Raw genomic sequence first — 54,352 nt, 5'->3', positions numbered from 1 at the left:
CGACAGCCCCGTCACGTCCACCGCGTAGTTCACCGTGTCGATGCGTCCCAGCGCGCCTTCGGGCAGGTCGTCCACCGTGAGACGAGGCATGTCGGTCGCTCGGATCACCAGAGGGCTGTCGCGTGGCGTCCAACGTTCGTCGTCCGGCTGTTCGGCGTCCCAGCCCAAGGCGTCCAGCAGTTTGTCCAGGCGTCGTCCGAAGGCGATGTTCTCGGCTGCGGCCGCATCACGCGCGGCTTTCACCGAGTCGGCGAGAGTGCGCCCGCCGGCGCCGCCCCGGGTCAGACGCAACGAGGCGAACCAGAGCGGCCGTCCGGCCGTCTCCGTGAGCTGTCCGAGACCGTGGATGGTGTGTCTACGTCGTTCGGAGGCGGTCGCCTTGACCTCGAGGTCGGCCGAATCGAGGGCGAAGTCGTGCTCTTCACCGATCGGCCCCACCCAGGTGTCGAGTGCCGCCTGCCATCCGTTGGTCTCGGCAATCCTCGTCAGTACGGCAAGTTCGCCGTGGAGTCCGAGGCGCCTCTCTCGTGGCAGACCCCGTGGCCTTCCCAGCAGCGCGCTCCATCCGTGCACCGTCTCGTCGAAGGCCCGTGCCAGACCCTGCCCATCGACGACGATGCGGTCCGCCACGGACAGCAGGAGGTCGTGGAAGTCGCGGAGCAGTTCGGGATCCGATGTCGTGACGCGTGCCAGGCGCCTGCCGCCGTGGAGGACCCGGTCGATGCGAACGGCCGCCAGCGGTGAGCGTGGGACATGGTGGCGTCCCGCGAGTTCGACGTGCAGGGCGATACCGCGTCCTGCGTCCTGAATTTCGTAGGTGACCATCGGTTCATCGATGGCCGAGAGTCGGTAGCTGGCTCCCAACCCCCGCCCGAGATAATGCTCCACCGTCGTCCAGGGCAGTTCGACCGTGGTAGCTCGCGCGACGGAGTCGGCCTTGCCCGGGGGATTCGCGACTCCGTCTCTTCGGCTGTCCATCAGTCGGCCACCCGATCGAGTTCCGTACGGGCGGCGGCCACCAGAACGGACTGCCACAGTTCGATGTTGTCCTTGAGTCGGCTCCCCAGCCGTTCACGCTGAAAGGCGTCCTGCATCAGTAAATACATCAGGGTCTTGACCATCGGGGCGTCGTTGAGCGTACCGCCGCGGCCACCCAGGAGCGCGGCGCGGTAATGCTGGTTGAGCAGGAGGACCTGGGCCTCCTGGTCGATCTCGAAGAACTTGTCGTTGGGCAGCTTCTGCCATCGGAACTGCAAGGGATCCTCGTGGAGCAACGGCAGTTCCTCTTCGATGACCTGGCGTACTTGCGGGTCCAGACCGCGCCCCGGTGGAACAGCGGCCTTGCGCGTCACACCGGCCCGTTTCCGCGCATCGCGATAGACCCGCTCGGCATCCGCCAGGTATGCGCCGAACGTGCGTCCCTGAGCGTCCTTGGCGTTGTCGAGAGCGGCCGTGAACTCGGGCGACGCCTGCACTCCCTCCTTTTTCACGGTGAGGCGGAAGACTTCCCCGTCGGGATCGTCCGGCAGATCCACCGCCACCCGGGCAAGAGCCAGATGTTGCTCCGGCTGACGGTAATTGTTCCAGCCACCGGCCTGCACGAGGCGGTCGTTGCGGTAGAAGTAGAACCCCTCCCGCTCGACGACCGCACCGAAGGCCTTGTACTCGTCGAGAGAGGATCGCGGCGGCCAGATGTGGGCACGAAGGGCGACGGGTCCCAGGGAATCGGTTTCGGCGACGAATGTGCTCGGGTAGTCCACGCCTCCCGAAACCGGATAGCCGAACGGGTCGAGCGACTCGACTCCGTAGTTGGCGTATTCGATGCCGGTACGGACGTCTTGGACGGAGATGGTGATGTGGAAGTCGTCCCGGGCGAGGAATCGGTGCAGATGGAGCCCCAGGTGCAGGCCCAATTTGTTGACCGTGCGATGCAGGTACCGGTCGGTCTGGCCACCACCGCCGTGCTTGGGGAAGTCCTTGACACCGTCCCACCGGACGATCGTGCCCTGGAAGCCGATCGGTCGCCCCTGGTAGAAGTCGACGAAGTCCTGGGCGAAATCGGAATCGATGATGTCGCACTCGAAGCTCTTCTTGGCGTGCTCCATCAGCCAGCGCCTGCCGACGGGGCGGGTGCGCTTGGTTCGACTCACCACTGTCACGGAGTCGGCGTGGCTCAGCGACGCGGATTTCAAGCCGGTGCCGAACATACCGAGCGACTTCTCGGTGTAGCCACGACGGCCTCCCACCGTCATGGCCACGTCCAACTCGTCTTCGCTCATCCCCTTGCCGTCGTCGACGATCACCAGGCTCACCAACCGGTCACCGTCGCGCAGGAAGTGGATGACGACGTTCGCCGCCCCGGCGTCGATGGAGTTGTCCACCAAGTCGGCGATGGCCGCTTCGAAGCCGTAGCCCTGACTGCTGAGCGCTTCCATGTAGCGCCCGTCGGGCGGCAGCCGCTTGCTGCCGGCCGTGGGTACTTCGAACTGCCACTCGCTGACCATGACCCGCCTTCTCGCCGGAGTGCCCGCCTGCCCGGAAGTCGGACATCGTCATGATGCGACGAGGAGGCGACCGTAGTCGACCGTGGGTGGGAACTCCGCGCTCCGGGACGGCACCGTGACACGTCAGGCTCGGCGGCGCCCCGGGGCGGGAGAGGGTCAGGCCGTCGTGGCCAGTTCTGCGCGGCCGAAGAGGAGGGGGAAGCCCGGGGGGAGTTGGGTGAGGAGTTGGGTCGTCAGGTCTTCGCCGATGTGGGTCGACAGAACGCTGAGGACCGAGCTGACGTCCCAGCGGGCCGTCGCCGGCGTCGAGCCCTCGATGCGGGTGGCCACCGACTCGACGAACTCGCGGGCCGTCAGCGGGTGGGCCGCGGGGATCTGGGAGGCGATCACCCGGCCCGCCGTGCGGGGGAGCGCCCGGGCCAGGGCCACGCGTTCGTCGCCGGTGACGTGGCCACCCAGCGCCGACAGGACGATGCGGGTCACCCGTTCCGCCTCCGCCCTCGTCGGGTACTGGCCCGCCTCGCGCACCGCCTCCGTCAGCGCCACCCAGCCGGCGTCCTCGGCCGCCTCTCGGGTGGGCCGGCTCGGGGCGGGGATGGTCGTTCTGGGCTGCGGGGTCGTCACGGTCATCGTGTTGGCTCCTCCTCCGGGACACTTCGGGGCACCGGAAGCCCGGATACCCCGTAATGCAGCGGGCATGAGCGGGAGTTCGGCCACAGTGCGGCAGACGGGTCTGGTGGTGTCCCGCCACAGCACCGTGACCCGTGCGGCGAGCGGGGGCGCGGTGCTGCGGGACGAACGGATGTCTTCGGACACGCTCGGGCCGGCGGTGGAGGCACGGCAGGACCGGCGCGTCCCAGGGCCCCGCTCGGGCCGTGGGACGCGTGATGCTCTGGCCGTCGGGTCGGCCGTCGGGTTCTGCATTGCCTCGTCGGTTCAGGCGTTGATCTGCTTCCGGTCGCCCGACCCGCCGCTGATCTGGATGCGGCGCGGCTTGGCCTGTTCGGCCACCGGGATGCGCAGGGTCAGGACGCCGGCCTCGTAGGAGGCGTCGATGCGGTCCGTGTCGAGCGTTTCGCCCAGGAACAGCTGGCGCGTGAAGGAGCCCGTGGGCCGTTCGGCGACCAGCATCTCCGCGTCCTGCGGAGCGGGACTGCGCCGCTCGGCGCGGATGTTGAGGACGTTGCGCTCGACGTCGAGTTCGATCGTCTCCGGGTCGACGCCGGGGAGGTCGAAGTGGACCAGGAAGTCGTCCCCGGAGCGGTAGGCGTCCATCGCCATCGCGGAGGGGCGGGCGTTGGTCCCGAAGAGCTGCTGCGTGAGCCGGTCCATGTCGCGGAACGGGTCCGTACGCATGAGCATCACAGGTCACTCCTCTCGTCAGGGGCTGGGGTGCGATGCCCTACGGCTTCTTATATAACTCCCCGCCGAAAAGTTGACAAGCATCGACTCAGGTTCGTCTTCGCCGCCTGCCCCCGCGTTAGCCTCGGACCGCGGACTTTCGCACTACGAGGAGGCTCCATGGCCCAGGTTCCCAGCGCTGTCGTCGCCGCCACCGGGCTCGTCGGCGGCTACGGCGTCGCCCGTTGGACGAAGAAGCGGCAGCTGGGCGGTGCCGTGCTCGCCGTGGCCGGGGCCGCCGCCGCGCAGCAGTGGCGCAGGCAGGCGGGCGGGAAGGCCGCCGGCGCCCTCACCGCCGCCTACGTCGCCGCGTTCGCCGGCTCCCACCCGCTCGCGAAGAAGATCGGCGCCTGGCCGTCCGTCCTCGGCGTCGCCGGCGCCGTCGCCCTCGCCTCCTGGGCCGTCGCCGACCGCAAGGCCTAGGGAGCGTCCCGGCCCGCTCCGGGTCCGGGGAGCGTCCCCGGCCCCTCCGGACCTAGGGAGCGTCCCCGGCCCCTCCGGACCTAGGGAGCGTTCCCGGCCCCTCCGCCGGGGACGGTCCCCCGTCCGGCGGGCGCCTGTGCCCGGGCCGCACCCCGCGGCGGCCTCTCCACCCCCTCCCCCGTCCGGAACGCCCTCCGGTACGCCTGCGGGCTCGTTCCCGCCACCCTCCGGAAACGCTCACGGAAGGCCGTCGGGGAGCCGAAGCCCGTCAGCGCGGCGATGCGTTCCACCGGGTGGTCCGTCGTCTCCAGCAGGTGCTGGGCCCGCCGTACCCGCGCCCGGTGCAGCCACTGGAGCGGTGTCGTACCGGTCTGCTCCCGGAAGCGGCGGTTGAGGGTACGCGTGCTCATGCCGGCCTTCGCCGCGATCTCGTCCAGCGTCAGCTCCCGGTCGCAGTGGTCCGCCAGCCAGCCCAGCAGCGGCTCCAGGGTGGCGCCCGCGGGAGCCGGCGGCAGGTCGTGGACGATGAACTGGGCCTGCCCGCCCTCCCGTTCCAGCGGCATCACCGACATCCGGGCCGCGTGCGCGGCCACCGCCGAGCCGAAGTCCTTGCGGATCATGTGCAGGCACATGTCCAGGGCCGCCGCCGCGCCCGCCGAGGTGAGGAACTGGCCGTTGTCGACGTAGAGGACGTTCGGGTCGACCGTCACCTCCGGGTGCCGCTCGGCCAGTCGCGGGGCCGCGAACCAGTGGGTCGTCGCGCGCAGACCGTCCAGCAGACCCGTCGCCGCGAACAGGAACGCGCCCACGCAGACGGACGCGATCCGGGTGCCGTTCGCCGCCGCCGCGCGCAGCGCCTCGGCGACCCCGGGAGGCAGTTCCTCCGGCGGCTCCGCGACCCCGGGCAGGATGATCGTGTCGGCCTCCGCGAGCGCCTCCAGGCCGTACGGCGCGCGCACCGTGAAGGCACCCGCGCTCACCTCCCGCCGCACCGAGCACACCCGCACCCGGTACGGCTGCCGGCCGTCGGGCAGCCGCGCCCAGCCGAAGGTGTCGATGGGAGCGGAGAGGTCGAACGGCACGACGCCGTCCAGCGCCAGTACGGCCACGGTGTGCATGGCAGGAATGTAGCCGTACGACGGGTTCCCGACCCTCAGGGCTCAGGCGGTCGGGCGAGGCCCCATCCACGCGGCAACCGCTGGCGGGAATCCGTCGGCAGCTGGCAATCCCGCCACTTCTGCCCGGCCCCGCCGTTCCCTAGCGTCCCTGCGTGACCAAGTTCCTCCTCGCCGTGCACGTCATCTTCGCGATCCTCGCCGTCGGCCCCGTCGCCGTCGCCGCCAGCATGTTCCCGCCCGCCGCCCGCCGGGCCCTCGCCGAGGCGACCGCCGGGCCGGTGCGGGCCGGCATGACCGGCGAGCCGGTGCGGGCCGACGCCACCAGTGAGCCGGTCCGGGCCGACGCGACCAGTGAGCCGGTGCGGGCCGACGCCACCAGTGAGCCGGTGCGGGCCGACGCGACCAGTGAGCCGGTGCGGGCCGACGCGCCCGGTGAGCGGGGTGACGCCGGGACGCTCCGGCTGCTGCACCGGATCTGCCGTGTGTACGCGGTCGTCGGCGTCGTCGTACCGGTCTTCGGGTTCGCCACCGCGAGCGAGATGGGTGTCCTCGGGAGCGCCTGGCTGGTCGTGTCGATCGCGTTGACCGCCCTCGCCGCCCTCGTCCTCGTCGCCCTCGTCCTCCCGGTGCAGAACGCCTTCGTCGAGGGCGGCGGCAGCACCGCGCTGACCACGCGGCTCGCCATGTCCACCGGACTGTTCAACCTGCTGTGGGCCGCGGTGACCGTCCTGATGATCGTCCGGCCGGGCTCCACCACCGGCGCGTGAGGCACCGGCCGGGCTCCACCACGGCGCGTGAGGCACCGGCCGGGCTCCACCACGGCGCGTGAGGCACCGGCCGGGCCCCACGACCGGCGCGTGAGGCACCGGCCGGGCCCCACGACCGGCGCGTGAGGCACCGGCCGGACGTCACGTCGGGCCAGGTCCCGTGCGGCGCCGGCCGGACTCGACGACGTACGCCGAACGGCCCCTCACGGCCTGCTCGCCGCCGGGGGTGCCGTGGGGCCGCGGCCCTGGGACGACGGCCGGGCGCCCTGCGCCGCCGTCCTCGCCCGGCCCGCCACCGCCGTCAGCGGGCGCGCGATGTCCTCCAGGGAGCGGCGCTCGGCCCGCACCGCCAGGAACGCGGCGACCAGACCGGCCGCGCACATCAGGGCCGCGCCGATCGAGAAGGCGAGGACCGTGTCGCCGACCTTGCCGGTACCGGTGAGGTCGGCGAACAGCAGCGGGCCGCTGATACCGCCGGCCGCGGTGCCGAGCGCGTAGAAGAACGCGATGGACATCGCCCGGGTCTCCATCGGGAAGATCTCCGACACCGTCAGATAGGCGCTGGAGGCGCCCGCCGAGGCGAAGAACAGCACCGCGCACCAGCAGGCCGTGAGCGTGCCCGCGGTGAGCGACCCGCGGTCGAACAGCCAGGCGGTGCCGAACAGGAGCAGACCCGAGAGCAGGTACGTCGAAGAGATCATCACCCTGCGGCCGACCGTGTCGAAGAGCTTGCCGAGCAGCAGCGGACCACAGAAGTTGCCCACCGCGATCACCGCGAAGTAGTAGCCGGTGTGGTCGGACGGCACGTCGAAGAACTTCGTCAGGATCGCGCCGAAGCCGAAGGTGATCGCGTTGTACAGGAACGCCTGGCCGATGAAGAGGGAGAAGCCGAGCACGGCCCGCCTGCGGTAGCGGCCGAAGACCGTACGGGCGATCTCCACGAAGGTCACGTCCTTGCGCTGCTGGATCTCCAGCTCACCGTGCGGCTCCGGCAGCGGCTCACCCCGCTCCGCCTCCACCCTCCGCTCGATGCCGGAGACGATCTCCTCCGCCTCCCCGTCCCGGCCGTGGATCAGCAGCCAGCGCGGACTCTCCGGGACGTGCCGCCGTACGAGCAGGATGACCAGGGCGAGCACGGCGCCCAGGGCGAAGGTCAGGCGCCAGCCGACGTTCGCGGCCAGCAGGTCGGTGTCGAGCGCGACGATCGACAGCAGGGAGCCGCCGACCGCACCGAGCCAGAAGCTGCCGTTGATGATCAGATCGACCCGGCCGCGGTAGTCCGCCGGGATCAGCTCGTCGATCGCGGAGTTGATCGCCGCGTACTCACCGCCGATCCCGAAACCGGTCAGAAAGCGGAAGAGGAAGAACCACCAGGCTTCCCAGGAGACGGCCGTCAGCGCCGTCGCCGCCAGGTACACGGCAAGGGTGATCATGAAGAGGTTCTTGCGGCCGAACCGGTCGGTCAGACGGCCCCAGAACAGCGCGCCCAAGCAGGCGCCCGCCACGTACAGCGCGGCGGCGACACCGGTGATCTGGCCCGAGGTGATCGACAGACCGCTGCCGGGCTCCGACAGCCGGCCGGCGATGTTGCCGACGACCGTGACCTCCAGGCCGTCCAGGATCCACACGGTGCCGAGGCCGATCACGATGGTCCAGTGCCACCGCGACCAGGGCAACCGGTCCAGCCGTGCGGGAATGTCGGTGGTGATCGTCCGGCCGGTCCGCGCGGACGGCGTCTGCGCTGTGCTCATGGGCTCCCTCCCCGTCGAAGGACGGGTACCGGGTGCCCGGCGCCTTGCGAAGTAGGCCGGTCAGGCCCCCAGCCAGCGCGTGACGGCGTAGATCAGCAGGCCCGCCAGGGACCCCACCACTGTGCCGTTGATCCGGATGAACTGCAGGTCACGGCCGATGTGCGCCTCGATCTTCCGGGTGGTGTGCTCGGCGTCCCAGCCCGCCACCGTGTCCGTGATCAGCGAGGTGATCTCCGTGCGGTACGTCGTCACGACGTGCACCGCCGCACCCTCCACCCAGCTGTCGACCTTCTGCTGCACCTTCGGCTCGGTCGCCATCCGCGAGCCGAGCGACAGCAGCGCGGCCCGCACCCGCAGCCGCAGCTCGCTGCGCTCGTCCTCCGCCGCCGCCACGATCATCGACCGAACGGCCGTCCACGCGGAGGCGATCAGGTCCTGCACCTCGTCACGGCCCAGCACCTCGCCCTTGAGCCGCTCCACCCGCGCCCGGGTCTCCGTGTCGGACTGCAGATCGGCGGCGAAGTCGGAGAGGAAGCGGTCCAGCGCGCCCCGCGCGGGGTGCGAGGGCATGTCCCGCGTCTCGGTGACGAACCGCAGCAGCTCCTTGTAGACCCGCTCCCCCACCTTCCGGTCCACGAACCGCGGGGTCCAGCCCGGCGCCCCGCCCTCCACGGCCACCATCACATCGTCCCGGTGCAGCACCAGCCAGTCGTGCGCACGGGCCACCACCAGATCCACCACCCGCCGGTGCCCGCCGTCCGCGACCACCTTCTCCAGCATCTTGCCGAGGCCCGGCCCGATCTCCTGCGCGTTGGCCCGCCGGGTGATCGCCTCCCCCACGACCGCCTGCACGTCCGAGTCGCGCAGCACGGTCAGCGCCCCGCGCAAGGCCGTGGCCAGCTCCGCCGTCACCCGGTCCGCGTGCTCCGGCTCGGCGAGCCAGACACCGAGCCGGCTGCCGATGCCGACCGCGCGCAGCCGCTGCCGTACGACGGCCTCGGACAGGAAGTTCTCCCCGACGAACTCGCCGAGCGAGATCCCCAGCTGGTCCTTCTTGGTGGGAATGATCGCCGTGTGCGGGATGGGCAGCCCCAGCGGGTGCCGGAACAGCGCCGTGACCGCGAACCAGTCGGCGAGCGCGCCCACCATGCCCGCCTCGGCCGCCGCCGCCACATAGTCCGCCCACGGCCCGGCCCCCGCGTGCCCGGCCGCCTTCGCCAGCACGTAGACCACCGCCACCAGCAGCAGCAGACCCGTCGCCGTCAGCTTCATCCGCCGCACCCCGCGCCGGCGCTCCTCGTCGGCCGGGGTGAACGCCGTCATGGTCCGGTACGAGGCGCCCCGTCCCGGTGTTCCCGTCTCGGTAGGTTCCATCAGCTCCACCCGTTCGGTGATCCCGCACACAATTGTCCCTTCCTGACCGACTCCCGGAACGGAACGAGAGTTCCCGGCGTCTGACTGGACGGGAGTAGTGGCAGGGGCCTGTCAGGTCTCCCCGGCCCATGACGCATCATGGGCTCAGCAAGATCGGAGCCTCAGGCTCCCATCTCCCGAGGAGAACAACACAAGAGTGACCAAGCGTCATGGTTTTGCGGTGCTCAGTGCCCTCGTCGCCCTGGTCATCGCGGTGTCCGCCGGCATATACCTCACCGTGGCCGCCGACGACGGCACCTCCCGCGGCACCCTCGCCGCGGGCCGCCCGCACCACGGCTCCAACGCCGCCCCCGCCTCCACCGGCACCTGGGTGGGCGCCTGGGCCACCGCCCCCGTCGGCGGCGAACCCGGCACCGAGGCGACCGGCCTCGCGGGCCACTCCGTCCGCAACGTGGTGCACGCGAGCGCCGGCGGCACGAGCGCCCGGATCACACTGTCCAACCTCTACGGCCAGTCCCCGCTCACCATCACGCACGCCACCCTCGCCCTCGCGGCCGGCGACGGCACCGCCGCGGCCGACGCCGAAACGATGCGGCGCCTCAGCTTCAACGGCAGCACCAGCGTCGTCATACCCGCCGGCGGACAGGCCGTCAGCGACGCCGTACGCGTCACCGTCCCGCACGGCGGCGACGTCCTGGTCACCACCTACTCCCCCACCCCCTCCGGCCCCGTCACCTACCACCCGCACGCCCGGCAGATCTCGTACGTCGCCGCCGGCGACCGCACCGAGGACCCCACCGGCACCCCCTACACCGAACAGACCACCTACTGGCGGTACCTGACGGCCCTCGACGTCCTCAGCAACGAGGCCGCCGGCACCGTCGTCGTCTTCGGCGACTCCATCACCGACGGCATCACCTCGACCATCGGCACCAACCGCCGCTGGCCGGACGTCCTCGCCGGCCGGCTGCGCTCCGCGCTGGAGAACGGGCAGCAACTGCCGCGCTACAGCGTCGTCAACGAAGGCATCAGCGGCAACCAGGTCCTCGCCGACGGCCTCGGCCGGCCGGCCGAGAACCAGAGCGGCCTCGGCCGGTTCGGCCGCGACGCGCTCTCCCGCACCAACGTCAAGGTCGTCGTCATCGACCTCGGCGTCAACGACATCCTGCGCAACCGCAGGCTCGCCGACCCCGACCGGATCCTCACCGGCCTGCGCACCCTCGTCCGCCAGGCCCACGCCCGCGGCCTGAAGGTCGTCGGCGCCACCCTGATGCCCTTCCAGGGCCACCGCGGCTACACCCCGGCCCGCGAGGCCGTACGACAGCAGGTGAACGCGCAGATCCGGGCCGGCGGCGTTTACGACGCGGTCGTCGACTTCGACAAGGCCCTCCGGGACCCCTACGACCCGCGCCGGCTGCGCGCCGAGTACGACTCCGGCGACCACCTGCACCCCAGCGACCTCGGCTTCGCCAGGATGGCCGAAGTCTTCGACCTGCGCGCGCTCGAGGGCGCGGGACAGGCGGAACTGTAGCCGCGCGACGCCACGCGCCCGGTGGCACGGCCGGGCGACGCGCCCCTTGAGCGGCGAGGAATACTGGCGGACATGACCCGCTTGATCCTCGCCACCCGCAACGCCGGAAAGATCACCGAGCTCAGGGCGATCCTCGCCGAAGCCGGGCTGCCCCACGAACTGGTCGGCGCCGACGCCTTCCCCGACGTCCCCGACGTCAAGGAAACGGGCGTCACCTTCGCCGAGAACGCCCTGCTGAAGGCCCACGCCCTGGCCCGGGCCACCGGCCTGCCCGCCGTCGCCGACGACTCCGGCCTCTGCGTCGACGTCCTGAACGGCGCCCCCGGCATCTTCTCCGCCCGCTGGGCCGGCCGCCACGGCGACGACAAGGCCAACCTCGACCTGCTCCTCGCCCAGCTCTCCGACATCGCCGAGGAGCACCGGGGCGCGTACTTCGCCTGCGCGGCGGCGCTCGCCCTGCCGGACGGCACGGAGCGGGTGGTCGAGGGGCGGCTGCCCGGCACGCTGCGGCACGCGCCGGCCGGGACCAACGGCTTCGGCTACGACCCGATCCTCCAGCCGGAGGGCGAGAGCCGGACCTGCGCCGAGCTGAGCCCGGCGGAGAAGAACGCCATCAGCCACCGGGGGAAGGCGTTCCGGGCGCTGGTGCCGGTGGTACGGGAACTGCTGGACTGAGACCGACGAAGGGGCCGCCCGGATGGACGGCCCCTTGTCGGCTGTGGGCCCGGTGGGACTCGAACCCACGACACACCGGACCTAAACCGGCGCCCTCTTGCCAGCTGGGGTACGGGCCCTCAGTGGCGCCTACTCTACTGGGCGCGACGGGCGGGCCGTCTCCCTCCTCGGCACCAGTTGCTGGTGATCGCGTGGCAGTTGGGACGGAGCAGCCTGAGATTGTCCCGCCTGTTGTCGCGCCAGTCCCCGTTGACGTGGTCGATCTCCAGCGTCATGGGCTTGCCGAGCCACTCGGGGCCGACTCCGCATCCGGCGTGAGCCGAGGTGTCCTCCACGAGGATCTCCGCGGCGGTCCTGCGGCGTTGGTCGTGTCTCATCCGCTCGGTTCGGATGACGGGCGTGAAGTGCGAGGTGTCGATCCCGAACTTCCTCGTCCGATCGAGCACATAGCGCCGCGTCGGGCTTCCCGGGTCCACCCCCAGTCTCGTCAACGCCTCCGACAACGTCCGCGCCCCGTGAGCCGCCTCTTCCAGCCGCTGTCGGGTGTACGCGCTGGCCCCCATCGATCCCCTCCGCTGCCGGGTACGCGTTCGTCGCCCGTGCGGAGTGACGAACCGGTTATCGGACAGTCACGCCCGGGAGTGCGGAAAGCGGCCCGCCCCGGGGGTCCGGGGCGGGCCGCTTCGCGAGGGGCGGATCAGATGCCCAGATCCTTGATGATCTTGGCCACGTGGCCGGTGGCCTTGACGTTGTACAGGGCTCGTTCGACCTTGCCGTCCTCGTCCACGACGACCGTGGAGCGGATGACGCCGACGACCGTCTTGCCGTACAGCTTCTTCTCGCCGAACGCGCCGTACGCCTCCAGGACCCGCTTGTCGGGGTCGGCCAGCAGGGTGACCTTCAGGGACTCCTGCTCGCGGAACTTGGCGAGCTTCTCCGGCTTGTCGGGCGAGATGCCGATGACGTCGTAGCCGGCGGAGGCCAGGACCTCCAGGTTGTCGGTGAAGTCGCAGGCCTGCTTGGTGCAGCCGGGGGTCAGGGCCGCCGGGTAGAAGTAGACGATGACCTTGCGGCCCTTGCGGTCCGACAGGGACACCTCGTTGCCGTCGGCGTCGGGGAGGGTGAAGCCGGGGGCAACGTCCCCGGGCTGGAGTCGCTCGCTCATCGGTCTAGCGTAACCGGGGGCCCTTGCGGTGCGTCGCGCGCATGAGCTGACAGACTGTTCGGAAAGCATCAGCAGATTTCGGCAGACTTCGGAGGCCGTACGGTGGCGGACACGTCGGACACCAGAACCCCGGCGCAGATCGAGGCGGACATCAAGCGTCGCCGTGCAGTGCTGGCCGAGACGCTCGACGAGATCGGGGTGCGGGTGCATCCGAAAACGATCGTCGGGGATGCGAAGGCCAAGGTCATCGCTCATGCCGACCACACGGTCGGGCGGGCGTACGTGCAGGTCAACCGGGTCGTCAGTGACGTCCGGGCGCAGTTCGTCGATGAGGAGGGGGCGCCTCGGCTGGAGCGGGTCGTGCCCGTCGCGCTGCTCGTCGTCGGGGTCGTGGGGCTGCTGTCCCTCGGGGCCCGGCGGCGCAGGGACTGAGCGGGGCAGGTAGGTTCGAGGCGTGAGCGCCAACAGAAACGAGCACAGCACTCCCCATCACGACAAGCTGCCCATCCGGATGCTGCACGACCGGGTTCTCGTGCGGCAGGAGACCGGTGAGGGCGAGCGGCGGTCGGGGGGCGGCATTCTGATTCCCGCCACGGCGGCGGTCGGGCGGCGGCTGGCCTGGGCCGAGGTCGTCGCGGTCGGCCAGAACGTCCGGACGGTGGAGCCCGGCGACCGGGTCCTGTTCGACCCGGAGGACCGGGCCGAGGTCGAGGTGCGGGGTGTGGCGTACGTGCTGATGCGCGAGCGCGATCTGCACGCCGTGGCCGCGGACCGGTTCGAGGGGTCGGAGGACTCCACGGGGCTGTACCTCTAGACCGCCTGGGAAACATCTGGAACACATCACGAAGAGGGCCGGTGACGATGGTCACCGGCCCTCTTCGTGGTGCTTTTGCTATGTTCGGGAGGAACCCGACGAGACGCGCCGTACCGGGTCGAAGGCAAAGACGACGCACCCCGGAAAGAGAGTCGTCACGTCTTGGAGGTGCCTGTCATGGCCTGGGTCCTGCTCGTCGTCGCCGGTCTGCTGGAAGTGGGCTGGTCGATCGGGATGAAGTACAGCGAGGGTTTCACCCGCCTCGTCCCCAGCCTGTTCACCGGCGCCGGCATCGTCGCCAGCATGGTCCTGCTGTCGTACGCCGCGAAGTCCCTGCCCATCGGTACCGCCTACGGCGTCTGGGTGGGCATCGGCGCGGCCGGGGCGGCGGTGCTCGGCATGGTGGTGCTGGGTGAGCCGGTCACCGCCGCCCGGGTCTTCTTCGTGGGCCTGCTGCTGGTCGCCGTGGTCGGGCTGAAGGCGACCAGCGGTCACTGAGCCGGCGCGTCAGGTGCCGGGGCCTCCCCCGGTGCCCCCGCCGGTGCCGTTGACACCGCCGATGCCCGTGGCATCACCGCCCGTGGTCCCGCCGCCGGTCGTGTCGCCGCCGGTCGTGGTGCCTGTCGTGTCTCCGCCGGTGGTCGTCCCGCCGCCGGTCGTGTCGCCGCCGCTGGTGGTGGCGCCGCCGTCGGTGGTCGTCCCGCCGTCGGTCGGGGTGCCGGTGCCGCCGCCGTCGGTCGGGGTCGCGGTCGCGCCGCCGTCGGTGGGGGTGGCCGTCGCGCCGTCGGTCGGGGTGGCGGAGGCGCCGTCGTCGTCCTCGCCGCCCGTGCCCGGCTCGGTGGTGCCGGTGGCGGGCGGCTCCTGGATCCGGTCGGCGCCCTCCGCCAGCTCGAGGTCGAACTGCCGGACCGGCTTGCCCTGGAGCGCGTCGCGCGTGTACTGCGCCCAGATCTGGGTGGGCGGGCCGCCACCGTTCATACGGGCCTGGCCGAGCGCGCCGTACAGCGGCATGTGCTTGGCGGTCACCGGGTCCTGGCCCATCACGGAGACCACCGTGGCCAGGTCGGGGGTGTAGCCGGCGAACCAGGCGGCGGTGTCGCTCTCGGCGGTACCGGTCTTGCCGGCCGCCGGGCGGCCGGCGGCCTGCGCGGCGGTGGCGGTGCCGGACTCGACCACGCTCCGCAGGACCGCGGTGGTGGTGTCGGCGGCCTCGCGGCTCACGGCCTGCTTGGCCCGCTGGTCGGGCAGCTGGATGTGGTCGCTGCCGTTCTTGGTGATCTTCTCGACCAGGGTGTACGAGCCGTGCTTGCCGTGGTTGGCGAGCGTGGCGTACGCCTCCGCCATCTCCAGGACGCTGGCGGTGGCGGTGCCGAGGGCGACGGACGGGTACGGCTGGAGGTCCGGGGTGTCGGAGGGGACGCCGAGGTCGATCGCGGTCTGCTTGACCTTGGCGGGGCCGACGTCGACGGCCATCTGCGCGTACACCGAGTTCACCGACAGGTCGGTGGCCTTGCGCACGGTGATCGGTCCGTACGACCGCTGGTCCTCGTTCTCGGGGGCGTAGGCGCCGCCGCTCCAGCCCTGGACCGGGCGCTGGTTGGTGCCGTCGTAGACCGTGTTCGGGGTGATGGTGCGGCCGTCCTGGGTGGTGGACCCGTTCTCCACGGCGGAGGTGAACACGAACGGCTTGAACGTCGAGCCGACCTGGAAGTCACCGCGGGTGGCGCCGTTGGTGTACTGCTTCACGTAGTCGACGCCGCCGTACATGGCGACGACCTTGCCGGTCTTGGGGTCGACGGAGGCGCCGCCGGCCCGGACGTAGGTGTCGGCCTTGCGGTTCTTCTTGTCCAGCTTGGACATCAGCTGGTCGTCGACGGCCTTGACGAAGGCGTCCTGCCGGTCCTTCTGGATGGTGGTGGTGATGCGGTAGCCGCCGGCCGCGAGGTGGTCGGCGTCGATGATGTTGTTCGTGGTCAGGTAGTGCTTGACCGCTTCCACGAGGTAGCCGCGCTGGCCGGACATGCCGGTGGAGATCGTCTGCTCCTTCGGCATCGGGAACTTCATGCCGGCGCGCTCCGAGGCGCTGAGCCAGCCCTTGGTGACCATGCCGTTGAGGACGTAGTTCCAGCGGGCGAGGGCCGCCTTCTTGTTCTCCGGGTGGGCTACGACGTCGTACTCGCTCGGCGCGTTGACGAGCGCGGCGAGGTAGGCGGCGCGGGCCGGGTCGAGGTCGGCGGCGTCCCTGCCGTAGTAGGCCTGGGCGGCGGCCTGGATGCCGTAGGCGTTGCGGCCGAAGTAGCTGGTGTTGAGGTAGCCCTCCAGGATCTCGTCCTTGGACTTGTTCTGGTCGAGCTTGATGGCGATGAAGAATTCCTTGGCCTTGCGGGTGACCGTCTGTTCCTGGGCCAGGTAGTAGTTCTTCACGTACTGCTGGGTGATCGTCGAGCCGGACTGCTTGCCCTTGCCGGTCGCGGTGTTCCAGCCGGCCCGGATCATGGCCTTGGGGTCGACGGCGGACTCGGTGTAGAAGTCGCGGTCCTCGGCGGCCAGGATGGCGTGCTGGGCGTGCTTGGAGACCTGGGCGAGGCTGACGTTCTCGCGGTTGACCTCGCCGTCGCGGGCCAGCTGCGAGCCGTCGGCGTACAGGTAGACATTGCTCTGCTTGGTCGCGAACGCGTTGGCCGGCGGGATCTTCACGAGGGAGTAGCCGAGGAAGAACAGGCCGACGAGGAGCAGTACGCCGACGACGAAGGTGCCGAGCACCATGCGCCAGGTCGGGAAAATCCGCCGCCATCCGGTCCGCTTGGGCCGCTTGCCCTTCTTGCCGTTCTTGCCGTTCTTGCCGTTCTTGCCCTTGCCTCCGGCGGTCCCACCGTCCGCGGCGGCGAGAGCGGTGGTCTCGGCCTCGGCGGAATCCCCGGGGCGGGTCCCGGCAGGACCGGATCCTGCGGGGCGGGTTCCGGCGGGGCCGGCGGGGGCGTTGCCGGGGCGGGTGGAGCCGGCGGCGCCGTGCGCGGCCGCGGCACCGGCCTTGGCACCGGCGCCGGCGGCGGTACCGGCAGCGGCGTGGGCACCGGCGCCTGCGGCCTGGGCGGAGGCGGCGCCGGCGGCACCCGCGGCGCCGGCCTTCCCGGCCGCGCGTGCGGCGCGGGCGGCACGCGCGGCGGCCGCGGAGGGCTGAGCGGGGGCGCCGGCCGGTCCGGACGCGCGGTTCTGACCGGTGCCGGCCGATCCGGGCGTGCGGTTCTGACCGGTGCCGGCCGATCCGGGCGTGCGGTTCTGGCCGCCGGGGCGGGGAGCGTCGGGGCGGGGTGTACCGCCGGTGGCGTTCGGCTCCGCCGGGGAGGCCGGCGCCGTACCGGCTGCGCCGGGCTCGCCCGGGCGGGGAGCGGCGACCCGCCGCAGCACCTGCGTGGTCTCGGCCGGCTGTCCCGCACCGGCGGCCTTGCCGGCTCCCGCGGCCCCACCGGCACCGGCGGCCGCGGCGGAGCCCTGCGGGGCACCGCCGGCCTTGCCGGTGCCTCCGGGCGTACCGGCGGCCTTGCCAAGGCCTCCAGGCACACCGGCGGCCTTCCGGGGGACTCCGGGGGCGCCGGTGGGGTTGGCGGAGCCGCCGGGAGCGCCGGCCGCCTTGCCGGAAGCTCCGAGAGCACCAGTGGCCTTGCCGGAAGCTCCAGGAGCACCGGTGGCCTTGCCGGCCCCGCCGGGAGCGCCGATCGTCCTGCCGGAACCGGTGTCGGCACCGGCCGTCTTGCCGGGCTGGTCCTGCCGGCCGGGCGTGCCGGGCCGGTCCGCGGGCGTGGAACCGCCCTGCGGCGTCTGGGGTCCCCTGGGCGGGGTGATACGCCGGAGCACCTGCGTGCTCTCGGCCGACGGAACCTGCTCGGAGCCGTGCGGGGCCCCGGGCGCGGCCGGCTTCCTGGTGCCGGGCACCCTCCCGGAGGCCGAGGCACCGGAACCCTGACCACCGTCGGAGGCCGGACCCCGGCCGGAAGCCTGACCACCGTCGGACACCGGACCCCGGCCGGAACCCTGAGCACCGCCGGTGCCCGCCGTGCCGGCAGCGCCCGCCGTACCGGCAGCGCCCGTCCGCTCGGTCCGGGCCCCGCGGGCCGCCTGGCGGGCGCGGGCGATCGATGCCGTCCGGTCCTGGGCCCCGGAGCCCGCCGGCCGGTCACCCCCGGGCGCGGCCGTTCCGGCGCCACGGGTGCCGTCGGCGGCCCGTCCGGTGCCGTCGGCAGCCCGTCCGGTGCCGTCGGCCGGGCGGGGGCTCGGGCCCCTGGGGGTCTCCGGGTCCCCGGCGGCGCCGCCCGCGCCGCTCTTCTCGCCGTCTGCGGCAGAGGTGGCGGGGCGCTCAGTCCCCTTCTTGCGGCCCCCCGGGTTCCCGGGCCCTTCAGCCGGCAGCGGCCGTTTCGGTGCCACGCCTTCGTTCGGCTGCTGCGGCTGCGGCTCGTCGCTCATCTCGTGCACGGACTCCTGTTTCGCGTCGTACGTTCCCGTACGCCTCGTACGCTTCTGCGCTCCCCCTGTTGGAAGACTCTCGCACCTGGCGTTCCGTTCCCGGATTCCGGCACGCTTCCGGCCGGAAACGCGTGGCCGGCCACCGGGCCTCCGGACTAGGCTCCTGCGCTTCGGTGTCGAGCAGTCCAAGGAGGTCGACTGGCGTGGGCGCGGGACGGTTGTACGCGGCCGTCGCGGCAGGGGGGTTCCGACGGTACGCGACCTATCGGGCCGCCACTGCGGCAGGGGTCTTCACGAACACGGTCTTCGGACTGATCCTCGTCTACACATACCGCGCGCTATGGGACGAGAGGCCTCACCTCGGCGGGTACGACCAGGCACAGGCCATCACCTACGTCTGGCTCGGGCAGGCCTTTTTGTCGACGCTCGCGCTCGGGGGCGGCGGTGTCGAGGACGAGTTGATGGAACGCATCCGTACGGGGGACGTGGCGATCGACCTGTACCGGCCGGCCGATCTCCAGCTGTGGTGGCTGGCGGCGGATCTCGGCCGGGCCTTCTTCCAGCTGCTGGGGCGCGGGCTGGTGCCGTTCGCGCTGGGCGCGCTGGGCTTCCCGGCGTACCTGCCGTCCGACGCCGGCACCTGGGCGGCGTTCCTCGGCGCCGTCCTCCTCGCGATGCTGGTCGGGTTCGGCATCCGGTACCTGGTGGCGCTGAGCACCTTCTGGCTGCTGGACGGCACCGGTGTGGCGCAGATGACGTGGCTGACGGGCTTCTTCTGCTCGGGGATGCTGCTGCCGCTGAACGTGTTCCCGGGCACGCTCGGCGAGGTCGTACGGGCGCTGCCGTGGTCCGCGCTGCTGCAGGCCCCGGCGGACGTCCTGCTCGGGCCGGGGGACCCGGTGCGCACGTACGTCTTCCAGGCGGCGTGGGCGGTGGTGCTGCTGGGTGCCGGGCGGCTGGTGCAGTCCGCGGCGACGCGCCGGGTGGTGGTGCAGGGTGGCTGAGGAGGGCCTGGCGGCGCCGCGGGCGCGGCGGCTGGCGGAGGGCGTGCGGGCGTACCGGCTGATCGCGGCGATGTGGGTGCGGTCCACGATGGCCTATCGCGCCTCCTTCGCCATGACCACGTTCGGGAACTTCGCGGCGACGTTCCTCGATTTCGTCGCGATCATGCTGATGTTCTCCCGGGTGGACGCGCTCGGCGGCTACCCGCTGCCCGAAGTGGCCTTCCTGTACGGGTTGTCGGCGGTCCCGTTCGGGCTGGCGGACCTGGTGGCCGGGTCGATGGAGCGGCTGGGCCGGCGGGTGCGGGACGGCACGCTGGACACGCTGCTGGTGCGGCCCGCGCCGGTGCTGGCGCAGGTGGCGGCGGACCGGTTCGCGCTCCGGCGGCTGGGCCGGGTGACCCAGGGGGCGCTGGTGCTGGGCTGGTCGCTGACCCGGGTGGACATCGACTGGACGGTGGACCGGCTGCTGCTGATGCCGGTGGTGGTGGTGAGCGGCTGCGCGATCTTCTGCGCGGTGTTCGTGGCGGGGGCGGCGTTCCAGTTCGTGGCGCAGGACGCCGCGGAGGTGCAGAACGCCTTCACCTACGGCGGTACGACGCTGCTGCAGTATCCGCCGACGGTGTTCGCGAAGGAGCTGGTGCGCGGGGTGACGTTCGTGCTGCCGCTGGCCTTCGTCAACTGGCTGCCCGCGACGTACGTGCTGGGGCGGCCGTATCCGCTGGGCCTGCCGGAGTGGGTCGCGTTCACCTCCCCGCTGGTGGCGGTGGCGTGCTGGGGGCCGGCGTGGCTGGCCTGGCGGGCGGGACTTCGTTCGTACCGGGGCACAGGGAGCTAGCGTGGGTGACTTCATCGCACTGGAGCGGGTGGAGAAGGTCTTCGAGGTACGGCGGAGGACCGGGTTCCTCAGGCGGGAGCGGCGCGAGGTGCGGGCGGTGGACGGGATCTCGTTCACCGTGGCGCGCGGGGAGATGGTCGGGTACATCGGGCCGAACGGTGCCGGGAAGTCGACGACGGTCAAGATGCTGACGGGGATCCTGACGCCGAGTGCGGGGCGGTTGCGGGTGGCGGGCATCGATCCGGCGCGGGAGCGGACGCGTCTGGCGCACCGGATCGGGGTGGTGTTCGGGCAGCGGACCACGCTGTGGTGGGACCTGCCGCTGGTCGACTCCTACCGGCTGGCGCACCGCATGTACCGCATTCCGGACGCCCGGTACCGGGAGAACCTGGAGCGTCTCGTGGAACTGCTGGAGCTGGGCGACCTGTTGGACGTGCCGGTGCGGCAGCTGTCGCTGGGGCAGCGGATGCGCGGGGACATCGCGGCGGCCCTGCTGCACGATCCGGACGTGCTGTACCTGGACGAGCCGACGATCGGCCTGGACGTCGTGTCGAAGGCGCGGGTGCGGGGGTTCCTGCGGGAGTTGAACGCCGAGCGCGGCACGACGGTGCTGCTGACGACGCACGACCTGCAGGACATCGAGCAGTTGTGCTCGCGGGTGATGGTGATCGACCGCGGGCGGCTGGTGTACGACGGCGCGCTCGCGGGGCTGCACGGGGTCGCGGAGAGCGAACGGACGCTGGTGGTGGACCTGGAGCGGGAGCTGCCGCCGGTGGAGGTGCCGGCGGCGCGGGTGGTGCGGGTGGACGGGCCGCGGCAGTGGCTGGCGTTCCCGGCCGGACAGTCGGCGGCGCCGCTGGTCGCGCACCTGGCGGCCCGTTATCCGCTGGTGGACCTGTCGGTGCGGGAGCCGGACATCGAGGCGGTCATCGCCCGGATGTACGTCGGGAAGGCGGTTTCCTAGGCCGGGCCGGGCCGGGAGCGGAGTGGAGTGGAGTGGAGTGGAGGGCCGGGGGGCGCTGTCCGCGTCCCCCGCCGGCGCTCGTCGCGCTGGCTACGACGTGCACACCTTCGTCAGTTCCCCGGCCGCGTCCGTCACCGGGCCGACGTCGGGCGTCTCGTCGCCGTTCTTGATGGCCGTGCGCACGTTGCCCACGGCCTCGCGCAGGTCGTCCACGGCCTTGTTCACATCGGCGTCGTCCGTCTTGTCGCCGATCTTCCGCAGGCTCTTCTCGATGGCGTCGAGCGACGCGTCGGCCTGGGAGGGGTCGTTCGCGGCGTCCTCCACGGCCTGCTGGAGGTCGGTGACGCTGTCGGCGATGGCATCGGCGGTCTGCACGCAGTCCAGCGCCTTGTCCACGGCGTCGCAGCCGGTGGTGAGGCCGGCGGTGAGCGCGGCGGTCGCTACGGCGGCGGCGACGGCGGTGAGCCGGCCTCGGCGTCGGCTGGCGGGCATGGCGGGTTCCCTCCCCTGGTACGGCTGGCCGGGCGCACGCCGTTGAGCTGCGCGCCCGTACCCACGAGGACGTCTCGGAGGCCCGGCGGGTTGCCCCGGGCCTTGAAGGTTTCTTTACGCGAGGGTGGCGGCCAGTGCCGTCCGCTGGATCGCGGTCAGTTCGGTGCAGCCGGCGACGGCGAGGTCGAGCAGGGCGTTCAGTTCGTCGCGGGCGAAGGGCTGGGCCTCGGCGGTGCCCTGGACCTCGACGAAGCGGCCGTCGCCGGTGCAGACGACGTTCATGTCGGTCTCGGCGCGCACGTCCTCCTCGTAGCGGAGGTCGAGCATCGGGACGCCGCCGACGATGCCGACGGAGACGGCGCTCACGGTGCCGGTGAGCGGCTGCCGGCCCGCCTTGACCAGCTTCTTGCGCTGGGCCCAGGCGACGGCGTCGGCGAGGGCGACGTAGGCGCCGGTGATCGCCGCGGTGCGGGTGCCGCCGTCGGCCTGGAGGACGTCGCAGTCGAGGACGACGGTGTTCTCGCCGAGCGCCTTGTAGTCGATGACGGCGCGCAGGGAGCGGCCGATGAGCCGGGAGATCTCGTGCGTCCGGCCGCCGATCTTGCCCTTGACGGACTCGCGGTCGCCGCGGGTGTTGGTGGCGCGGGGCAGCATGGCGTACTCCGCGGTGACCCAGCCCTCGCCACTGCCCTTGCGCCAGCGCGGGACCCCCTCGGTGACCGAGGCGGTGCAGAAGACCTTGGTGTCGCCGAAGGAGACGAGGACGGAGCCCTCGGCGTGCTTGCTCCAGCCGCGTTCGATGGTGACCGGGCGGAGCTGTTCGGGGGTACGGCCGTCGATGCGAGACATGCCGCCGAGCCTATCCGTAGCCGCGCGAGGGGCTCCTCCCGCATCGGGAAGAGCCCCTGTCACGGTGAGCGCGCCGGCTCACATCATGTCTTCGATCTCCGCGGCGATCGGGTCGGCGTCGGTGCCGATGACGACCTGGATGGCGGTGCCCATCTTGACGACGCCGTGGGCGCCGGCGGCCTTCAGTGCGGCCTCGTCGACCAGGGCGGGGTCGGACACCTCGGTGCGCAGCCGGGTGATGCAGCCCTCGATCTCCTCGATGTTGCCGATGCCGCCGAGGCCGGCGACGATCTTCTCAGCCTTGCTGGCCATGTTCCTTCTCCCTGATCCGAACCGCTTTGTCGCAGTAACCCACAGTTGGCCCATCTTCGCGAGCGGTCATGCCGTCCGTGCCGAATGATGGCGATCACGACAGCGGAACCGTCCGCCGACTGGTCTACACCACCGTGGGGAAGGTCGCCAAACCGCGTCCCGGTCGAGCGGCCGGAAAGGGACGCGCATGAGCGCCGAGAACACGGTCAGCCCCGCCCGCGCCCGCTGGAACACCCTGTTCCAAGGCTTGCAGAAGATGGGCCGCAGCCTCCAGTTGCCCATCGCGGTGCTGCCGGCGGCGGGCATCCTGAACCGGCTGGGGCAGCCGGACGTGTTCGGTGCCGACGGCCTGGGCTGGACCGACGTCTCGAAGGTGATGAAGGGCGCGGGCGGCGCCCTGCTCGACGGCTCCCTCGGCCTGCCCCTGCTGTTCTGCGTCGGCGTCGCGATCGGCATGGCCCGCAAGTCGGACGGCTCGACCGCGCTCGCGGCGGTGGTCGGGTTCCTCGTCTACTGGAGCGTGCTGCACCAGTTCCCCGAGCGGTGCCCGGGCGGCTCCACGGCGGTCCCGGACGTCGGCTGCCAGGTCGGCGTCGGGGCGGGCGTCGGCACGGTGACCCCGTTCACCTTCCAGAACCCGGGGGTGTTCGGCGGCATCGTGATGGGGCTGCTGGCCGCCTTCTTCTGGGCCCGGTATCACCGGACGAAACTGGTGGACTGGCTGGGCTTCTTCAACGGCCGCCGGCTCGTGCCGATCATCATGGCGTTCGTCGCCATCGCCTTCGCCGCCCTGTGCCTGTGGGTGTGGCCGCCCGTCGGCGGCGCCCTGGAGAGCTTCGGCGGCTGGCTGCGGGACGCGGGGTCCTGGGGAGCGGGTGTCTTCGGTGTCGCCAACCGGGCGCTGCTCGTCATCGGCCTGCACCAGTTCCTGAACGTGCCCATCTGGTTCCAGTTCGGCACCTACACCCCGCCGGGCGGCAAGCCCGTCCACGGCGACATCAACATGTTCCTCGCGGGCGACCCGGACGCCGGCCAGTTCACCTCGGGCTTCTTCCCGATCATGATGTTCGCCCTGCCGGCCGCCGCCCTGGCCATCACGCACTGCGCCCGGCCCGAGCGCCGCAAGGAGATCGGCGGACTGATGCTGTCGGTCGCGCTGACCTCGTTCGTGACCGGCATCACCGAGCCGATCGAGTACTCGTTCCTCTTCGTCGCGCCCGCCCTGTACGCCGTCCACGCCGTGCTCACCGGGGTCTCGATGGCGGTGACCTGGGCGCTCGGGGTGCACGACGGGTTCAGCTTCTCCGCGGGCCTGATCGACTACGTCATCAACTGGAACCTGGCCACGAAACCATGGGCGATCATTCCCATCGGACTGTGCTTCGCGGCGGTGTACTACGTCGTCTTCCGCCTCGCGATCACGCGGTTCGACCTGAAGACGCCGGGGCGGGAGCCGGTGGACGAGGTCGACGACGTCACCAGGGTCTGAGGGCACACAGCGTGTAGCGCCGCGGTAGCGGATTCGCGGGTTCCTTATGCCGCCTTCATCGTGCTACAACAGGTCTACACCACAGGTGGTGTAGACCAGAGAGACGCTGCCGTCCCCTTCCATGGTTCCCGGGCGGCGCCCTGCCCTCCCCCCAGCCCCGGCTGGGCGGTACCCCCAGGAGGAACTTGTGACCACGGCCACCGCCGCTCCCGCGGCCGAGAAGAAGAAGGGCGCCGGAGTGATGGCTGTGCTCCAGCGCATCGGCCGCAGCCTGATGCTGCCGGTGGCCGTCCTGCCGGCCGCCGCCCTCCTGGTGCGCCTCGGCAACGCCGACATGCTGGGCCGCCCGTCCTTCCCGACCTTCCTGACGAAGATAGCGTCGTTCATGGCGGCCGGCGGCAACGCGATCCTCGACAACATGGCGCTGCTGTTCGCCGTGGGCATCGCGATCGGCTTCGCGAAGAAGGCGGACGGCTCGACGGCCCTGGCGGCGGTCGTCGGCTACCTGGTCTTCAAGAACGTCCTCGCCACCTTCACCGACAAGAACCTGCCGAAGGTCGCGACGGTCGTCGACGGCAAGATCGTCATGCAGAACGCCCCGGTGGACGCCAAGGTCCTCGGCGGTGTGGTGATGGGCATCGTCGTGGCCCTGCTGTACCAGCGCTTCTACCGCACCAAGCTGCCCGACTGGGCCGGCTTCTTCGGCGGCCGCCGGCTCGTCCCGATCCTGTCGGCCTTCGCCGGCCTGGTCATCGGCATCGTCTTCGGTTACATCTGGCCGGTCCTCGGCACGGGTCTGCACAACTTCGGCGAGTGGCTGGTCAAGTCCGGCGCGGTGGGCGCGGGCATCTTCGGTGTCGCCAACCGTGCGCTGATCCCGATCGGCATGCACCACCTGCTCAACTCGTTCCCGTGGTTCCAGGCGGGCGAGTACCACGGCAAGAGCGGTGACATCGCGCGCTTCCTGGCCGGCGACCCGCACGCGGGCCAGTTCATGACCGGCTTCTTCCCGATCATGATGTTCGCCCTGCCGGCCGCCTGCCTCGCCATCGTGCACTGCGCCCGGCCCGAGCGCCGCAAGGTCGTCGGCGGCATGATGTTCTCGCTGGCGCTGACGTCCTTCGTCACCGGCGTCACCGAGCCCATCGAGTTCACCTTCATGTTCATCGCCCCGGTCCTGTACGCGATCCACGCGGTCCTCACCGGCGTCTCGATGGCGCTGACCTGGTCGCTGGGGATGAAGGACGGCTTCGGCTTCTCGGCGGGCGCGGTCGACTTCGGACTGAACCTGGGCATCGCGAGCAACCCCTGGGGCCTGGTCCTGGTCGGCCTGTGCTTCGCGGCCGTCTACTACGTGATCTTCCGGTTCGCGATCGTGCGGTTCAACCTGCCGACGCCGGGCCGCGAGTCCGACGAGGAACTGGCGGAGCTCCAGAAGGCCGAGGCGAAGTAACCCGGCCCGCACCACCGTCGAAGGCCCCCGGAACCCGCCTGGTTCCGGGGGCCTTCGGCGTACCTGCCGGGGGAAGGGCTCAGATCTCGTACACCAGCCGCGGAGCGGCCAGTTCCACCGGCCCGGCGAACACCTCGCGGGCGTCCCTGAGGTTGACGTCCGGATCGGTCCACGGCGGGATGTGGGTGAGCACCAGGCGGCGCGCTCCCGCGCGAGCCGCCGACTCGCCCGCCTCACGGCCGTTGAGGTGCAGGTCGGGGATGCTCTCCTTGCCGTGCGTGAACGCGGCCTCGCACAGGAACAGGTCGGTGTCCCGGGCCAGCTCGTCCAGCACCCCGGTGACGCCCGTGTCGCCGGAGTACGTCAGCGACCGCCCCGCGTGCTCGATCCGGATGGCGTACGCCTCCACCGGGTGCCGGACCCGCTCGGTGTGCACCGTGAACGGGCCGATGTCGAAGGTGGACGGCTTGACCGTGTGGAAGTCGAAGACCTCGCTCATCGAGGAGGCGGAGGGGGTGTCCGCGTAGGCCGTGGTCAGGCGGTGTTCGGTGCCCTCCGGGCCGTAGACCGGGATGGGCGCGCAGCGGCCGCCCTCGTGGCGGTAGTAGCGCGCGACGAAGTACGCGAGCATGTCGATGCAGTGATCGGCGTGCAGATGACTCAGGAAGATCGCGTCGAGGTCGTAGAGACCGCAGTGGCGCTGCAACTCGCCGAGGGCGCCGTTGCCCATGTCGAGAAGCAGCCGGAAGCCGTCGGCCTCGACGAGGTAGCTCGAACAGGCCGATTCCGCGGACGGGAACGACCCCGAGCAGCCGACGACGGTGAGCTTCATGAAGCAGAAACCTCCGTTGGCGGGAAACCGATTGGGCGGGACGAGGGGCCACTCAGGAAGAGGGCTGACGGGGGTCGTGCGGTGCGTCGAGCGTAAGGCGCGAAAGCGCGGGTCGCTCCTCCGCCAGGGGCCGTTGTGGGCGAACTCACCTGTGCTGTCACCGGTTCGGCTGGACGCATGGCGCACAAGGATCGGAAGAGGGCGCGCGATGTTCGGCGCACGCCGGTAACGTCGTCGTATGGACACGTCCTGGTGGCTGGCGCTCGCGGCGGTGGTGCTGCTCGCCCTGGTCGCCACGCTCGTCGACGGCTGGGGCCGCGGCAGCAGGCCCCGGGGCCGGCGGCTCAGGCCGCCGGGCCGGGCGGGCACCCGGGTACCGCACGCGCCGCGCCCCGCGCCGGGCGACATCTGGTGGGCGAACGTCCCGTACGAGGACCGGAGCGGGCTGAAGGACCGGCCCTGCCTGGTGCTGGTCGTACGCGGCGGCCGGGCCACGGTCGCGAAGATCACCAGCAAGTACCACGACGAGCGCAGCGGAGTGATCCCGCTGCCTCCCGGCGCGGTCGGCGACGCCCGCGGCCGGCCCAGCTTCCTGGAGACCGACGAGCTGCGCGAAGTCCCGGTGGACGCCTTCCGGCGCCGGGTCGGCGTGGTCGACCCGGTCCTGTGGGACCAGGTACGGCACCTCGCCCGCTAGCCGATCCGGACGGTGACCGCCCACTCCTGGACGCCCTCGCAGGAGACCTGGCCCGGGGCGGTGGGCTCGGCGCACAGCGGGCGGGAGGACGTGAGCCGCACCGTCCCCGGGGCCACCGCCCGGTACGCGGCCGTCGCGTCACCCGGCTGGAGGACGAAGCCCGCGTTGATGGCCTCCAGCCCGGGGCCGCTCACGGTGACCGGCTTCCACGGGCGGGCCTTGGTGCCGTCCAGGGTGAGCCGGACCTCGCCGCCCTCGGCCACGCAGACGGTACGGCCGTGATCGGCGGCCGTCAGCTCCGCCTGGCCGGTGCAGCCGCCGGCGGACCGGGTCGGGGACGGGGGCGTGGACGCCTTGCCGCTGCTCCCGGCCTCCTGCTGGGAGCCGCAGCCCGCGAGGAGCAGCGCTGCCGCCGCGAGGGCGAGGGGCGTGGTACGGCGCATGGGGGTCCGCCTTTCTGCGTCCGCCGCCGGGCCGGCCGGCCCGGCGGCCTGGTGCAGATGTGACGTACCACCATGGCGGACGGATCCACCGCCGGTTGCGCCGGCAGGGTGCCCGCCGCAGGGCGCCCGTCGCAGGCCGGCGTGATCGGCGACAGGCGCTCAGGCCCAGAGCTGGCCCTGGAGCGTCTCGATGGCCTCCTCGGTGGTGGCCGCGGTGTAGACGCCGGTGGACAGGTACTTCCAGCCGCCGTCGGCCACGACGAACACGATGTCGGCGCCGTGGCCCGCCTTGACCGCCTTCCGGCCGACGCCGATCGCCGCGTGCAGGGCCGCGCCGGTGGAGACGCCCGCGAAGATGCCCTCCTGCTGGAGGAGCTCCCGGGTACGGGTCACCGCGTCGGCCGAGCCGACCGAGAAGCGGGTGGTGAGGACGGAGGCGTCGTAGAGCTCCGGGACGAAGCCCTCGTCCAGGTTCCTCAGTCCGTACACCAGGTCGTCGTAGCGCGGTTCGGCGGCGACGATCTGGATGTCCGGCTTGTGCTCGCGCAGGTAGCGGCCGACCCCCATGAGGGTGCCCGTGGTGCCGAGGCCCGCCACGAAGTGCGTGACCGAGGGCAGGTCGGCGAGGATCTCCGGGCCGGTGGTCGCGTAGTGGGCGCCCGCGTTGTCCGGGTTGCCGTACTGGTAGAGCATCACCCAGTCGGGGTGCTCGGCGGCCAGCTCCTTGGCCACGCGCACGGCCGTGTTGGAGCCGCCGGCGGCCGGCGAGGAGATGATCTCGGCGCCCCACATGCCGAGCAGGTCCCGGCGCTCCTGCGAGGTGTTCTCCGGCATCACGCACACCATCCGGTAGCCCTTGAGCTTGGCCGCCATGGCGAGGGAGATGCCGGTGTTGCCGGAGGTGGGCTCCAGGATCGTGCAGCCCGGGGTGAGCCGGCCGTCCTTCTCCGCCTGCTCGATCATGTGCAGCGCGGGACGGTCCTTGACCGAACCGGTCGGGTTGCGGTCCTCCAGCTTGGCCCAGATACGGACGTCCGGGGACGGCGACAGCCGCGGCAGGCGCACCAGAGGGGTGTTGCCCACCGCGGCCAGCGGAGAGTCGTAGCGCATCGCTGCTCAGCGACCGATCAGCGCATGCCGCCGGCCACGGCCGGCAGGATCGTCACGTTGTCGCCGTCGCTCAGCTTGGTGTCGATGCCCTCGAGGAAGCGGACGTCCTCGTCGTTCAGGTAGACGTTGACGAAGCGGCGCAGCTGGTCGCCGTCCACGATGCGGGCCCGGATGCCCTCATGCCGGGTATCCAGGTCGGCGAGGAGCTCGGCGAGGGTGCTCCCGCTGCCCTCCACCGCCTTCTGACCGTCGGTGTACTGGCGGAGGATGGTCGGGATGCGGACCTCGATGGCCATGGCTCAGGGCTCCTGTCGGAAGGTGTCTGGTCGGTGGGCGCGCGGCGGCGCGGAACGCACGGGCGACGTACGCGGGTCTGGACGCCGCGGCTCACGGCCGTACGGCGGCAGGGCCGGCGTCAACAGATGGCGCTGGCGAGCCTGCACAGGTCGACGTGCAGCCGCGCCACGAGCAGCGTGCCCGGCGTCTTCTCGCTCACGTCGTCGAAAACCATGGGCTCATCGTATCGATTCCCGGTTCGTTTCCCGGAGTGTGATCCCACATCCCGGACGCAATCGGTCCGGGCGGTGAGACACACTCCCATCCGGAAGGGCTCGTGGGGTCCGGGCGCCGGCTCCGGCCGAGCGGACGGAAACGGCTGATCAGTAGGCGTCGACGACCTTGACGTCCTCTTCGGTGACGACCCCGTCGACGATCCGGAACGAGCGGAACTGGAACTCGCCCAGGCCGTCGGTGTCGGCGGTGGAGACGAGGACGTAGTGGGCGCCGGGCTCGTTGGCGTACGAGATGTCCGTGCGGGACGGGTAGGCCTCGGTCGCCGTGTGGGAGTGGTAGACGACCACCGGCTCCTCGTCGCGGTCGTCCATCTCGCGGTAGAGCTTCAGCAGGTCGCCCGAGTCGAACTCGTAGAACGTGGGCGACATGGCCGCGTTCGGCATCGGGATGAAGCGCTCGGGGCGGTCGGAGCCGGCCGGGCCCGCGATGACGCCGCACGCCTCGTCCGGGTGGTCCTCGCGCGCGTGCGCGACGATCCGGTCGACGAGTTCCTGGGTGATGGTCAGCATGTCCGCCAGGATAAGCAGAGGGGCCGTCCCGTACCGAGGTGCGGTACAGGACGGCCCACATGCCGGACGCCCTGAGCGGCGGCCGGCGGGAGAACCACGAGTGCTCCCGCCGGCCGGACGTCCTTTCGGGGGGAGGTCAGCGCTTGCGGAAGGCCGCCGCCTCCGGGTTGCGGCGCTTGAGCGCCAGGTAGGCGACGCCGAGGATCAGACCCCACAGCGGCGCGCAGTACAGCGAGACGCGGGCGTCCTTGTCGATGCCCATCATCACGATCACCATGCCGATGAACGCGAGCGCGAACCAGCTGGTGAGCGGGGCGCCCGGGGCGCGGAACTCCGAGCGGGGCAGTTCGCCGCGGTCGGACTTGGCGCGGTAGCGGATCTGGCAGAGCAGGATGACGATCCACGCCCACATGCCGGAGATGGTCGCGAAGGACACCACGTAGTCGAACGCCTTGCCCGGCCACTGGTAGTTGATCCAGACGCCGACCAGCATCAGCGCGGCGGAGAACGAGGTGCCGACGAGCGGGATGCCGCTGGGCGTCAGGCGGGTGAAGATCTTCGGACCCTGGCTGTTGAGCGCCAGGTCGCGCAGCATGCGGCCGGTGGAGTACATGCCGGAGTTGCAGGAGGACAGCGCCGCGGTGAGCACGACGAAGTTCACGATGCCGGCACCGGCGGCCAGGCCCATCTTCTCGAACGCGGCCACGAACGGGCTGACGCCCGGGTGGAAGTTGGTCCACGGCACGACCGAGAGGATCATGATCAGCGCGCCGACGTAGAAGACGGCGATGCGCCACGGCACGGTGTTGATGGCCTTGGGCAGCACGGTCTTGGGGTCCTTGGACTCGCCCGCGGTCACACCGACCAGCTCGACGGCGAGGAAGGCGAACATGACCATCTGCAGGGTCATGAGCGTGTTGCCGACGCCGTGCGGGAAGAAGCCGCCGTCGCTCCACAGGTGGCTGACGGAGGCGGTGTCACCGGCGTCGGAGAAGCCGATGGTGAGGATGCCGGCGCAGATCAGGATCATGCCGATGATGGCGGTGACCTTGACCATGGAGAACCAGAACTCCAGCTCGCCGAAGAGCTTCACGGAGATCAGGTTGGCGCCGAACAGGATGACCGTGAAGACCAGGGCCGACACCCATTGCGGGATGTCCCACCAGTACGTCATGTAGGCGGCCGCCGCGGTGACCTCGGTGATGCCCGTGACCACCCAGAACAGCCAGTACGTCCAGCCGGTCACGAAGCCGGCGAACGGGCCGAGGAACTCGCGGGCGTACTCCGAGAAGGAGCCCGACACCGGGCGGTACATCAGCAGCTCGCCGAGGGCGCGCATGATGAAGAAGATGACGAGGCCCGCGATGGCGTACGCCAGGATCAGGCTGGGGCCGGCCTTGGAAATGCCCTTGCCCGCGCCGAGGAACAGACCGGTGCCGATGGCTCCGCCGATGGCGATCATCTGGATCTGCCGGGCACCGAGCCCGCGCTGATACCCCTCGCCGCCCTCGCCGTCCTCGGCCCGCACGGCCTCATTGCCGTCGTGATGCTGATCGACCTGCGCTGAGGTCATGTGTGGTGCGCCTTTCTCCATGCCGACCCGGGCCTTTCGTCGGCCTCGGATCGGGTTTCGATCCCCCCGGATTGCTGGAGCTGTGCCTGGCCGACGGTCGTCGGCTCGGTGGCGCACCCGGCCGGACATGGGTGGTGTCGGCCGGGCGGTCGTGAAGATTTATCACGGCCGCAACACTGATCACAGGGACGCGCTGTGGCGCACCGCACAGGAAGAAGCGGACAAACACCACTCGAACGAGGCAAACCAGGCCGCAACGGTGACGGGATCGTTATCCGGATTTGAGCGTCCCCTGAGCGAACACCCCGTGCGGAGCAAATCCGTCCGCATCACGGCATAAGAGTGGTGACCAGCGTCTCCTGGAGCCCGCCCAGCCAGAGGTAGGCCAGCACCATGGGCTTGCGCGGGTCCTCCTCCGGCAGCCGGTAGAGCAGATCGGTGTCGTCGTCGTCGGTGATCTCCAGCCGGGCACCGATCGCCAGCCGCAGGTCGTTGAGGGCGCCGAGCCACTGCCGGGACTCCTCCGGGGACAGCTCCAGCACGGCCCCGCCCTCGTCCACCGGGGCGAGCTCGTCCAGGGTGCGGATGACCGCGAGCGCGCTGTCCCGCTTGCCGGCGCGCAGGTCGTTCTCGGTGAAGCGGCGGAACTCTGCGGAGTGCGCCCGCCGCTCCTCGGCCTCGGCCGGCGAGCCGGGGGCCTGCCCGGGATCGCCGTAGGCATCCGGGAAAAGCCGGCGCAGCACGGGGTCGGCCGGCGGCTCGCTCGGACCCTCGGCGAACAGCTCGGCGAGCGGGTCGTCCGGGGCCTCGGCGCCGGGGCCGGGGCCGATCAGCTCCAGGAGCTGGACGGCCAGCGACCGGATGATGGAGATCTCGACGTCGTCGAGGGCGACGGCGGCGCCGCCGCCGGGGAGCGGTTCGAAGTGTCCGGGCATCGTGAGTTCGGTCGCTACTTCCGGTCCTGCTGGAGGGTGGCCCACAGACCGTAGCCGTGCATCGCCTGCACGTCGCGTTCCATCTCCTCGCGGCTCCCGCTGGAGACGACCGCCCGGCCCTTGTGGTGGACGTCGAGCATGAGCTTGGTGGCCTTGTCCTTGGAGTAGCCGAAGTACGTCTGGAAGACGTACGTCACGTAGCTCATGAGGTTGACCGGGTCGTTGTGGACGATCGTGACCCAGGGGACGTCGGGTTCGGGTACGGCGAAGACCTCCTCCGCCGACTCGGTGCGTTCGATCTCTACGGGCGCGGGTGACGTCACACAGCCCATGCTGCCACGGCCCCGATAAATCGTCACACCGACGAAAAGGGGGTACGATCTGATCGTCATGCTGCCGTACCGGGGGCCACCCCTGCGGCCCCGGCCGGTTCCGGGGTACCCGGCAGTCACGAGCTAGGGGAGGTTTCGGTGGACGTGGCGGACCTTGGGCTGCCGGTGGATGTTCCCTCGACGGCGCTCTTCACGGACCAGTACGAGCTGACCATGCTGCAGGCCGCGCTGAAGGCCGGTACGGCCGGACGGCGGAGCGTGTTCGAGGTCTTCACCCGGCGCCTGCCGGACGGGCGCCGCTACGGCGTGGTGGCCGGCACCGGCCGGGTCCTGGACGCGGTGGAGAACTTCCGCTTCGACGCGGGCGTCCTCGGCTTCCTGCGCGAGCGGAAGATCGTCGACGAGGAGACCCTGGAGTGGCTCGCCGACTACCGCTTCGCCGGTGACGTCTGGGGCTACCCCGAGGGCGAGGTCTACTTCCCGGGCTCGCCGATCATGCGGGTCGAGGGCACCTTCGCCGAGTGCGTACTGCTGGAGACCGTCATCCTCTCCATCCTCAACCACGACTCCGCGATCGCGGCCGCCGCCTCCCGCATGGCCTCCGCCGCCGGGGACCGCCCGCTGATCGAGATGGGCGCCCGGCGCACCCACGAGCTGGCCGCGGTGGCCGCCTCCCGGGCCGCCTACGTCGGCGGCTTCGCGACCACCTCCGACCTGGCCGCCGGCTTCCGCTACGGCATCCCGACCGTGGGCACCTCGGCCCACGCCTTCACCCTCCTGCACGACCGCGAGCGGGACGCCTTCCAGGCCCAGGTGGACACCCTCGGCCGGGGCACGACCCTGCTCGTGGACACCTACGACGTCACCGAGGCGGTCCGTACGGCGGTGGAGGTGGCCGGTCCCGAGCTGGGCGCGGTCCGCATCGACTCCGGGGACCTGCTGCTGGTGGCCCACCGCGTGCGGCAGCAGCTGGACGAGCTGGGCGCGACGAACACGAAGATCGTCGTGACCTCCGACCTGGACGAGTACGCCATCGCCTCGCTGGCCGCGGCCCCGGTGGACGCGTACGGCGTCGGCACCCAGCTGGTGACCGGTTCCGGGCACCCGACCTCCTCGATGGTCTACAAGCTGGTCGCCCGCGCCGAGTCCGCCGACCCCGGGGCGCCGCTGCTGCCGGTCGCGAAGAAGTCCAGCGGCGGCAAGACCTCCATCGGCGGACGCAAGTGGGCCGCGCGCCGGCTGGACGCGGAGGGTGTCGCGGAGGCGGAGGTCGTCGGCACCGGGCCGGTCCCGGCCTGGCTGGCCGGCCGGCAGCTGCAGGTGCAGCTGATCAAGGGCGGCGACGTGATCGCCCGGGAGCCGCTGGACGCACCCCGGGACCGGCACATCGCGGCCCGCGCGAATCTGCCGCTCTCCGCCACCCAGCTGTCGCGTGGGGAACCCGTCATCCCGACGGAGTACGTGCAGGGGCGCTCGGGTAGCTAGAGCGGGACCGCCCTCTCGAACGCCCCCCTCCCGCCCAGGACCGGAAGTCTCTAGGCTCAGTTACTCACCTCTCAGTCGAAGGACACCCACCATGCGCCGCGCCTTGATCGTCGTAGACGTGCAGAACGACTTCTGCGAAGGGGGCAGCCTCGCGGTCGCCGGCGGTGCGGACGTGGCCGCCGCCATCACCGAGCTGATCGGGCAGGCGGGGGGCCCGGGGTACCGGCACGTGGTGGCCACCCGGGACCACCACATCGCACCCGGCGGCCACTTCGCGGACAACCCCGACTTCGTCCGCTCCTGGCCCGCGCACTGCGTCGCGGGCACCGAGGGCGTGGGCTTCCACCCGAACTTCGCCCCCGCCGTCGCCTCCGGCGCGGTGGACGCGGTGTTCGACAAGGGGGCGTACTCGGCGGCCTACAGCGGCTTCGAGGGCACCGACGAGAACGGCGTCCGGCTGTCCGACTGGCTCCGGGCCCGGGAGATCACCGAGGTGGACGTGGTGGGCATCGCCACGGATCACTGCGTGCGGGCCACCGCCCTGGACGCCGTGCGGGAAGGCTTCCGGACCCAGGTACTGCTGGACCTCACGGCGGGGGTCGCCCCGGACACCACCGAGCGCGCCCTGGAGGAGCTGAGGGAAGCGGGCGTGGAACTGGCGGGCAAGCCGGTGGTGAGCGGCTAGGGACAAGGCGACGGGGGGCGCGGCCGGGTCCGGCACCGCCGCTCACCACCGTCGTGGCTGATCACCGTCGCGGCGGAGGAAGTGTGGGCGGCGGCGAAGAAGACAGCGGTCGACGGCGCTGAACGGTCCCGGTCAGGGCAGCCGGCCCGAGGGGCGCGGGGAACGGCGCGGGCGGTGACGAGGCAGCCGCGGTCGGCGGCTTCCGTCACCGCCCCCCACCGAAGGCGCCGCTCTCTTCGCGGAACGCGCCGCTTCCTTTACTGCACCACCGGCGAGATGCGCAGCAGGGCCCGGATCGGGTGCCACAGTTCGTTGACGATGACACCGTTGTCGGTGGGGGCCGTGCGCCACACCAGGCCGTCGGGATGGTGCAGGACCGCCGTGATCTCGTCCGGCGTCGGAGGCGCGGCGTTGCCCCGCAGGTATATCGCGCGCAGCCCCAGGTTGCGGAGCCTGGTCAGGGCCCGGGCCCGGTTCTGGGCGTGTACCAGCACCCGCACCCCGGCAGAGCCGTAGGGCAGGTTCAGCGCCACCACGACGCTGCCGTTCGGCAGCTTGCAGAAGCCTCCAGCGGCCATGCGGTCACATCCCCGTTCCGGTCGGTGTCAATAAGCGGTCCATAGGACGCACCTAAACACGACCGGCGGCAACCCGCCAAGGGGTTGCCGCCGATACGCGTCTGACCTGCGGTTTCGTGGACTACTTCACTGCGGGGCCGACCTTGATCTGCATCGTGGAGCCGTCCTTGGCCTCCTTGACGATCGCGATCTTGGTGTTGGTGTCAGTGACCTTCACGCCCCCGGTGGGGTTCTTCGGGTCCCAGTAGGTGCTCGTGTGGTCGTTGAAGACCGAGACACCCTTAGAGCCCTTGATCTTCAGCGCGACGTCGGCCTTGTGCAGGGTGATGCCGTCCGTGCCGTAGAGGCTGAACGGGGAGTCGTACGCCTGGATGCGGTTGCGCAGCAGCGTGCCGTCGGCCCACTTCAGCGCCTTCCAGTGCGAGTCGACCGGCAGGATCAGACCGGTGCCCGGGTGGCCGTTGGTCTCGTTGGTGTTGTCGTCCGCCTGGGAGGTGTCCCACTTCCAGATCAGCAGGCCGTTCTGGTACGGGTAGTGCTCCACCCAGTCGGGGCGCGACGCGAAGCCGAAGTTGTACGGGCCGACCTTGAGGGTCTTGTCGTACGACACGTACTGGCGGTTCTCGGCGATGTAGTACTGCTTGTAGTCCTTGGTGAAGGACGCGCCGATGCGGGTGAACCCGGCCGCGGTCCAACCGGCGTCCGCGCTCTCGGCGTTGTCCGAGAACAGCGCGGTGCCGTCGGCGGTCACGGTGATCTCGTCGGCCGTGAAGCCGTTCTCCGCGACGCCGCCGTCGGTGGCGTAGCGGAAGCGGATGTCGATCTTCTTGCCCGCGTAGGCGTCGAGCGGGAACGCCAGCTTCTTGTGCGTCTGCGAGAAGCCGCTCAGCGCGGGCTTGCCGCTGGCGTCACGCGGGAGGGCCTGGCCGTCCGCCGTGCCGTCCAGCGCGGTCCAGTTGGCGCCGCCGTCGGTCGACACCTCGGTGTAGACGTAGTCGTAGCCCTCCTCGGTGGCCCACCAGCCGTCGAGGGTGAGGCTCGCCGAGGACTTGCCGGTCAGGTCGACGGACCGGGCCAGCGTGTTCTTCAGGTCGTTGCCGCTGCCGCTCCACCACTGGGTCGCACCCTGGGCGGGCTCGGTGATGGTGGTGGTGACCGCCTTGTCCGGCAGGGTCACCACCAGGGCCTGCTTGTCCCAGGTGTTGTACTCGGCGACGCCCAGCTTGTGCGTGGACTGCTTGCCGGCCTTGGCGGTGTCGTAGTTCAGCCAGCCCAGCTGGAGCTTGTCCCAGGCGTTCATGTCGCCGGGCAGGTCACCGATGGACTCCTTGCCCGTGCCGAGCCAGGAGCCGGAGGACATCAGGGTCCAGAAACCGGTGGAGTTGTCGCCGCCGGCGGTGTCGTACTCGTCCGGCAGACCGAGGTCGTGGCCGTACTCGTGGGCGAAGACGCCGAGGCCGCCGTTCTCCGGCTGGATGGTGTAGTCGCCGACCCAGATGCCGGTGGAGCCGACCTGCGCGCCGCCGAGCTTGTTGTCCTCGGGGCCGGTGGCGCCGGCGTCGGTGCCGTAGGCGTACCAGCGGTGGGCCCAGATCGCGTCCTTGCCCTGGGCGCCGCCGCCCGCGGACTCGTCCTCGCCGGCGTGCACGATCTGGAAGTGGTCGACGTAGCCGTCCGGCTCGTTGAAGTTGCCGTCGCCGTCGAAGTCGTACCGGTCCCACTGGTCGTACTTGGCGAGGGTCTTCTTGATGTCGGCGTCGGTCTTGCCGGCCTTCTTCTGCTGGGCGACCCAGGCGCTCAGGCCGTCGCTGACGACGTTCCACACGCTCGGGCAGTTGGTCTGTCCGCAGGCGTTGTTGCCGTAACGCGCCTCGTTGTAGGGGACCTTGACCCAGTCGGTGACCTCACCGGTGACCGAGTAGCGGCCCGAGGACTGCTTCTCGTAGTACTTCTTCAGCGACTCGGTCTTCTTGCCGGTGCCGAAGTAGAGGTCCTGGTAGTGCTTCTTGTTGTAGTCCTTCTGCCAGGCCGTCGAGTTGTCCTTGGTGCGGTCCGGCGCGGCGATCTTGTTGTGCAGCGGACCGGGGGTACCGCCGTACTTCGGGTCGGTCTGGTTGCCGAACTCCACCAGGATGGTGAAGATCTTGTCGGTCTTCTCCCGGCTCAGTTCGACGTACTTGCTCTGGCCCTTGCGGCTCTTGAGCTTGACGACCTTGGAGCCGTTGCGCTCCTCGGCCTTCGCCTTGCCCGATATGAGCTGGTTCAGGGCCTCTTCACGCTGCGCGTCCTGAGTCTTGCTCAGGGGGCCGTCCAGGTCGTGCTTCTGCTGCTTCACCGGGGCCGGGTCGTGCCGGTTGGCGGCCGCGGACCGGGTCTGGGTGGTCGCCTCCGCGACGGCGAACGTCGCGAACGAGGCGGAAGCCGCGGCGAGCGTCACGCCGATGGCCGCCGCTCTGAACGTCCAGGATCTGCTGGTCACTTGAGTTCCTCCCCCGCGCCGCGCACACGGACAGGGGGTTCCGGGTCATGGAGGAATCCGTGCGCGCACGATCAACGCGTGTAATCAAGTGACGACATTTGACTAGAGGTTTAGCGGAAAAGACAGACCTTGACTTGAGCAGGACAAGTGCACTATGCGGAGATGGCGTCCGCTTTGCGAACACGCGACGGCTCGCCGAACAGACGTGGGAACGGGGCCGGTTGGGCGGACCGGTGACTCCGTGCGCCCCCCGTGCACCGGTACCGTGGGTTAGGTCACGCTTACCGGCCGTCCCGCTCGGGCATGCACGCCAAGAGAGCCGAACGGCACCCCCATCCCCCGACGACTGCCGAGGACACGATTGCCATGCCTCGTCCGACCGCCGCACAGCTCGTCTACGGTTCCTGCACCGTGATCCTCTCGACGCTCGCCATGCTGCTGCTGTCCGGGACGGATTCGGTCCCCGGGATCACCCTCATCGCCCTCGGGGCGCTCGCGCTGGGCCTGCTGGTCGCCCTGACGGTCCCCGCACCCCGGGCCCGCCCGGCGCAGACGCCCGCCGAGCCCGTCGCCGACGAGGAGCGCGTACCCACCACCCTGTGACCGCACCGGACGACAGCGGCGGGCCCGTACAGACACGGGCCCGCCGCTGTCGTATGGGCACCCATCACACTCCTGGTGCCGCGCGCGCCGCTCAGGGGACGCTGACCACCACCGTTTTGGCCGCCTTGTCGTGCAGGCCCTGTTTGTAGGGCTTGTCGAAGAAGCTCCAGCCGCCGCAGAGCGCCGTCCACACGCAGGCGCAGCAGAAGGCGAACGGCACCCACAGCACCAGGGCCCGGGTCAGCGAGGTCTGCACGGAGGGGGTGGCGCCGTTGTCCAGGTCGGCCACCCGCAGGCGCAGCCACTTCTTGCCCAGGGTCTGCCCGCCCGACCTGCTGGTCATGAAGGTGTCGTAGGCGACGTAGAGCACGGCCGCGATGAAGGACTGGGCGACGGACCGGCCGACTTGGATGCTGTCCCCGTCGACGGTGTACTCACGCACCCCGAACGCCCAGGTGAGCAGCCAGACGACGATACCGACCAGGATCATGTCGATGATCCGCGCGAGCGTCCGCTTGCCGCTGTCGGCGAGCGGGGGCATGCCGGCCAGCGGATCGGCGGGATAGCCGCCGAAGTCGTAGGGGCCGCCCCCGTAGGGGCCGCCCGGGCCGCCGCCGTACGGGGAGCCGCCGTACGGGGAGCCGCCGTGAGGGCCGCCACCGTAGGGGGGCGGCTGCTCGCCGCCGTACGGGGGCGGTTGACCGCCGCCCGGCGGCGGGGCCTGACCGCCGCCCGGCGGCGGATGCTGCTGGGCACCGCCGTACGGGGTGTCGTACGGCGAGCCGGGCCCCTGCTCCGACGGGGGCCGCTTCCTGAAGGGGTCGTCCTCCGGGGGCTGCTCTCCGGAGCCGGGGGGCGGTTCACTGCTCATGGCCCGAGTGGAACCCGAACCCACCGGCTGCGCATCCGGCAGACGGCCGTACGGAGTACGGGCCCCGCGCGGTCAGCCCGCGACGAAGGTGTGGGCCGCCTTGTCGTGCCAGCACTGGTGCCAGGGCCGGTCGAACAGGCACCACAGCACGCCCACGACTCCGACGACCAGCAGACCCGGCACGCTGAACACCAGCCAGCGGCGCAGCGCCGCGCCGAAGGCCGGCGGCTCGTGCGCCTCGATGTCCCGCACCTGGAGCCCGCACAGCTTCTTGCCGAGGGTGCGGCCCCACTTGGCGGTGGGCAGCACCTCGTACACGACGCCGGTGAGGAGCAGGACGGCGAGGACGATGCCGAGGCTGGTGCCGGTCGTGCCGTCGAGCAGCCAGACGGTGACCTCGCGGCCGGACAGCCGGGCCGCGTCGATCTTCTCCTGGACGTGGTCCACCGCCCGGATGCCGAGCGGAACGCCGGCGGCCGCGGTCACCGCGCCCACGGCCAGCAGGTCGATCAGCCGGGCGGCCAGCCGCTTGCCCAGTCCGGCGGGCCGGGCGGCGGCCCGCCGGCGCGCGGCGGCCTGGAAGATGTCCTCCACCGGCGGCTTCCAGGGCGCGACGGGCTGGTCGCCCGCGCCGCCCGCCAGCTGGTGCACCTGCTGCGCCCAGGACGCCTGCCCGCCCCCGGGACCGGAGGTCAGCACCGAGGCCGGGGCCGCCGACTGCTGGGGCACCGAGGGCGCTGCGGCCTGCGCCGGAACCTGCGCCTGTGCCGGTGGCTGCGGGATGTGGGCCCCCGCAGAGGGCTGCGGTGTCTGCGGGCCGACGGGTGCGGCCTGGGGTGCTTGAGGTGCCTGGGGTGTCTGGGGTGCCTGGGGTGCCTGGGGTGTCTGGGGTGCCTGGGGTGCCTGCGGTGCCTGGGCGGCGGAGGCCCGGGCCGCGGCGGCCTTGCCGGCGCCGAAACCGGAGTCGGCGGGCGCGGCGACCGGTCCCTGCGCACCGAAGCCGGCCCGAGAGGACCCGGCGGCGCCGCCGCCCTCGGCCGGGTCGGACGGCACCGGGCGGATGGTCATGGTGCCGTCGTCGGTGCGGGCCGCCGCCGGGCCGGGGATCGGCCGGCGGAAGATGAAGGTCCCGGGGTCCGGTGCCGCGTCCTCGGCCGGGGGGACCGTCGCGCCGCCGCCGGCACGGCCGGTGGCCGGCCCGTCGGACCGGCCCTGGGACTGGGCCGGCACCCGCGGGTCGGCGCCCCGGGGCGCACCCCGGCCGTCGCCACCGGCGCCGGAGGACGCGGGCCGGCCGGGCTCCGCGGGCCGGGCGGGCTGCCCGGCACCGGGCCACTGCGCACCCTGCGCGGACTGCCCGGCCCGGCCCCATTCGTCGGCCGGGGCGGCCGGGGACCGTCCGTCGGTGCCGGGCTGCCGGCCCGTGTCGGCCGGGTCCTCGTCGAAGAAGTGGGGGCCCGTCTCCTCCACGGGGGCGGGCGCCGGGCGGACGCCGGGCGGCGGGGTGAGCGGTTCGCCGTCCTTGGGCGCCGGGCGACTGGTGCCGGGCACCCAGGAGGCGCCGTTCCAGTACCGGACGTAACCGGGGATGGACGGGTCCGGGTAGTAGCCCTCGCGGGGCCGGTCGTCACCTGGGGCCGGGGTTGGGGCGCTCATGTCCGTCGTCCCGTATCTGCTCGGGGGTGGGATGGGAGCCTCCACATCTATCAGACCCGGGCATCCCCCACCGCCAGTCCCGCAGGACCCGCCCCTTTCCGGGCTACGCCGTAGCGGACGCTCACGGTCCGCGAAAAAAATCCGCGAACCCGCGTAATGGTCCCGCCCCCGCCCCCTCTCCCCTGGTACGGGCCCGCTCCGAGCGGCCCCGAACCGAGAGGAGACGCAGGTCATGCAACACATCGTGGTGGAACGGGAGCTGGAAGTGAAGCTCATCCTGTCGCCGGAGCGCAGCGTCCCGGTCCCGGCCCGGCTCAGCTACCGCTGCGACGACCCCTACGCCGTGCACATCGCCTTCCACATCAACTCCGAGCACCCCGTCGACTGGACGTTCGCCCGCGACCTGCTGGTGGAGGGGGTGTTCCGGCCGTGCGGACACGGGGACGTGCGGGTGTGGCCGACGAAGGCGGACGGGCGCAGCGTCGTGCTGGTGGCGCTGAGTTCACCGGACGGCGACGCCCTGCTGGAGGCACCGGCCCCGCAGGTGTCGGCCTGGCTGGAGCGGACACTGCGCGCGGTGCCGCCGGGGACCGAGGGCGGGCAGCTGGGCATCGACGACGCGCTCGACCAGTTGCTCGCCCGGTGAGGGCGGCCTCAGAACACCTTGCCGGGATTGAGGATGCCCAGCGGGTCGAAGACCTGCTTCACCGCCCGCTGCATCTCCACGGCGACCGGGCCCAGCTCGCGGGCCAGCCACTCCTTCTTGAGCACGCCCACGCCGTGTTCGCCGGTGATGGTGCCGCCCAGCGCCAGGCCGAGGGCCATGATCTCGTCGAAGGAGTCGCGGGCCCGGCGGGACTCGTCGGGGTCCTGCGCGTCGAAGCAGACGACGGGATGGGTGTTGCCGTCGCCGGCGTGGGCGCAGACCCCGATCGTCAGGCCGTACTTCTCGGCGATGCGCTCGGTGCCCTCGATCATCGCGCCGAGCCGCGAGCGCGGCACGCACACGTCGTCGATCATCGTCGTGCCCTTCGCCGCCTCCAGCGCGGGCAGCGAGAGCCGCCGGGCCTGGAGGAGGAGTTCGGACTCGGCGGCGTCCTCGGCCGGGACGACCTGTGTGGCGCCGGCCGCCTCGCACAGGGCCGCGACGGCGGCGAGGTCGGCGGCGGGGTCCGGGGTGTCGAAGGCGGCCAGCAGCAGGGCCTCGGTGGTCTCGGGCAGACCCATGCGGGCGAGGTCGTTGACCGCCTTGACGGTCGTACGGTCCATCAGTTCGAGGAGGGAGGGCACGTGCCCCGCCGCCATGATGCGGCAGACGGCGTCGCAGGCGGCGGCCGCGGAGGCGAACTCGGCGGCCAGCGCCAGCTGCTGCGGCGGCTCGGGCTTCAGCGCCAGCACCGCCCGGACCACGATGCCGAGCGAGCCCTCGGAGCCGACGAAGAGGCGGGTGAGGTCGTAGCCCGCGACGCCCTTGGCGGTGCGGCGGCCGGTGGACAGGAGCCGCCCGTCGGCGAGGACGACGTCCAGGCCGAGCACGTACTCGGCGGTCACGCCGTACTTGACGCAGCACAGGCCGCCGGAGGCGGTGCCGATGTTGCCGCCGATCGTGCACGTCTCCCAGCTGGAGGGGTCCGGCGGGTAGTACAGGCCGTGTTCCCCTACCGCGCGGGAGAGGGCCGCGTTGACCACGCCCGGTTCGACCACGGCGATCCGGTCGACGGGGCTGATCTCCAGGATGCGGTCCATCTTGGTGAGGGACAGCACGACGCAGCCGTCGGTGGCGTTGGCACCGCCGGACAGGCCGGTGCGGGCGCCCTGCGGGACGACCGGGACGCGCAGTGCGGTGGCGGTGCGCATGACGTGCTGGACCTGCTCGACGGTGCGCGGCAGCACCACGACGGCCGGGCTGCCGGCGGGGCAGAAGCTCGCCATGTCGTGCGCGTAGGAGGCCATGACGTCGGGGTCGGTGAGGACGGCCTCGGGCGGCAGGCCGGCCAGGAGCCGGTCGGTGAGGTTGCCCGTGAGTTCGTCGCGCGGTGCTTCGATACGGCTCATGATCACAGCGTGGCACTCGCGGCCATCGGTGTGAACCCCGCCCGCGCCGCCCTTGGGCCACCCGGATGTGCTCGTCGTATTGACGCACAGTGAGCGCCATGGACAACCGACTGTGCGTGCCGGGTACGTCCCTGCCGGCCGGGCCGCCGCGCCGCCGCCGGCGGGTGCTGCGCCGGGTGCTGGTCGCCGTGCTGGCGGGCGGGGTCGTCGCGGGCACCGCGCTGACGCTGCTGCCGGGGGAGCACCGGCAGCGCGTGGTCCGGCCGCCCGCCCCGGGTCCGCAGGCGGCCGCCGGGACGCGGGCGCTGACGACGGTGACCTACGGGGTGCCGGCCGCGCTGCCCGGTCTGACGGCGCTCATCGCACGGCAGGAGGCGCGGGTGCGGGAGCGGCCGCGGGACGCCCGGGCGTGGGCGGTGCTGGGGTCCGCCTTCGTGCAGCGGGGGCACCGGGCGGGCGATGCGGCGGACTTCCCGCGGGCGGAGCGTGCGCTGCGGACCTCGCTGGAGGTGCGCGGCTCGGGCAACACCGAGGCGTTGGACGGCCTGGCCGCACTGGCGCTGGCGCGCCGGGACTTCCCGGCGGCGAAGCAGTACGGCGAGCAGGCGCTGCGGGCCGCGCCGAAGCGGTGGACGGCGTATCCGCCGCTGATCGACGCCTACACCGGGCTCGGTGACTACACCAAGGCCCGCGCCACCCTCGACAAGCTGCTGGAGCTGCGCACCGGCGCGGAGGCGCGGCCGGCGGTGATGGCGCGGGCCGCGGCGGTGTACCGGGACCGGGGCTGGCGCGAGGACGCGGTGGCCCAGCTGACCGACGCGGCCGCCGCCGCCCGCACCCCCGCCGAGCAGGCCGCCTGGCTGGCCGGCCTCGGCCAGCTGGCCTGGGAGCGCGGGGACCTGCCGGACGCGCTGCGCCACTTCGAGGCCGCGCTGCGGCTCGATCCCGACCAGCGGGCGGCTTCGGTCGGGCGGGCGCGCACACTGGTCGCGCAGGGGCGTACGTCCGAGGCGCTGGCCGGGTACCGGGCCGCGCTCGCCCGGCAGCCGGACCCGGCCGGCCTGCTGGAACTGGGTGAGCTGTACGAGTCGCTGGGGCGGACCGGGCTCGCCGAGGAGCAGTACGAGCGGCTGAGGGCGGCGGTGCGGCAGGCGGTGGCCGGCGGGGTCGACGAAGCGCTGGTGATCGGTCGGTTCGAGGCGGACCACGGGGATCCGTGGGACGGCGTGGAGCGGCTCCGGCAGGAGTGGGCGCGGCAGCCGGGGATCGAGGTGGCCGACGCGCTGGGCTGGGCGCTGCACCGGGCCGGCGAGGACGAGGAGGCGCTGGCCTACGCGACCGCCGCGACGGACAAGGCCAAGGGCGGCGGGGTGCGCAGCGCGCTGTACGCGTTCCACCGGGGGGTGATCGAGGCGGAGCTGGAGCGGTACGGGCCCGCGCGCCGGCATCTGCAGGAGGCGCTGCGGATCAATCCGTACTTCTCGCCGCTCGGGGCCGCCGAGGCCCGCGGCGCGCTGGCCTCCCTCGGGGACGTGCCGGACGAGCCGCTGCCCGCGGAGGCTCCCTAGGGGCTGTCTCACCGATCGTGCCGGGCCCGCGGCCCGGTCGGCCGCGTGCCCTCAGCCCCCGGGCTTGTAGTAGATCGAGAACCTGCGCGCTCCCTCCTGCCCGGACGCGAACCCCAGGTACAGGCGCGGGGTGCCCGTGCTCCGCACCGCGAGGCCCTCCGGTTCGCGGTGGTCGAGGGAGTGGGCCGCCTCCGTGCGGCGGCGCTCCAGCAGTTCGCCGGTGCGCACGTCCAGGCAGGACAGGTAGGTGTTGCCGTGGCCGGCGGGCGGGTTGGTGCGGGCGTCGTAGGCGTTGCCCGCGAGCTGGTAGAGGTGGTCGCCGTGCAGGGCGAAGCCCTGGAAGGGGGCGCCGGGATCGGGGTGGGCGCCGGTCTGGGGGAAGTCGGCGAGCGGGGAGGCGTAGTCGCGGGCGGTGAAGGCGGCCAGGTCCCAGACGCGGTAGCGCGGGACGCCGCGCAGCCGGTGGCGGACCGCGATGCGGCCGGTGGCCGGGCAGACCGTGGGCTGGTTGTTGCGGGAGCCCTCGATGGGACGGCGGACCTTGACGTCCTTCGTCGTGCGCGTCCTGCCGGAGGCGAACCGGAAGCGCGTGACGCCCCGGCCGTGGCCGTCCAGGGCGTCCGCCTCGGTCCAGATCCAGACCGTGCCGTCGGTGTCGTGCTGGACGCCCATGCTCACGCCGTGCCCGAAGCCCCTGAGGTACATGTGGCCCAGGCGTCTGCCCGTGTGGTCCAGGCGGTTCAGGCACAGGTCGCCGGCGTCCCGGCCGCCCGGGGTGAGCTGGAGGACGTAGAGGTGGTGGTGGACCTCGTCGAAGGCGAAGGACTGGAGGACCGTGGGTTCGCGCAGCGTGTTCAGCTGCCGCAGCCAGCGGGCCGCGGGTGCGGCGAGGTCGATGCGCTGTTCCACGGTCCCCCCTGGTCGTCCGGCGGGGGACCCGTCGGCTACAGGTTGCCCCGCTTGGCCTGCTCGCGTTCGATCGCCTCGAACAGTGCCTTGAAGTTGCCCTTGCCGAAGCCCATCGAACCGTGCCGCTCGATGAGTTCGAAGAACACGGTCGGCCGGTCCTGGACCGGCTTGGTGAAGATCTGGAGCAGGTAGCCGTCCTCGTCGCGGTCGGCAAGGATCTTCAGCTCGCGCAGGGTCTCGATGGGCACGCGGGTGTCGCCGACCCACTCGCCGAGGGTGTCGTAGTACGAGTCGGGGGTGTCGAGGAACTCGACGCCGGCCGCCCGCATGGTGCGGACCGTCTGCACGATGTCGTTGGTGTTCAGGGCGATGTGCTGGACGCCCGCGCCGCCGTAGAACTCCAGGTACTCGTCGATCTGGGACTTCTTCTTGGCGATGGCCGGCTCGTTGATCGGGAACTTGACCTTGAGGGTGCCGTCCGCGACCACCTTCGACATCAGCGCGCTGTACTCGGTGGCGATGTCGTCGCCCACGAACTCCTTCATGTTCGTGAAGCCCATGACCTTGTTGTAGAACCCGACCCACTCGTTCATCCTGCCGAGTTCCACGTTGCCGACGCAGTGGTCGACGGCCTGGAAGGTCCGCTGGGCCGGCGGCTCGACGAGCGGCTTGGCGGTGACGTAGCCGGGCAGGTAGGGGCCGTCGTAACCGGTGCGCTCGACCAGGGTGTGGCGGGTCTCGCCGTAGGTGGCGATCGCGGCGAGGACGACGGTGCCGTGCTCGTCCTTCACCTCGTGCGGCTCGGTGACGCCGCGCGCGCCGTGCTCGACGGCGTAGGCGTAGGCGCGGCGGGCGTCCGGGACCTCGATGGCCAGGTCGATGACGCCGTCGCCGTGCTCGGCCACGTGCTGGGCGAGGAACTCGCCCCAGGGGCTGCTCGGCTTGATCACCGAGGTGAGGACGAAGCGGGCGGAGCCGTTCTCCAGCACGTAGCTGGCGGTCTCGCGGCTGCCGTTCTCCGGTCCGCGGTAGGCGACCAGCTTCATGCCGAAGGCGGTGGAGTAGTAGTGCGCCGCCTGCTTGGCGTTGCCCACGGCGAAGACGACCGCGTCCATTCCCTTGACCGGGAAGGGGTCGGCCTGCCGTGCGGTGTCGGGAGTGTGGTGTGTGGTCTGCGTCATAGCGGAAGGGTGGCCCCGCTCTGCAAGGTGCGCAATAGTTTCCTTTTCCGCTGTGCAATCTGCCAGGTGATATGGCCGTCTGGGCGGCCTTTCTGTACAGGATGACCATCTCAGGGGGTGCCGTGGCGATCGATCATCTGGACGGGCGCATCATCGTGCTGCTGGCCGAGCAGCCGCGCATCGGGGTGCTGGAGATGTCCCGGCGGCTGGGCGTGGCCCGGGGGACCGTGCAGGCGCGGCTCGACCGGCTTCAGTCGAACGGAGTCATCCGCGGTTTTGGTCCGCAGGTGGACCCGGCGGCCCTCGGCTACCCGGTGACCGCGTTCGCCACGCTCCAGATCCGGCAGGGCCAAGGCCCCGATGTCCGGGCGCACTTGGCGACCGTGCCGGAGGTGCTGGAGCTGCTGACCACCACGGGCAGCGGGGACATGCTGTGCCGTCTGGTGGCCCGCTCGAACGCCGATCTCCAACGGGTGATCGACCGGGTCGTCGGTTTTGATGGCATCGTCCGGGCCTCCACGGCGATCGTCATGGAGAACCCCGTTCCGCTGCGGGTCATCCCGCTGGTGGAACAGGCCGCCCGGGACAGCGGAGGAACCTAGGCCGAGCCGGGGGTGAGCGCGGGTGGACTTCTGGGAGTACCTGGGCAGCCGGCACCATCAGCTGCTCACGGACGCGGGCCAGCACGCCGCCGCGGTCTTGCAGTGCATGGTCCTGGCGACCCTCCTCGGCGTGCTCGTCGGCGTCGCCGCCTACCGCTCGCAGTGGGCGGGCGACCTCGCCACCACCGCCACCTCCACCCTGCTCACCGTGCCCTCGCTCGCCATGATCGGTCTGCTCGTCCCGGTCGTCGGCCTGGGCGTGCCGCCCACGGTGATCGCGCTGACGCTGTACGGGCTGCTGCCGATCGTGCGCAACGCGATCGTGGGCCTGCGCGGGGTGGACCCGGCGCTGGTGGACGCGGCGCGCGGCATCGGCATGTCGGGGCCGATGCGGCTGCTGCGCGTGGAGCTGCCGCTGGCCTGGCCGCCGATCCTGACCGGCATCCGGGTCTCCACCCAGATGCTGACGGGCATCGCCGCGATCGCCGCCTACGCCTCCGGTCCCGGCCTCGGCAACGAGATCTTCCGCGGGCTCGCCTCGCTGGGCAGCAGGAACGCGCTGAACCAGGTGCTCGCCGGCACGCTCGGAATCATCGTCCTCGCCCTGCTGTTCGACGCCGCGTACGTGCTGATCGGGCGGCTGACCATTCCCAGGGGGATCCGTGTCTGAGCCGACCTCCGCCGCCTCGCACGGGGCCACGATCGAGCTGGAGAACCTGAGCAAGCGGTACCCGGGCCATCCGCAGCCGGCGGTGGACGACGTGAGCATGGAGATCAGGGCGGGCGAGACGGTCGTCTTCGTCGGCCCGTCCGGCTGCGGGAAGTCCACGACGCTCAAGATGATCAACCGGCTGATCGAGCCGACCGGCGGGCGGATCCGCATCGACGGCGAGGACGTCACCGGCATCGACCCGGTGAAGCTGCGCCGCAAGGTCGGGTACGCCATCCAGTCCTCCGGGCTGTTCCCGCACCTGACGGTCGCCCAGAACATCGCCCTGGTGCCCAGGATGACCGGCTGGCCCAAGGGGCGGATCAGGGAGCGGGTCGAGGAGATGCTGGACCTCGTCGGTCTGGATGCGGGCGAGTTCCACGGCCGCTATCCGCGCCAGCTCTCCGGCGGCCAGCAGCAGCGCGTGGGCGTGGCCCGGGCGCTCGCCGCCGACCCGCCGGTCCTGCTGATGGACGAGCCGTTCGGCGCGGTCGACCCGATCACCCGTGACCACCTCCAGGACGAGCTGATCCGGCTCCAGCGCGAACTGCACAAGACGATCGTGTTCGTCACCCACGACTTCGACGAGGCGATCAGACTGGGCGACCGGATCGCGGTGCTGCGCGAGCGTTCGCGCATCGCCCAGTTCGACACCCCGCAGGCGATCCTCACCCACCCCGCCGACGACTTCGTCTCCGGGTTCGTCGGCGCCGGCGCGGCCCTGAAGCGGCTGAACCTGACCCGGGTGCGGGACGTGGAGGTGCGGGACTACCCGACGGTCACCGTGGACACCCCTCTCCCGCAGGTCTTCGGTTCCCTGCGCGGCAGCGGCACCGGCGAGATCCTGCTCTTGGACGGGCGCCGCCGGCCCCACAAGTGGCTGCGGCGCGGCGACCTGGTGCGGGCCCGCGGCTCGCTGGCCCGCGCGGGCACGCCCGTGCACGACACGGTGGGCCGGGACGCCACGCTCCGGGACGCGCTGGAGGCCGTGCTCACCGACGCCGCGGGCCGGGTCGCGGTGACCGGGCGGCGCGGCGAGTACCTCGGCGTGGTCGACATGGAGACGCTGATGAACTCCGTGCACGAGCTGCTGGAGGCCGACCGGCTGGAGGCCATGGAGGCCGAGCACGACCTGGTGGAGGCCCGCGCCCGGCAGACGCGTCCGGACCAGGAGGACCCCGGAGGGGTGACGACGGCGTGAGCACCGCCCGGCGCCCGGAGGGCGGGAACGAGGTGCGGGGGCCGGGCCTCCGCGACGCGGGCTGGGCCAGGCACGACGCCGGTGCGGCCGGGCGCGACGCCGGTGCGGCCGGGCACGACGCCGGTGCGGCCGGGCACGACGCCGGTGCGGCCGGGCACGACGCCGGTGCGGCCAGGCGCGACGCCGGTGCGGCCGGGCGCGACGCCGGTGCGGCCGGGCGCGAGGCGGCGCGGCCGCTCCCGCGCACGCCGGGCCGCCGGCTGTCCTGGCCGCAGCTGTCCTGGCCGCGGCTGACCGTGCTGCCCGCGTTCCTGATCGCCGTCCTCCTCGCGACCTGGCTGTGGTTCCGGCAGGCGGACCTGGACACGATCGCCACGAACGCGCTGTCGGGCGGCAAGGTTTCCAAGGCACTGTGGCAGCACGTGCGCCTGACGGTGGTCTCCACCTTCTTCGTGCTGCTCATCGCCGTACCGCTGGGCGTCCTGCTGACCCGGCGGGCGTTCCGCAGGGCCTCCCCCGCGGCCATGGCGCTGGCCAACGCAGGCCAGGCCACCCCGGCGATCGGCCTGCTGGCCCTCCTCGTCATCTGGCTGGGCACCGGAACGAAGGCGGCCCTGATCGGCATGATCGTCTACGCCGTCCTGCCGGTCCTCTCCAACACGATCGCCGGCCTCCGGGCCAACGACCCGACCCTGCTGGAAGCGGCCCGGGGCATCGGCATGTCGCCGCTCGGCGTCCTGACCCGGATCGAACTCCCCCTCGCCGTCCCGCTGATCCTCGCGGGCGTCCGCACCGCGCTGGTCCTCGACGTCGGTACGGCCACCCTGGCGGTGTTCGGCGGGGGCGGCGGCCTCGGCACGCTGATCACCACGGGCATCACCACCCGGCGCATGCCGGTGCTGGTGCTCGGCTCGGTGCTGACCGTGGCACTGGCCCTGCTGGTGGACTGGCTGGCCTCGCTGGCGGAGGTGCTGCTGCGGCCGCGGGGGCTGGAGGCGGGCGCATGAGACGTGCCGCGGACCGGGCCGGGGCCGCACGCCGTACGACGGCCCGCCGCGCCCCGTTCGCGCGCACGAGCCGCCGTACCCGCCTGCTGCTGGCCGCGCTGCTCGTGGTGCCGTCCGGCTGCGGGCTGTCCAGCGGCTCGCCCATGGCCGACGGCGTGCGGCCAGGCTCGATCGGGCGGGACCGGCCGCTCGCCGGCGCCCGGCTGACCGTCACCTCCAAGGAGTTCACCGAGCAGCTGATCCTCGGCGCGATCATGGGCATCGCGTTCCAGGCGGCCGGCGCCGACGTCGTCGACCGGACCGGGATCCAGGGGTCGATCGGGTCCCGGGAGGCGGTCCGAGGCGGGGACGCGGACGCCCAGTTCGAGTACACCGGCACCGGCTGGATCACCTATCTGGGCAACAGCGCGCCGATCCCCGACCCGGAGCGGCAGTGGCGGGCCGTGCGCGACGCCGACCTGCGCAACGGGCTGACCTGGCTGCCGCCCTCCCGGCTGAACAACACCTACGCCCTCGCCATGAACCGGGCCCGGTTCCGGCGGTACGGCACCCGGACCCTGTCGGAGGTGGCGGCGCTGGCCGGGAAGCACCCGGGCGCGGTCACCCTGTGCGTGGAGGGCGAGTTCGCCAACCGGGCCGACGGGCTGCCCGGCATGGAGCAGGCGTACGGCATGAGCCTGCCGGCCCGCGACGTCACCCAGATGGACACCGGGATCATCTACACCCAGGTGGCGAAGGGCGCCTGCGCCTACGGCGAGGTGTTCACCACCGACGGCCGCATCGCGTCGATGGACCTGGCGGTGATGGACGACGACAGGAAGTTCTTCCCCGACTACAACGCCACGCCCGTGGTCAACACGAAGGTGCTGGAGAAGTGGCCGGCCATCGCGGCCGTCATCGCTCCCGTCACCCGCAGGCTCGACAACACGGTGGCGCGGACCCTCAACGCGCGGGTGGACGTCGATGGCGAGGACCCGCACCAGGTGGCGCTGGACTGGATGAAACGGGAGGGGTTCGTACGGAAGTAGGCCCGCCCGCGGCCGGCGGCCCGGTACCGAGCCGCCGCGGTGGGGCCGCCCCCGGCTAGCAGCTCGGTACCGTCCCCTTGCCCTTCTCCAGGGCGACCAGGGCGCCGACCGCGCTGTCCAGGTCGGTCACCGGCACCAGCCGCAGTCCCTCGGGCAGTTCCGCCTCGGCGTCGGCGCACTCCGCCTTGGGGACGAGGAAGACACTGGCTCCGTCCCGGCGCGCGGCCTGTGTCTTCAGCGCGACCCCGCCGACCGCGCCGATCTTGCCGGCGGCGTCGATGGTGCCCGTGCCGGCGACGGTGCGGCCGCCGGTGAGGTCGCCGCCGCTGCCGTCGCCGTCGAGCTTGTCGATGATCCCGAGGGTGAACAGCAGCCCCGCGCTCGGCCCTCCCACGTCGGCGAGCTCCAGCTCGACCTTCACCGTGCGGGGGCTCAGGTCCAGGTACTTCAGCGCCGCCTGGACGGCCGCGTCCTGGGACTCCTGCATCTGCTCGACGTTGTGCTTCTCGATCTCCTTCACCGTGTCACCGCTCGGGTAGACCGAGTCGCGGGGCATGACCGCCCGGTCGGTGCGGAACCAGTCGCCGAGCACGTCCCCGAGGGACACCCGGGCGTCCGGGCCGGTCGCGGCGATGGTCGTCATCCGCAGCTGCCCGCTGGTCCTGCGGGTCTCCGCGCCGGTGACGGTGATCACCGGCGTGCCCCTGTCCTCGCCGAGCACGTCCACCGTCGTGCCGGGCTGCGCCACCGAGAAGGGCAGCGGGGCGAGGGCCGCCGTGGCGAGCAGGGCCGCGACGGGCAGTGCGCAGACGGCGAGGGCCTGGGGGCGTGTGAGACGTGAGAGCACGGGGTCAATCTAACCCGGCGGCTCCGTCCGGCCCCCGGCCCTCACCCGGTGTAGAGGTCCCGCCGTTGCCTGGTGAACCGGCGCAGGGCCTCCGGCAGGGGCGTCACGCCGATGCCGGGGCCGTCCGGGACCGGCAGGTGGCCGTCCTGGAGGACGAACGGCTCGGTGATGTCCTCCGCGAAGTAGCGGCTGGACGCCGAGGTGTCCCCGGGGAGCGTGCAGCCGGGCAGCGCGGCCAGGGCCAGGTTCGGCGCGCGGCCGATACCGGTCTCCAGCATGCCGCCGCACCACACCGGCACGCCGTGCGCGTGGGCGACGTCGTGCACCCGGCGCGCCTCCAGGTAGCCGCCGACCCGGGCGGGTTTGACGTTCACCACCCGGCAGGCGTCCATGGCGATCGCGGAGGCGGTGTCGCGGGCGTGGTGCAGGGACTCGTCCAGGCAGACGGGGGTGGCCAGGCGCCGCTGGAGCAGGGCGTGGGCGTGCAGGTTGTTCTCCTCCAGCGGCTCCTCGATCAGCAGCAGCCCGAACGCGTCCAGCCGCCGCAGGTGCTCGGCATCGGCGAGGGTGTAGGCGGTGTTGGCGTCCACCTGGAGGGGGAGGTCGTCGCCGAAGCGCTCACGGACCGCGCGCACCGGCTCGACGTCCCAGCCGGGCTCGATCTTCAGCTTGATGCGGAGGTAGCCCTCGGCGAGGTGACGCGCCACGTCGTCCAGCAGCTCGGGGACCGAGTCCTTGATCCCGACGGAGACCCCGGCGGGCACCCGGTCGCGCACGGCGCCCAGGTAGGTGGCGAGCGACATGCCGTGGGACCGCAGCTCGGCGTCGAGGACCGCCGTCTCCAGGGCCGCCTTCGCCAGCTCGTGTCCCTTGATCTTCGCCATCGCGGGAGCCAGCGCGGCGGCGCCGAGCCGCGGCAGGGCGGCCACCCGGGGCAGCAGGAAGTCGCGCAGCACGATCTCGGCGCCGGCCACGAACTCCGAGCAGTACAGCGGCTCGGGGTCGGCGGCGAACTCCGACCAGCCCTCGGCGCGGTCGGTGACGACGCGCAGCAGGAAGGTGTCCTTCGCCGTCATGGTCCCGAAGGACGTGCGGAACGGGGTCACCAGGGGGATCGCCACGTGCACGATCTCCACGCGCTCCAGCTTCACGCGGCCCCCTCCGTCCGGGTGAGGGTGTACCAGCCGTCGCGGGACATCCCGGTGGCCCGGAAACCTCCCGCGAAGGCCTCCAGGAACACCTCGCGCAGCGCGTGCCGCCAGCGCAGCGCCAGCGCGGGATCGGCGGCCCGCAGCGCGACCACGTCGTCCGGGACCCGGCACCACGCGTGCCGCTCGCCGCGCCGCAGCAGCGGCCCGCCGTCGGGAGCCGTCCGGACGACGGATCCGCGCCCTCCGGCGCCGTACGCCCCGCCGGGCGCCCCGCCGTACGCCCCGCCATACGCCCCGCCGGGCGCGGGGTCCGGCTCCCCCGTCGCCGTCAGGTCCCAGGTCACCGTCAGCCGGTCGCTCTCGTCGCCGTCGTTCACGCCGTCGGCCATGGGGCCGTAGAAGTCGACCAGGTACGCGGTGCCGACGGCACCCAGCTTGACCAGGTTGAAGCGGGCGTTGCGGGCGACCAGCGGGTCGAAGGTCCAGCGCATGGAGGTGGCGCCGAGTTCGGCGGCCCAGTCGCGCTGGGCCCGTTTCACGGCCTGCCCGAGACCCCGCTCGGCGGCTGCCACCAGCGAGTACGCGCTGCGCTCGGGGCCGAGGACGGCCACGGCGGCTCCGGCCAGCCGGTGGCCGGCGAAGGCCGCGTGCACCGCGCCGCCGGCGTGCACCAGGCTGCGCAGGACCTCGGCCGGGTAGGGCGGGGCGGTACGGGGCGTCTGCCAGACGTCGCTGAAGTGGTCGGCGACGGCCGCGAGCCCGGCGACGTCGTCGACGGTACGGACGGTGACTGCTGCTGTCATGGGAAGGAGTCTCGGCGCCGCCGGCCCGGCGCGTGTTGTGCAGGCGGCCAAGACGGGCGTACGTTCGTTGCCCCATCCGCCAACCGGCAGCGAGGACCCTGTGGACGCCAACACCCTCGGCGACCTCCTGGAGGCCGCCGCCGACACCGGGCTCGGCGACCTGTTCGCGCTGGCCGACGCGATCGCGACGGCGGCCGGCGGGGCCACCGCGATCGAGGACCGGGAGCAGCGGATCCTCGCCTACTCCACGGTCGCCGGCCAGCCCGTGGACGAGGACCGCCGGCAGGGCATCCTCGGCCGGCAGGTACCGGCCAGCGCCGGGAACACCGAGCAGTACCGGCGGCTGTTCGCCGCCGACCGGCCGGTGCGGCTGCCCGCGCTGACCGGTACGGGCCTGCCCCGGCTGGCGATGCCGGTGCGGGCCGGCGGCGAGACCCTCGGCTCGGTGTGGGTGATCGACGGCGGCTCGCTCGCCCCGGACGCCGAGGACACCCTCGTCCAGGGCGCCTCCACCGCCGCCCTGATGCTGCTGCGGGCCCGTGCGGCGC

Annotated in this window: 56 protein-coding genes, 1 tRNA gene and 1 riboswitch (2 of these 58 only partly in view); of the genes, 24 read left to right on the top strand and 33 right to left on the bottom strand. The window is 72.0% G+C overall.

What is annotated here, in order from left to right; all coding sequences use genetic code 11:
* The 4 genes from ABZ576_RS15725 to ABZ576_RS15710 all read right to left on the bottom strand — a co-directional run.
* Positions 1–888, bottom strand: the 5' portion of a protein-coding gene (locus ABZ576_RS15725; RefSeq protein ID WP_360740402.1) for a PD-(D/E)XK motif protein. It extends 51 nt beyond the left edge of the window; 888 of the gene's 939 nt are visible here — the first part of the coding sequence; its start codon is at positions 886–888; the stop codon falls past the left edge of the window.
* A gap of 89 nt (positions 889–977) precedes the next feature.
* On the bottom strand, positions 978–2,504 hold the full coding sequence (locus ABZ576_RS15720; protein WP_360740400.1) for an ATP-binding protein: 1,527 nt from the start codon (positions 2,502–2,504) through the stop codon (positions 978–980).
* A gap of 156 nt (positions 2,505–2,660) precedes the next feature.
* Positions 2,661–3,134 carry a DUF2267 domain-containing protein gene (locus tag ABZ576_RS15715; protein ID WP_360740398.1) on the bottom strand — a complete coding sequence of 158 codons (474 nt, stop codon included), beginning with the start codon at positions 3,132–3,134 and terminating at the stop codon, positions 2,661–2,663.
* A 306-nt stretch (positions 3,135–3,440) separates the two neighbouring features.
* Positions 3,441–3,866, bottom strand: coding sequence for an Hsp20/alpha crystallin family protein (locus ABZ576_RS15710; RefSeq protein ID WP_360740396.1), 426 nt, complete (start codon positions 3,864–3,866; stop codon positions 3,441–3,443).
* Between the two features lie 159 nt (positions 3,867–4,025).
* Between ABZ576_RS15710 and ABZ576_RS15705 the strand changes: the two genes are divergently transcribed.
* On the top strand, positions 4,026–4,328 hold the full coding sequence (locus ABZ576_RS15705; RefSeq protein ID WP_360740394.1) for a hypothetical protein: 303 nt from the start codon (positions 4,026–4,028) through the stop codon (positions 4,326–4,328).
* Positions 4,329–4,408: 80 nt separating this feature from the next.
* Here ABZ576_RS15705 and ABZ576_RS15700 read toward each other — a convergent pair whose 3' ends face one another.
* Positions 4,409–5,446, bottom strand: coding sequence for a helix-turn-helix domain-containing protein (locus ABZ576_RS15700; protein ID WP_360740392.1), 1,038 nt, complete (start codon positions 5,444–5,446; stop codon positions 4,409–4,411).
* Between the two features lie 152 nt (positions 5,447–5,598).
* On the opposite strand from ABZ576_RS15700, the gene ABZ576_RS15695 reads away from it, so the two are divergent.
* Positions 5,599–6,213, top strand: a complete 615-nt coding sequence (locus ABZ576_RS15695; RefSeq protein WP_360740390.1) for a hypothetical protein — start codon at positions 5,599–5,601, stop codon at positions 6,211–6,213.
* A 203-nt stretch (positions 6,214–6,416) separates the two neighbouring features.
* On the opposite strand, the gene ABZ576_RS15690 is transcribed toward ABZ576_RS15695, so the two are convergent.
* Together ABZ576_RS15690 and ABZ576_RS15685 are read right to left on the bottom strand one after the other, a co-directional pair.
* Positions 6,417–7,964 (bottom strand): MFS transporter, encoded by a 1,548-nt coding sequence (locus tag ABZ576_RS15690; RefSeq protein WP_360740388.1) that lies wholly within the window; start codon positions 7,962–7,964, stop codon positions 6,417–6,419.
* A gap of 60 nt (positions 7,965–8,024) precedes the next feature.
* Positions 8,025–9,338 carry a DUF445 domain-containing protein gene (locus tag ABZ576_RS15685; protein ID WP_360740386.1) on the bottom strand — a complete coding sequence of 438 codons (1,314 nt, stop codon included), beginning with the start codon at positions 9,336–9,338 and terminating at the stop codon, positions 8,025–8,027.
* A gap of 196 nt (positions 9,339–9,534) precedes the next feature.
* On the opposite strand from ABZ576_RS15685, the gene ABZ576_RS15680 reads away from it, so the two are divergent.
* Together ABZ576_RS15680 and rdgB are read left to right on the top strand one after the other, a co-directional pair.
* Positions 9,535–10,869: an SGNH/GDSL hydrolase family protein gene (locus tag ABZ576_RS15680; RefSeq protein ID WP_360740384.1), complete on the top strand. Its 1,335-nt coding sequence runs from the start codon at positions 9,535–9,537 to the stop codon at positions 10,867–10,869.
* 72 nt (positions 10,870–10,941) lie between these two features.
* On the top strand, positions 10,942–11,544 hold the full coding sequence (rdgB, locus tag ABZ576_RS15675) for an RdgB/HAM1 family non-canonical purine NTP pyrophosphatase (protein WP_360740382.1): 603 nt from the start codon (positions 10,942–10,944) through the stop codon (positions 11,542–11,544).
* A 44-nt stretch (positions 11,545–11,588) separates the two neighbouring features.
* Here the strand turns inward: rdgB and ABZ576_RS15670 are convergent.
* The 3 genes from ABZ576_RS15670 to bcp form a co-directional block, all read right to left on the bottom strand.
* A tRNA-Leu gene (locus ABZ576_RS15670) sits at positions 11,589–11,663 on the bottom strand.
* Between the two features lie 15 nt (positions 11,664–11,678).
* Positions 11,679–11,921, bottom strand: a complete 243-nt coding sequence (locus ABZ576_RS15665; protein ID WP_360740380.1) for an HNH endonuclease — start codon at positions 11,919–11,921, stop codon at positions 11,679–11,681.
* A 320-nt stretch (positions 11,922–12,241) separates the two neighbouring features.
* Complete coding sequence (bcp, locus tag ABZ576_RS15660; RefSeq protein WP_360740378.1) at positions 12,242–12,709, bottom strand: thioredoxin-dependent thiol peroxidase; 468 nt, start codon at positions 12,707–12,709, stop codon at positions 12,242–12,244.
* A gap of 102 nt (positions 12,710–12,811) precedes the next feature.
* On the opposite strand from bcp, the gene ABZ576_RS15655 reads away from it, so the two are divergent.
* From ABZ576_RS15655 to ABZ576_RS15645, 3 genes are all read left to right on the top strand, one after another.
* Positions 12,812–13,141, top strand: a complete 330-nt coding sequence (locus ABZ576_RS15655; protein ID WP_360740376.1) for a DUF3618 domain-containing protein — start codon at positions 12,812–12,814, stop codon at positions 13,139–13,141.
* A 22-nt stretch (positions 13,142–13,163) separates the two neighbouring features.
* Complete coding sequence (locus tag ABZ576_RS15650) at positions 13,164–13,523, top strand: co-chaperone GroES (RefSeq protein WP_014672972.1); 360 nt, start codon at positions 13,164–13,166, stop codon at positions 13,521–13,523.
* 67 nt (positions 13,524–13,590) lie between these two features.
* Positions 13,591–13,663, top strand: a riboswitch (guanidine-III (ykkC-III) riboswitch).
* Positions 13,664–13,700: 37 nt separating this feature from the next.
* Positions 13,701–14,021 carry a multidrug efflux SMR transporter gene (locus ABZ576_RS15645; protein ID WP_360740374.1) on the top strand — a complete coding sequence of 107 codons (321 nt, stop codon included), beginning with the start codon at positions 13,701–13,703 and terminating at the stop codon, positions 14,019–14,021.
* Between the two features lie 9 nt (positions 14,022–14,030).
* On the opposite strand, the gene ABZ576_RS15640 is transcribed toward ABZ576_RS15645, so the two are convergent.
* A complete protein-coding gene (locus ABZ576_RS15640; RefSeq protein ID WP_360740652.1) occupies positions 14,031–16,931 on the bottom strand; it encodes a transglycosylase domain-containing protein in 2,901 nt (966 codons plus the stop codon).
* A gap of 1,256 nt (positions 16,932–18,187) precedes the next feature.
* Between ABZ576_RS15640 and ABZ576_RS15635 the strand changes: the two genes are divergently transcribed.
* The 3 genes from ABZ576_RS15635 to ABZ576_RS15625 are packed head-to-tail and all read left to right on the top strand — an operon-like array spanning position 18,188 to position 20,787.
* Complete coding sequence (locus ABZ576_RS15635; RefSeq protein ID WP_360740372.1) at positions 18,188–18,988, top strand: ABC-2 family transporter protein; 801 nt, start codon at positions 18,188–18,190, stop codon at positions 18,986–18,988.
* Complete coding sequence (locus ABZ576_RS15630) at positions 18,981–19,823, top strand: ABC transporter permease (protein ID WP_360740370.1); 843 nt, start codon at positions 18,981–18,983, stop codon at positions 19,821–19,823. The genes ABZ576_RS15635 and ABZ576_RS15630 overlap by 8 nt, the downstream gene beginning before the upstream one ends.
* Before the next feature lies 1 nt (position 19,824).
* A complete protein-coding gene (locus ABZ576_RS15625) occupies positions 19,825–20,787 on the top strand; it encodes an ATP-binding cassette domain-containing protein (RefSeq protein ID WP_360740368.1) in 963 nt (320 codons plus the stop codon).
* Between the two features lie 90 nt (positions 20,788–20,877).
* Here ABZ576_RS15625 and ABZ576_RS15620 read toward each other — a convergent pair whose 3' ends face one another.
* The 3 genes from ABZ576_RS15620 to ABZ576_RS15610 all read right to left on the bottom strand — a co-directional run bounded on the left by ABZ576_RS15620 (position 20,878) and on the right by ABZ576_RS15610 (position 22,440).
* Positions 20,878–21,279: a hypothetical protein gene (locus ABZ576_RS15620; protein WP_360740365.1), complete on the bottom strand. Its 402-nt coding sequence runs from the start codon at positions 21,277–21,279 to the stop codon at positions 20,878–20,880.
* Positions 21,280–21,393: 114 nt separating this feature from the next.
* Positions 21,394–22,128 (bottom strand): ribonuclease PH, encoded by a 735-nt coding sequence (gene rph / locus ABZ576_RS15615; protein ID WP_360740363.1) that lies wholly within the window; start codon positions 22,126–22,128, stop codon positions 21,394–21,396.
* 78 nt (positions 22,129–22,206) lie between these two features.
* Positions 22,207–22,440, bottom strand: coding sequence for a PTS glucose/sucrose transporter subunit IIB (locus ABZ576_RS15610; protein ID WP_360740360.1), 234 nt, complete (start codon positions 22,438–22,440; stop codon positions 22,207–22,209).
* Between the two features lie 187 nt (positions 22,441–22,627).
* Between ABZ576_RS15610 and ABZ576_RS15605 the strand changes: the two genes are divergently transcribed.
* Entirely contained in the window at positions 22,628–23,929 is a 1,302-nt protein-coding gene (locus ABZ576_RS15605) for a PTS transporter subunit EIIC (protein ID WP_360740358.1), read from the top strand.
* Positions 23,930–24,116: 187 nt separating this feature from the next.
* The gene (locus ABZ576_RS15600; protein WP_360740355.1) at positions 24,117–25,382 is read left to right on the top strand and encodes a PTS transporter subunit EIIC; all 1,266 of its coding nucleotides are present in this window, start codon (positions 24,117–24,119) and stop codon (positions 25,380–25,382) included.
* Positions 25,383–25,461: 79 nt separating this feature from the next.
* Here the strand turns inward: ABZ576_RS15600 and ABZ576_RS15595 are convergent, their stop codons facing one another.
* Positions 25,462–26,214 carry an MBL fold metallo-hydrolase gene (locus tag ABZ576_RS15595; protein ID WP_360740353.1) on the bottom strand — a complete coding sequence of 251 codons (753 nt, stop codon included), beginning with the start codon at positions 26,212–26,214 and terminating at the stop codon, positions 25,462–25,464.
* Between the two features lie 238 nt (positions 26,215–26,452).
* On the opposite strand from ABZ576_RS15595, the gene ABZ576_RS15590 reads away from it, so the two are divergent.
* The gene (locus ABZ576_RS15590) at positions 26,453–26,911 is read left to right on the top strand and encodes a type II toxin-antitoxin system PemK/MazF family toxin (protein ID WP_360740350.1); all 459 of its coding nucleotides are present in this window, start codon (positions 26,453–26,455) and stop codon (positions 26,909–26,911) included.
* Here the strand turns inward: ABZ576_RS15590 and ABZ576_RS15585 are convergent.
* The 8 genes from ABZ576_RS15585 to clpS form a co-directional block, all read right to left on the bottom strand.
* Complete coding sequence (locus ABZ576_RS15585; protein ID WP_360740348.1) at positions 26,908–27,354, bottom strand: hypothetical protein; 447 nt, start codon at positions 27,352–27,354, stop codon at positions 26,908–26,910. The two genes, ABZ576_RS15590 and ABZ576_RS15585, sit on opposite strands and share 4 nt — an antisense overlap.
* Positions 27,355–27,513: 159 nt before the next feature.
* Positions 27,514–28,464 (bottom strand): cysteine synthase, encoded by a 951-nt coding sequence (locus ABZ576_RS15580; RefSeq protein WP_360740344.1) that lies wholly within the window; start codon positions 28,462–28,464, stop codon positions 27,514–27,516.
* A 17-nt stretch (positions 28,465–28,481) separates the two neighbouring features.
* A complete protein-coding gene (locus ABZ576_RS15575; RefSeq protein ID WP_360740342.1) occupies positions 28,482–28,760 on the bottom strand; it encodes a MoaD/ThiS family protein in 279 nt (92 codons plus the stop codon).
* 119 nt (positions 28,761–28,879) lie between these two features.
* Positions 28,880–28,975, bottom strand: coding sequence for a putative leader peptide (locus ABZ576_RS15570; protein WP_360740339.1), 96 nt, complete (start codon positions 28,973–28,975; stop codon positions 28,880–28,882).
* A gap of 148 nt (positions 28,976–29,123) precedes the next feature.
* Positions 29,124–29,546 carry a M67 family metallopeptidase gene (locus ABZ576_RS15565; RefSeq protein WP_360740337.1) on the bottom strand — a complete coding sequence of 141 codons (423 nt, stop codon included), beginning with the start codon at positions 29,544–29,546 and terminating at the stop codon, positions 29,124–29,126.
* 136 nt (positions 29,547–29,682) lie between these two features.
* Entirely contained in the window at positions 29,683–31,119 is a 1,437-nt protein-coding gene (locus ABZ576_RS15560; protein WP_360740334.1) for an amino acid permease, read from the bottom strand.
* Between the two features lie 329 nt (positions 31,120–31,448).
* Positions 31,449–32,054: a DUF2017 domain-containing protein gene (locus ABZ576_RS15555; protein WP_360740331.1), complete on the bottom strand. Its 606-nt coding sequence runs from the start codon at positions 32,052–32,054 to the stop codon at positions 31,449–31,451.
* 14 nt (positions 32,055–32,068) lie between these two features.
* Complete coding sequence (gene clpS / locus ABZ576_RS15550; RefSeq protein ID WP_004000915.1) at positions 32,069–32,386, bottom strand: ATP-dependent Clp protease adapter ClpS; 318 nt, start codon at positions 32,384–32,386, stop codon at positions 32,069–32,071.
* Positions 32,387–32,524: 138 nt separating this feature from the next.
* On the opposite strand from clpS, the gene ABZ576_RS15545 reads away from it, so the two are divergent.
* Together ABZ576_RS15545 and ABZ576_RS15540 are read left to right on the top strand one after the other, a co-directional pair.
* A complete protein-coding gene (locus ABZ576_RS15545) occupies positions 32,525–33,871 on the top strand; it encodes a nicotinate phosphoribosyltransferase (RefSeq protein ID WP_360740329.1) in 1,347 nt (448 codons plus the stop codon).
* A gap of 91 nt (positions 33,872–33,962) precedes the next feature.
* A complete protein-coding gene (locus tag ABZ576_RS15540; protein ID WP_360740326.1) occupies positions 33,963–34,556 on the top strand; it encodes an isochorismatase family protein in 594 nt (197 codons plus the stop codon).
* 257 nt (positions 34,557–34,813) lie between these two features.
* Here the strand turns inward: ABZ576_RS15540 and ABZ576_RS15535 are convergent, their stop codons facing one another.
* Together ABZ576_RS15535 and ABZ576_RS15530 are read right to left on the bottom strand one after the other, a co-directional pair.
* Positions 34,814–35,134, bottom strand: coding sequence for a hypothetical protein (locus ABZ576_RS15535; protein WP_360740323.1), 321 nt, complete (start codon positions 35,132–35,134; stop codon positions 34,814–34,816).
* Between the two features lie 121 nt (positions 35,135–35,255).
* A complete protein-coding gene (locus ABZ576_RS15530; protein ID WP_360740321.1) occupies positions 35,256–37,613 on the bottom strand; it encodes an immune inhibitor A domain-containing protein in 2,358 nt (785 codons plus the stop codon).
* Positions 37,614–37,979: 366 nt separating this feature from the next.
* Here ABZ576_RS15530 and ABZ576_RS15525 point away from each other — a divergent pair, with 366 nt between their 5' ends.
* Entirely contained in the window at positions 37,980–38,216 is a 237-nt protein-coding gene (locus ABZ576_RS15525) for a hypothetical protein (RefSeq protein ID WP_360740318.1), read from the top strand.
* Positions 38,217–38,307: 91 nt separating this feature from the next.
* Here the strand turns inward: ABZ576_RS15525 and ABZ576_RS15520 are convergent, their stop codons facing one another.
* Positions 38,308–39,087 (bottom strand): RDD family protein, encoded by a 780-nt coding sequence (locus ABZ576_RS15520; RefSeq protein WP_360740315.1) that lies wholly within the window; start codon positions 39,085–39,087, stop codon positions 38,308–38,310.
* 72 nt (positions 39,088–39,159) lie between these two features.
* Complete coding sequence (locus ABZ576_RS15515; protein ID WP_360740313.1) at positions 39,160–40,743, bottom strand: RDD family protein; 1,584 nt, start codon at positions 40,741–40,743, stop codon at positions 39,160–39,162.
* A 232-nt stretch (positions 40,744–40,975) separates the two neighbouring features.
* Here ABZ576_RS15515 and ABZ576_RS15510 point away from each other — a divergent pair, with 232 nt between their 5' ends.
* A complete protein-coding gene (locus ABZ576_RS15510) occupies positions 40,976–41,389 on the top strand; it encodes an SsgA family sporulation/cell division regulator (protein ID WP_360740310.1) in 414 nt (137 codons plus the stop codon).
* Between the two features lie 8 nt (positions 41,390–41,397).
* Here the strand turns inward: ABZ576_RS15510 and ABZ576_RS15505 are convergent, their stop codons facing one another.
* Positions 41,398–42,804 carry an FAD-linked oxidase C-terminal domain-containing protein gene (locus ABZ576_RS15505; protein ID WP_360740308.1) on the bottom strand — a complete coding sequence of 469 codons (1,407 nt, stop codon included), beginning with the start codon at positions 42,802–42,804 and terminating at the stop codon, positions 41,398–41,400.
* 92 nt (positions 42,805–42,896) lie between these two features.
* Here ABZ576_RS15505 and ABZ576_RS15500 point away from each other — a divergent pair, with 92 nt between their 5' ends.
* Complete coding sequence (locus ABZ576_RS15500; RefSeq protein WP_360740306.1) at positions 42,897–44,366, top strand: tetratricopeptide repeat protein; 1,470 nt, start codon at positions 42,897–42,899, stop codon at positions 44,364–44,366.
* 51 nt (positions 44,367–44,417) lie between these two features.
* Here ABZ576_RS15500 and ABZ576_RS15495 read toward each other — a convergent pair whose 3' ends face one another.
* Together ABZ576_RS15495 and hppD are read right to left on the bottom strand one after the other, a co-directional pair.
* Positions 44,418–45,275, bottom strand: coding sequence for a Teichoic acid biosynthesis protein C (Precursor) (locus ABZ576_RS15495; RefSeq protein ID WP_360740303.1), 858 nt, complete (start codon positions 45,273–45,275; stop codon positions 44,418–44,420).
* Positions 45,276–45,310: 35 nt separating this feature from the next.
* Positions 45,311–46,456, bottom strand: a complete 1,146-nt coding sequence (gene hppD / locus ABZ576_RS15490; protein ID WP_360740300.1) for a 4-hydroxyphenylpyruvate dioxygenase — start codon at positions 46,454–46,456, stop codon at positions 45,311–45,313.
* A 122-nt stretch (positions 46,457–46,578) separates the two neighbouring features.
* On the opposite strand from hppD, the gene ABZ576_RS15485 reads away from it, so the two are divergent.
* From ABZ576_RS15485 to ABZ576_RS15465, 5 genes are all read left to right on the top strand, one after another.
* Entirely contained in the window at positions 46,579–47,058 is a 480-nt protein-coding gene (locus ABZ576_RS15485; RefSeq protein WP_360740650.1) for an Lrp/AsnC family transcriptional regulator, read from the top strand.
* 22 nt (positions 47,059–47,080) lie between these two features.
* Positions 47,081–47,728, top strand: a complete 648-nt coding sequence (locus ABZ576_RS15480; RefSeq protein ID WP_360740297.1) for an ABC transporter permease — start codon at positions 47,081–47,083, stop codon at positions 47,726–47,728.
* Positions 47,721–48,968, top strand: a complete 1,248-nt coding sequence (locus ABZ576_RS15475) for a betaine/proline/choline family ABC transporter ATP-binding protein (RefSeq protein ID WP_360740294.1) — start codon at positions 47,721–47,723, stop codon at positions 48,966–48,968. Before ABZ576_RS15480 ends, ABZ576_RS15475 begins: the two co-directional genes overlap by 8 nt.
* 260 nt (positions 48,969–49,228) lie before the next feature.
* Entirely contained in the window at positions 49,229–49,975 is a 747-nt protein-coding gene (locus ABZ576_RS15470) for an ABC transporter permease (RefSeq protein WP_360740648.1), read from the top strand.
* Between the two features lie 143 nt (positions 49,976–50,118).
* Positions 50,119–51,003 (top strand): glycine betaine ABC transporter substrate-binding protein, encoded by an 885-nt coding sequence (locus tag ABZ576_RS15465; RefSeq protein WP_360740646.1) that lies wholly within the window; start codon positions 50,119–50,121, stop codon positions 51,001–51,003.
* A 55-nt stretch (positions 51,004–51,058) separates the two neighbouring features.
* On the opposite strand, the gene ABZ576_RS15460 is transcribed toward ABZ576_RS15465, so the two are convergent.
* Genes ABZ576_RS15460 through ABZ576_RS15450 form a run of 3 tightly spaced genes read right to left on the bottom strand, consistent with a single transcriptional unit; the run spans position 51,059 to position 53,804 of the window.
* Positions 51,059–51,850, bottom strand: coding sequence for a S16 family serine protease (locus tag ABZ576_RS15460; protein ID WP_360740291.1), 792 nt, complete (start codon positions 51,848–51,850; stop codon positions 51,059–51,061).
* A 41-nt stretch (positions 51,851–51,891) separates the two neighbouring features.
* The gene (menC, locus tag ABZ576_RS15455) at positions 51,892–53,001 is read right to left on the bottom strand and encodes an o-succinylbenzoate synthase (RefSeq protein ID WP_360740287.1); all 1,110 of its coding nucleotides are present in this window, start codon (positions 52,999–53,001) and stop codon (positions 51,892–51,894) included.
* Positions 52,998–53,804, bottom strand: a complete 807-nt coding sequence (locus tag ABZ576_RS15450) for a chorismate synthase (RefSeq protein ID WP_360740285.1) — start codon at positions 53,802–53,804, stop codon at positions 52,998–53,000. Before ABZ576_RS15450 ends, menC begins: the two co-directional genes overlap by 4 nt.
* A gap of 100 nt (positions 53,805–53,904) precedes the next feature.
* On the opposite strand from ABZ576_RS15450, the gene ABZ576_RS15445 reads away from it, so the two are divergent.
* Positions 53,905–54,352 carry the beginning of a helix-turn-helix domain-containing protein gene (locus ABZ576_RS15445; RefSeq protein ID WP_360740282.1) on the top strand. 776 nt of this gene lie beyond the right edge of the window, so the window shows 448 of its 1,224 coding nt (coding positions 1–448); the start codon lies at positions 53,905–53,907; its stop codon lies off the right edge, out of view.

The sequence above is a fragment of the Streptomyces sp. NPDC013455 genome (assembly GCF_040632975.1).
Taxonomy (GTDB): domain Bacteria; phylum Actinomycetota; class Actinomycetes; order Streptomycetales; family Streptomycetaceae; genus Streptomyces.
This window is presented reverse-complemented; position numbering and strand designations above follow the sequence as displayed.

Excerpts from the sequence above, each read along its gene's own strand:
- ABZ576_RS15580 (WP_360740344.1), bottom strand. The coding sequence starts at position 28,464 with ATGCGCTACGACTCTCCGCTGGCCGCGGTGGGCAACACCCCTCTGGTG.
- ABZ576_RS15590 (WP_360740350.1), top strand. The coding sequence starts at position 26,453 with ATGGACACGTCCTGGTGGCTGGCGCTCGCGGCGGTGGTGCTGCTCGCC.
- rph (WP_360740363.1), bottom strand. The coding sequence starts at position 22,128 with ATGTCTCGCATCGACGGCCGTACCCCCGAACAGCTCCGCCCGGTCACC.
- ABZ576_RS15715 (WP_360740398.1), bottom strand. The coding sequence starts at position 3,134 with ATGACCGTGACGACCCCGCAGCCCAGAACGACCATCCCCGCCCCGAGC.
- ABZ576_RS15690 (WP_360740388.1), bottom strand. The coding sequence starts at position 7,964 with ATGAGCACAGCGCAGACGCCGTCCGCGCGGACCGGCCGGACGATCACC.
- rdgB (WP_360740382.1), top strand. The coding sequence starts at position 10,942 with ATGACCCGCTTGATCCTCGCCACCCGCAACGCCGGAAAGATCACCGAG.
- ABZ576_RS15585 (WP_360740348.1), bottom strand. The coding sequence starts at position 27,354 with ATGCGCCGTACCACGCCCCTCGCCCTCGCGGCGGCAGCGCTGCTCCTC.
- clpS (WP_004000915.1), bottom strand. The coding sequence starts at position 32,386 with ATGGGCTGTGTGACGTCACCCGCGCCCGTAGAGATCGAACGCACCGAG.
- bcp (WP_360740378.1), bottom strand. The coding sequence starts at position 12,709 with ATGAGCGAGCGACTCCAGCCCGGGGACGTTGCCCCCGGCTTCACCCTC.
- ABZ576_RS15595 (WP_360740353.1), bottom strand. The coding sequence starts at position 26,214 with ATGAAGCTCACCGTCGTCGGCTGCTCGGGGTCGTTCCCGTCCGCGGAA.
- ABZ576_RS15535 (WP_360740323.1), bottom strand. The coding sequence starts at position 35,134 with ATGGCCGCTGGAGGCTTCTGCAAGCTGCCGAACGGCAGCGTCGTGGTG.
- ABZ576_RS15710 (WP_360740396.1), bottom strand. The coding sequence starts at position 3,866 with ATGCTCATGCGTACGGACCCGTTCCGCGACATGGACCGGCTCACGCAG.
- ABZ576_RS15645 (WP_360740374.1), top strand. The coding sequence starts at position 13,701 with ATGGCCTGGGTCCTGCTCGTCGTCGCCGGTCTGCTGGAAGTGGGCTGG.
- hppD (WP_360740300.1), bottom strand. The coding sequence starts at position 46,456 with ATGACGCAGACCACACACCACACTCCCGACACCGCACGGCAGGCCGAC.
- ABZ576_RS15510 (WP_360740310.1), top strand. The coding sequence starts at position 40,976 with ATGCAACACATCGTGGTGGAACGGGAGCTGGAAGTGAAGCTCATCCTG.
- ABZ576_RS15560 (WP_360740334.1), bottom strand. The coding sequence starts at position 31,119 with ATGACCTCAGCGCAGGTCGATCAGCATCACGACGGCAATGAGGCCGTG.
- ABZ576_RS15500 (WP_360740306.1), top strand. The coding sequence starts at position 42,897 with ATGGACAACCGACTGTGCGTGCCGGGTACGTCCCTGCCGGCCGGGCCG.
- ABZ576_RS15515 (WP_360740313.1), bottom strand. The coding sequence starts at position 40,743 with ATGAGCGCCCCAACCCCGGCCCCAGGTGACGACCGGCCCCGCGAGGGC.
- ABZ576_RS15700 (WP_360740392.1), bottom strand. The coding sequence starts at position 5,446 with ATGCACACCGTGGCCGTACTGGCGCTGGACGGCGTCGTGCCGTTCGAC.
- ABZ576_RS15720 (WP_360740400.1), bottom strand. The coding sequence starts at position 2,504 with ATGGTCAGCGAGTGGCAGTTCGAAGTACCCACGGCCGGCAGCAAGCGG.
- ABZ576_RS15685 (WP_360740386.1), bottom strand. The coding sequence starts at position 9,338 with ATGGAACCTACCGAGACGGGAACACCGGGACGGGGCGCCTCGTACCGG.
- ABZ576_RS15450 (WP_360740285.1), bottom strand. The coding sequence starts at position 53,804 with ATGACAGCAGCAGTCACCGTCCGTACCGTCGACGACGTCGCCGGGCTC.
- ABZ576_RS15570 (WP_360740339.1), bottom strand. The coding sequence starts at position 28,975 with ATGGTTTTCGACGACGTGAGCGAGAAGACGCCGGGCACGCTGCTCGTG.
- ABZ576_RS15705 (WP_360740394.1), top strand. The coding sequence starts at position 4,026 with ATGGCCCAGGTTCCCAGCGCTGTCGTCGCCGCCACCGGGCTCGTCGGC.
- ABZ576_RS15555 (WP_360740331.1), bottom strand. The coding sequence starts at position 32,054 with ATGCCCGGACACTTCGAACCGCTCCCCGGCGGCGGCGCCGCCGTCGCC.
- ABZ576_RS15540 (WP_360740326.1), top strand. The coding sequence starts at position 33,963 with ATGCGCCGCGCCTTGATCGTCGTAGACGTGCAGAACGACTTCTGCGAA.
- ABZ576_RS15520 (WP_360740315.1), bottom strand. The coding sequence starts at position 39,087 with ATGAGCAGTGAACCGCCCCCCGGCTCCGGAGAGCAGCCCCCGGAGGAC.
- ABZ576_RS15620 (WP_360740365.1), bottom strand. The coding sequence starts at position 21,279 with ATGCCCGCCAGCCGACGCCGAGGCCGGCTCACCGCCGTCGCCGCCGCC.
- ABZ576_RS15665 (WP_360740380.1), bottom strand. The coding sequence starts at position 11,921 with ATGAGACACGACCAACGCCGCAGGACCGCCGCGGAGATCCTCGTGGAG.
- ABZ576_RS15575 (WP_360740342.1), bottom strand. The coding sequence starts at position 28,760 with ATGGCCATCGAGGTCCGCATCCCGACCATCCTCCGCCAGTACACCGAC.
- ABZ576_RS15465 (WP_360740646.1), top strand. The coding sequence starts at position 50,119 with ATGGCCGACGGCGTGCGGCCAGGCTCGATCGGGCGGGACCGGCCGCTC.
- ABZ576_RS15565 (WP_360740337.1), bottom strand. The coding sequence starts at position 29,546 with ATGCTGACCATCACCCAGGAACTCGTCGACCGGATCGTCGCGCACGCG.
- ABZ576_RS15605 (WP_360740358.1), top strand. The coding sequence starts at position 22,628 with ATGAGCGCCGAGAACACGGTCAGCCCCGCCCGCGCCCGCTGGAACACC.
- ABZ576_RS15525 (WP_360740318.1), top strand. The coding sequence starts at position 37,980 with ATGCCTCGTCCGACCGCCGCACAGCTCGTCTACGGTTCCTGCACCGTG.
- ABZ576_RS15610 (WP_360740360.1), bottom strand. The coding sequence starts at position 22,440 with ATGGCCAGCAAGGCTGAGAAGATCGTCGCCGGCCTCGGCGGCATCGGC.